12 protein-coding genes are annotated in these 42,234 nt (G+C 71.8%); all 12 read right to left on the bottom strand.

What is annotated here, in order from left to right; translation table 11 throughout:
- Nucleotides 1-534 precede the first annotated feature (534 nt).
- Complete coding sequence (locus AC1DXX_RS24515) at nt 535-870, bottom strand: STAS domain-containing protein (RefSeq protein ID WP_478136818.1); 336 nt, start codon at nt 868-870, stop codon at nt 535-537.
- Between the two features lie 83 nt (nt 871-953).
- The gene (locus AC1DXX_RS24510) at nt 954-1,697 is read right to left on the bottom strand and encodes a 4'-phosphopantetheinyl transferase family protein (protein WP_478136817.1); all 744 of its coding nucleotides are present in this window, start codon (nt 1,695-1,697) and stop codon (nt 954-956) included.
- A 17-nt stretch (nt 1,698-1,714) separates the two neighbouring features.
- Nucleotides 1,715-3,496, bottom strand: coding sequence for an acyl-CoA dehydrogenase family protein (locus AC1DXX_RS24505; protein WP_478136816.1), 1,782 nt, complete (start codon nt 3,494-3,496; stop codon nt 1,715-1,717).
- Nucleotides 3,493-7,341, bottom strand: a complete 3,849-nt coding sequence (locus tag AC1DXX_RS24500; RefSeq protein ID WP_478136815.1) for a type I polyketide synthase — start codon at nt 7,339-7,341, stop codon at nt 3,493-3,495. The genes AC1DXX_RS24505 and AC1DXX_RS24500 overlap by 4 nt, the downstream gene beginning before the upstream one ends.
- Entirely contained in the window at nt 7,338-11,630 is a 4,293-nt protein-coding gene (locus AC1DXX_RS24495) for a non-ribosomal peptide synthetase (RefSeq protein WP_478136814.1), read from the bottom strand. The genes AC1DXX_RS24500 and AC1DXX_RS24495 overlap by 4 nt, the downstream gene beginning before the upstream one ends.
- Before the next feature lie 320 nt (nt 11,631-11,950).
- Entirely contained in the window at nt 11,951-16,432 is a 4,482-nt protein-coding gene (locus AC1DXX_RS24490) for a type I polyketide synthase (RefSeq protein ID WP_478136813.1), read from the bottom strand.
- Nucleotides 16,433-16,452: 20 nt separating this feature from the next.
- Nucleotides 16,453-21,825 (bottom strand): type I polyketide synthase, encoded by a 5,373-nt coding sequence (locus tag AC1DXX_RS24485; RefSeq protein WP_478136812.1) that lies wholly within the window; start codon nt 21,823-21,825, stop codon nt 16,453-16,455.
- A 1-nt stretch (nt 21,826) separates the two neighbouring features.
- The gene (locus AC1DXX_RS24480) at nt 21,827-27,028 is read right to left on the bottom strand and encodes a type I polyketide synthase (RefSeq protein ID WP_478136811.1); all 5,202 of its coding nucleotides are present in this window, start codon (nt 27,026-27,028) and stop codon (nt 21,827-21,829) included.
- A gap of 3 nt (nt 27,029-27,031) precedes the next feature.
- Nucleotides 27,032-32,749, bottom strand: coding sequence for a type I polyketide synthase (locus tag AC1DXX_RS24475; RefSeq protein WP_478136810.1), 5,718 nt, complete (start codon nt 32,747-32,749; stop codon nt 27,032-27,034).
- 112 nt (nt 32,750-32,861) lie between these two features.
- On the bottom strand, nt 32,862-37,412 hold the full coding sequence (locus AC1DXX_RS24470) for a type I polyketide synthase (protein ID WP_478136809.1): 4,551 nt from the start codon (nt 37,410-37,412) through the stop codon (nt 32,862-32,864).
- The gene (locus AC1DXX_RS24465; protein WP_478136808.1) at nt 37,409-38,260 is read right to left on the bottom strand and encodes an SAM-dependent methyltransferase; all 852 of its coding nucleotides are present in this window, start codon (nt 38,258-38,260) and stop codon (nt 37,409-37,411) included. Before AC1DXX_RS24465 ends, AC1DXX_RS24470 begins: the two co-directional genes overlap by 4 nt.
- The gene (locus AC1DXX_RS24460) at nt 38,257-42,108 is read right to left on the bottom strand and encodes an SDR family NAD(P)-dependent oxidoreductase (protein ID WP_478136807.1); all 3,852 of its coding nucleotides are present in this window, start codon (nt 42,106-42,108) and stop codon (nt 38,257-38,259) included. The genes AC1DXX_RS24465 and AC1DXX_RS24460 overlap by 4 nt, the downstream gene beginning before the upstream one ends.
- Between the last annotated feature and the right edge of the window lie 126 nt (nt 42,109-42,234).

Raw genomic sequence — 42,234 nt, 5'->3', positions numbered from 1 at the left:
GCTCACCTACATCGCGCGGCTCGCTGAGTATCCGCATCCCGCATCCCGCCGCCGCTGCCGATGTGATGCCGATGCCGTCAAGGTGGCAGAGCGTAGAAGGTCGATCTTCCGACTCCATTCATTCCGGCCTCTAGCAGGCGCTTTGTCATGGGCAGCAGTGAGGGAGCGGGGCATTTGTCTCCTCGGAAAAAGGTGCGTACCGCTCATGCGCGCATGCGGCGCAATTTCTACAGTGACTTCACGGCGAAACGCTTTGCCCAAGACAGGCAAACAAGCGGCGCCGGTTGTCCACCTCACTGGAGAACGCACATGGCCAAACAGTTCGCTCAGCTCTTGGTGTCTTCGTATTTGCTTGTGTTCTTCGCTTTGTGGTTCATCATCTGAATGCGAAGCGGCCGCCCCAATCCATTGGCAACGTGCAGCCTATGGTCGGGGCGCAGACAGCTTGCGGTCGTTGCTGATCGTGGAGAGCAGTAGCTCTACTTCTGCGTCTCGCTGCTCAACGATGCGTGCGGCGGTGCCTTCCGCTCGCGATCAGGTCAGCAACTTGACCCCGTCCGCGCGCGTTTGGGCGAACTGAAAGAGCTTGGTGAAACCGCTCAACTCGAAGATCTGGAACACGTTCTCGTTCATCGACGAGAGAACAAGACGCCCTTGCGAGATCTTGATGGCCTTGGCGCATTTCAGGAACGTCCGCAGGCCTGCGCTGCTCATGTAGGCCACCTGCTGGAGGTCGATCAGCAAACGACAGTCTGCCCGCTTCGCATGCTCGATCAGCACAGCCTCTACTTCTTCACATGTGGTGCTGTCGACTCGACCCAAGATATCGACGATCACGATGTTGTCGTGCAAAGTCTCTGAAACGAGCATGGTGTCGCCTATGTAGAAAATGAAGTCGAACGTCGGCTGCGTCAGCCACCAAGCCGCAACCGTGATTTGCGAACGGCCCGATTCTACGGGTCCGCACCGGAACTGCGCCGCAGCAATGCGCTGCCGTCGAAGGGGCCTCGCAGGTCGACCGGTCGACCGCACGACCGGACCGCAAGACCGAGGGCATAGCCAGCCCGTACGGGAAGACAAAGCAGTGTCCATGCCCTCGCCTCTTCGTCGGCTGCAAGCACCAGCCGCGCCCGGTCATGCGGCTCCAGCGCCACGGCGAATGACTGGAAGTCCATGGCAAAGCCCATGCCCAGGGCCTTGCTGTACGCCTCCTTCAACGTCCACAACCTGAAGAAACACGGCTGCTGTTCCGGCCCGGGAACTGCTGCCAGCAGGGCCTGCTCCGACGACGTGAACACGCTCTGCGCAATGCCATGGATGTCCGTGGCGCGATGCATCGCCTCGACATCCACGCCGACGCCCGGCTCGCACGCGAGCGCCAACGCCACGATCGCACCCGAATGGGACAGGTTGAAGTGCAACGGGTTCATGTTCCCCGTCGCGCCCTCGGTCGTCGCAGGCGCGACGAGACAGGGGCGGCCCTGTGGTCCTGCGGAAAACGCGAGCGCTGCCGGCGGCACACCGAGGCACTCGGCGAGCACCCGGCGCGTGAGTGCCCTGCCGGCCAGGAAGCGGTCGCGATCCTCCTGACGGACATAGCGCTGCCAGCGCACGATCTCGCCCTCATCGAGAAGCACGGCGTGGCGTTGCAGTTCGACCCGGTCGAGATCGTCCAGGTCGCAGAGCCACAGGTCCACCTGACTCTCTACCGGCATCACGCGGGCGGAATCTCGGTGATCACGTCCGCGGTCAGCCATTGCAGCGAACCGGCCATCACCTGCGTGCTGACCGAAGCGGCGGGCTCGGGCTGGTACTGTGACGCGGTTTCCAGTGCGGACGATGCGCGGCTCGCCGCATCGCGGCAGTACAGGTCGGCCAGCGCCTGCATCTGAGCACCCTCGTCTCCGGCAACGGACGCCTCGCTCTCCACCCGGGACAAGGTCACCGCCTGGGCCCAGAGCAAGCACAGCGCACGCCCGATCTCCACCAGGGCAGGTTGCTGCGCAGCAGCGGCCATGAGACCGCCGCTGCGTTCGATCAAGGCCTGCGCGGCCTGCGAGATGCGGGTGGTCAGGACGGCCGCGGCCTCGAGGTGCGCGCGGTTGACCGGCGACAGGGACTGCGTGGGAGGAACCGGCGCCTGCACAGGCGTGCCGCCCTTCGCGATCGCCATCACGGCTGAAAGACCCAGGTTCATGGTCAGCAGTTCGTTGGTGGTTCCGAAGATCCGCAGGACACGCATGTCCCGATAGAAACGTTCCACCGGGTACGGCACGACACCACGCCGGGCCAGCGACACAGCCGTCTCGTAGCCACGCCCCGCGATCAGGCTCATGGTGCTGTCGATCACGCCCCACACCGCGTCGCTGCCCCATGGCTTCATGGCCGACCACTCGCTCCACAGGTCACGCTGGCCTTCGGCCTGGGTCAGCGTCGTCCAGCGCATCACGCTCTCCTGCGCAAAGATGCTGGCGGCGACCTCGGCCAGCGTCGACTGCGTCGCCGCATAGGTGCTGAGCGGTTGCTCCATGTAGAGCCGGTTGCTGAAATCGCGCAACCACGTCAGGCAGAGCTTGGACGCAGCCAGGGCGAGGGCATTGATGAACATGCGATTGGGCTGCTGGATGGCCATGACCACGTCCAGGCCCTTGCCGAACTCGCCGACCATGCGGGAAGCCGGAACCACGAAGTCCGTGAACTCCAGGGTTGCACTGGCCAGCCCCCGCAGCCCCATGTAGGACTGCTGGCTCGCGACGCGAAAACCAGGATGGCGCGTGTCCACGATGAACACCGAGATGCCGATGGCACCGTGCGTGCCTTCGGAGAAGGTCGTGCATGGCAGCACGAGCAGGTCTGCAATCGGCCCATTGCCTATGTAGCACTTGGCCCCGTTGATCACGAACTGGGTCCCGTCGGCGCTGGGAAGTGCAGTGGTCTGGAAGATCGGATTGGACGCGCCCTGCAGTTCGACGGCGGCCAGCGCCGAAATGGCGCCCGCTTTCACCAGGTCGGCAACTTCCTGCATGGCGCTCGGATCGCTCATCCAGGACGCATAGGCGGGTGCCCCAAGGTAGTTGTTGACGGAGAGAGACATCGCCACGGCGGGGCACCAGCTCGCCGTCAACTCCGTGAACCTGGCCATGTTGAGCGGCGAGACGCCATCGCCGCCCAATGCGACCGGCAACATGAGCTTCTGCAGACCTGCATCGCGCACCAGCGCGACGAAGTCTGGCGGCAGATGCCCGGTGGCATCGACCCGGGTGGGATCGATGTAGGCAAGCAGGAATTCGGTCTGGCGCTGAAGCAGCAGATCGCCTGCGAGCCGGTCTTCCGCATCCTGGATCGGGAAAGGCTGCACCAGGTCCCATCGGAAGACACCCGTCAAGGCCGACTTCATGAAACCGGGTGCAGGGTTCTGAGGTGTCGCCTCGGCGAGGAGACGCATGATGGTGGCAGGATCGTTGGGGATCTGGCCTCCCGATTCGGTATGGATCACGACAATTCCTTCGGATACAGCGCAGCAACAGGGCCCGTACCGACGCGCTGTTGCTCGGCAAGGGTGGAGGCGATCACCGCCGCCACGGCAGCCACGTGGGGCGGCTGGAGCAGCGTCATGTGATTGCCGGGAATGTGCAGCACCTGGATGCCGCCTTGGGCCAACTGGGACCAGCCCCAGTCTTCCGTGCGGTCGGCCGAGGTGCCGGCGCTCGCCGTGCGCATCAAGATGGCCGCGCCACGCCATGGCTGCGGCCGATAGCCCATCGCCGCCCTTGCGTTGGCGCCGTAGACCCGCAGCATGGCCAGCAGACCTTCCGCACCCGCCCTGCCGCGCAGCTTCAGGTAGCCGCGCACGTACGGGGCGATGTTGCCCAGCACGGTGCCCAGCAGAAAGCGCAGGGCTTCGATCGGACCGGGGAGCTGGCCCGCGATCTGCGCGGGCGTGTCGATGAGCAGCGTTGCAAGAACGGTGCGGCCGCGCCGATCGAGCTCGCGCGCAACCTCGAATGCAACCGGCGCTCCGAAGGACCAGCCACCCACGCACACCGGCCCCACCGGCCGCGCCACCTCGATGGCATCGGCGAAGGCGACGGCCTGCGCGCCAAGGCTCGGCAGGGTGGGCCCGCCGTCCTGCATGCCCGGCGGAACGAGCGCATAGAAGGGCTGTCCCGCCCCCAGCATGGCGGCCAGCGGGAAGTAGGGGAAGGCCGTCCCCATGATCGGCGTCGCCATGAACAACGGCGGCAGGTCGCCTTCAGGCTGGATCGCCAGCAGCGTGGAAGGCGGGGCTTGGGGCGCGTCGTTTGCAGCCGTGCGATCCATCCCGCTTGCCACCAGGCCGGCCAATGCCGCCAGGGTCGGCGCCTGGAGGAACTGCGGCACGGTCAGGGTGACGCCGAATTCCGCGCGCACCCGTTTCAGCAGCCCCAGCGCCATCAGCGAATGCCCGCCGGAGAGAAAGAAGCTGGCATGCCGGCCAGCGGGCATCGCGCCGATCACCGCGCGCCATTGGTGTGCCAGCCGCCGTTCGATGTCGCCTTGCGGCGCATCCGGCAAAGGATCGCTCGCGGAGGTCTCGCTGTCGCCGGCGTTGGCATACAGGGGCGCCGCACCAGGTTGCACGCCCCGCGCCGGTGGCACGACCCAGTGACGGCTGTGCTCCCAGGCATAGGATGGCAAGCGCACATAGGACCAGCGTGCCGGCAGCCCGGTGGTGAGGGACACCGGCTGGCCAGCGGCGAACAGGCGGCCRGTCGCCTCTGCGATCGACAGCACGGGGTCGGCATCGCGCTGCAGCGTGCCAAGGGCGAGACCGACCCGGCCGCCGTGCAAAAGGACGGCACGCACGGGCTCCACCAGCAGCGGGTGCGGGCTGAGTTCCAGGAACACGACGGAGCCGGCCTCGGCCAGCGAGGCGACCGCTTCGTGAAAGCGCACCTGATGTCGCAGGTTGCGCCACCAGTAGTCCGGGTCAACCCCGGCACCACCGACCCAGCCGCCAGTGACGGTGGAGAAGAACGGTATCGTGGGCACTTGAGGCCGAATGCCCGCCAACGCAGCGCGCAGGCGCGTTTCCAGCGGATCCATCTGCGGTCCGTGCGAGGCCACGTCGACCTTCACCCAGGCGGTCACCGCGCCCGCGGCTTCCAGCGTCGTCGCGAGATGCTCCAGCGCTTCACGATCGCCGGAGAGCACGCAGGTGCGTGGGCCGTTGCTCACCGCAACCGACACGATGGCGTCGATGGCCAGCGCGCGCAATGCTTCCTGTGCCTCGTCCGGCGACCGATCGAGCGCCAGCATGGCGCCGCGGCTGTGGCCCGCATGGCCGCTGACCGTGCGCAGCAGCGCGCTGCGCAGCGCGATCACACGGGCGGCATCGTCCAGGCTGAGGGCTCCGGCCACTGCCGCTGCAGCGACCTCCCCCATCGAATGCCCCAGGACGGTATCGGGCACGACGCCGCGGCTGCGCCAGAGCGCGGCGAGTCCAACCTGCATGGAAAACAATGCCGGCTGCACCACGTCGATCGCTTCGAGCGCCGCATCAGGCCCCTCCCCCCGCAGCGTCGCTTCCAGATCCCAGGTGATCCACGGGGCCAGCGCGCGCGCGCAGGCCGCCACGGCCTCGCGGAACACCGGCTCACGGGCGAGCAGCTCTCGACCCATGCCCACCCACTGCGAGCCCTGGCCAGGAAAGACGAACACCGTGCGCCGCGTCCCGCCCAGGCGCTCGGCATCGAGCGTCGAATCCGTTGCCAGCGTCGGCATCGCGGCCTCCAGCGAGCTCCCCAGCTCGGACAGCGTGCGGCCTGCGACGGCAAGGCGCCATCTGTGCAAGGTACGCCGATGCATGGACGAAGCGCAGACATCGGCCAGCGCAGCCTCCGAGCGCTTCAGGAATGCGGCATACCGGCCGGCCAGTCCCGCCAGTGCGCCCGGGGAGCGCGCCGACAGCAGCAGGATCGCCGGCCCCTCGCAAACCTCCGTTGTCGCTGGCACCCGGCGGGCGGGCGCCTCGCCCAGCACCACATGGGCGTTGGTGCCGCCGATGCCGAAGGCGCTCACGCCGGCGAGCCGCGGTCCACCCACCTCGGGCCAGGGCTGCCGCCGATCGGCCAGGACAAAGGGCGAGCTTTCCAGGGCCAGCGCCGGGTGCGGACTCACCACGTGTTGCGTCGGCGGGATCTCGCCTTCGCGCACCGCGAGGGCCGCCTTGATCAGTCCGGCGACGCCCGCCGCGGTATCGAGATGGCCAACAGCGCTCTTGAGCGTTCCCAGGCGGCAATAGCCGACGGCGTCGGTGGCGCGGCGGAAGGCTTCCGTCAGCGCCGCCACCTCGATGGGGTCGCCCAGGGGCGTCCCGGTGCCATGGGCCTCGATGTAGCCGATGCGCGCCGGATCGACGCCCGCCATCTCCTGCGCCAGCGCAATGACTCTGGCCTGCCCGGACACGCCGGGTGCGGTGTAGCCGGCCTTGGCGGCACCGTCGTTGTTGATGGCGGTGCCGAGGATCACGGCGTCGATCTGATCGCCATCCGCCAGCGCATCGGCGAGACGCTTGAGCACCACCGCGGCGCATCCGCTGCCGAACACTGTTCCTCCGGCATCGGCGTCGAAAGCCCGGCAACGCCCGTCGGGCGACAGGATCATGCCTTCCTGATGGAGGTAGCCGACACCGTGCGGCACGGTGATGCTGCTGCCACCGGCCAGCGCGGCATCGCACTCGTACGAGAGCAGTGCCTGGCAGGCCATGTGCACCGCCACCAGCGAGGTCGAGCAGGCGGTCTGCACGGTCACGGCGGGGCCTGTCAGGTCGAACTTGTAGGCCACGCGCGTCGCCAGGAAGTCCTTGTCGTTGCCGATGAGCGTCGCAAAAGCGGCCGCGGCGTCCTCGCTGTTCGCCATGGCGGCGCCCAGCAGGTTGTGCATCAGATAGGTGGGCACGCCGCACCCGCCGTACACGCCGATCGGCCCCGCCGGCCGGGCCGGATCGATCCCCGCGTGCTCGAGCGCCTCCCAGGCCACCTCCAGAAAGGCGCGGTGCTGCGGATCGAGGCTGGCAGCCTCCTGGCTTCCATAGCCGAAGAAGCCTGCGTCGAAAAGCTCGATGCCATCCAGCACGCCCTGGCGCGGTACGAAAGCGGGGTCACGCCGAACCCGCTCGGGCACGCCAGCGGCCTCCAGCTCGGCATCGCTCAGTGTCGTGATGCCGTCGACGCCGTCCAGCAGGTTGCGCCAGAGCGTCTCGACGCTGCCAGCCTTCGGAAAGCGGCCGGCCATGCCGACGATGGCGATGCGCCCGGCGTGATCGCCGTCGCTGTCCTTGTGCGTACCGAGGTCGCTCATGGGATGTCTCCGGCCGGGCTCACCGGCTGGCGCCGCCCCGCCTGCCTGGCTTGGGCCGCACGCCGCAGCCCGGCACGGTCCTGCAGGCCATCGAGCGCGCTGCCGCCGTCACCGGCCAACAGTGCGGCCATGCCTGCGACCGTGGGGTCGCGGAACAGATCGGTCATCGCGATGCCCCCCGGGGGCAGGCGTTCGGCCCATTCAGCGTTGAGGCGCGCCTGCAACCGGGCCAGCAGCAGCGAATGCCCGCCCAGATCGAAGAAGTTGTCGTGCACGCCGACTGCGTCGTGTCCGAGCACCTCGCGCCAGAGCGCAGCGATGCGATCCTCGAGCCCGGTGCGTGGCACCGTCGCTGCGCCGGGATGGGCGAGGACCGTGTCGGGCAGCGCCTTGCGGTCGATCTTGCCATTGGGCGTGCGCGGCATGGCGGGCAGCACGGAAAGAACCGAAGGCACCATGTAGGGCGGCAAGCGGGCCGCCAAATGACCGCGCAACGCCTCCACCGACGGTGCGGGCTCCCCCGGTACCGCCACGACCCAGGCAGCGAGGTGCCCGTCATGGCTGCCACTGCGGCCTGTGCCGGGGCGCAGTGCGGCCACGGCCTCGCGTACCGCGGGATGCTCGACCAGCACCGCCTCGATCTCCTCGAGTTCGATGCGGAAGCCACGCAACTTGACCTGATGGTCCATGCGGCCGTGAAACATCAGCACCCCGTCGGCGCGCCAGCGCGCCAGGTCGCCCGTGCGGTAGACCCGCGCTCCCAAGGCGAAGGGGTCGGCCTGGAAGCGCTCGGCGCTGAGCTCCGGCCGGCCGTGGTAGCCCTGCGCCACGCCGGCCCCGCCGATCAGCAGCTCTCCCACCACACCGATCGGCACCGGCTGTCCCTCCGGGTCGACCACGTAGACACGGGTGTTGCCGATCGGTCGCCCGATCGGCACGGAGCCTGCGGGCAGTGCGCTCCGCTCCACGCGATGCGCGGTGGACCAGATCGTCGTCTCGGTCGGGCCGAACAGGTTCCACAACACGCACCCCGGCGCCGGCTGCAGCATGTCGGCCAGGTCACGGGGCAGCGCCTCGCCGCCGACCAGCATGGTCAGCCTCGCATCGGGCTGCCATCCTGCCGCCAGCAGCAGGCGCCAGCCGGCCGGCGTCGCCTGAAGCAGCGTGGCGCCGCAGGCCGCCAGGCGGCGTGCCAGCAGCACGCCGTCGCGGCTCTCCGCCGCCGACGCGATCTCCACACGGGCGCCCACGGACAACGGCAGAAACAGTTCGAGCCCCGCGATGTCGAAGGCCAGAGTGGTCACCGCAAGCAGGCAGTCCTGCGGCCGGGGCTCCAGCAGGTCGCGCATCGCCGCGAGGAAATTGCCGAGACTGTGATGGTTGACCACGACCCCCTTGGGACGTCCCGTGGTGCCGGACGTGTAGAGCACATAGGCCGGTCGGTCGGTGTCCTGCGTGACGTTCGGCGCCTCCGCGCCTGCATCGACCCAGGGTGACGGCACCTCCACCAGGCGGCAGTCGACACCGGCGAGCACGCCACGGCTGCCGGCGTCGATCAGCACCAGGGTGCAGTCGGCATCGGCCACGATGCCGGTAAGCCGGTCTGCCGGATGCTCCCGGTCCAGCGGCACGTAGGCCGCACCGCAGCGCCACACCGCCAACAGCACGGCCACGAGCGCAGGATCGCGGCCCAGACAGACACCCACCCGGGTACCGGCCACAACGCCCTGGCCCGCCAGCCAGCCAGCCAGGCCCCCGGCGTGCGCCCAGAGCGCGGCGTAGCTGAGCTGCTCGTCGCCATGGGACACGGCAATGGCATCCGGTCTCACCTGCACCTGGGCGCGCACCAGCGCCAACGGATGCGGTATCGGCCAAGGCCGCCGGGTGTCGTTCCATGTCTCCAGCAGCATGTGGCGCTGCTCGCCGTCCATCAGAGGCAGCGCGGCCACCGGTGTGTCCGGTTCGGCGAGCGCGGCCGCAAGCAAGGTGAGCAGGTGGTCGCGCAGGCGTGCCACCGTGGCCGCATCGAACAGGTCGCTGTCGTACTTGATCTCGGCGCCCAGCCCCTCTCCTTCTTCTCCCCCCTGCGGCTGGAATTCGAAGCTCAGGTCCATCTGCGAGCCCTGCACGGCGATGTCGAGGCCATGGAAGGTGGGCGCACCGGCAGCCGGTGCGGCACGACGACCGGCGTGGTCCAACTGGTTCTGGAGCACCACCATGACCTGGAAAACCGGGGGGCGGCTGGGGTCGCGCGGCACTGCCATCTCCTGCAGCAGCAGGGGGAAGGGATAGGCACGGTGAACCAGCGCCGAGGCGGCATCGACCGCCGTGCGGGCGAGATGCGCCGCGAAAGTCGGCTTGTCCGAGAAGTCGGCGCGCAACACCACGGGGTTGATGAAATCACCCACCGTGGCGCTGAAGACCTCCCCCTCGCGCCCCGCCGTTGGCGTGCCGATCAGCACGTCGTCGGCACCGCTCCAGCGATGCAGCAGCACCTGGCAAATCGCCGCCAGCAAGGTGAACAGGGTGACGCCGCGCTGGCGCGCCACGGCAGATGCATTCGCACTCAGCGCCGCCCCCAGCGGGAAACGCAATGAACTGCCGCGAAAGCCCTGTACCGGGGGACGCGGTCGGTCGGTCGGCAGGTCCAATGCCGGCAGCGGGCCCGCCAGTCGATGGTGCCAGTGCGCGCGCGCCTGTACGCCAGCGGGGCTGGAGAGCCAGGCACGTTGCGCCGCCGTGAAGTCCGCATAGCTCCTCGGGGGCGCCGAGGGTGGTGCCTCCCCCCGCTGAAGCGAAGCAACGCAGGCGCGCAGGTCCTCGACCAGCAGCACCAGCGACCAGAAGTCGATGACGATGTGGTGCAACGCCAGGAACAGCACCTGCCGACCTGCATCGCGGCGGAAGACGACGACACGCCAGCCCAGACCGGCCTCCAGGTCGAAGGGCTTTGCGTAGGCCTCGGCCACGGCGCGCTGCAAGGCCTCGTCGTCCCAACCGGCGGCGTCGACGTGGCGGACCTCGAGCGCCTGTTCGGGTGCCGACTGCTGCATCGGCTCGCCCTCGATCAGCGGAAAGCGCGCATCGAGCACATCGTGGCGGCGACGCAGCAGTGCGAGAGCGGCATCCAGCGTCACCGGGTCGAGCGGCGGGTCGAGCGCAGCCACGTAGGGCAGCGTGTAGGCCGCGCTGTCGGGTGCCATCCGCGCCAGAAGCCACATCGAACGCTGGTTGTAGGAAAGCGGCGAGCGACCATGACCCGTCGCGCCGGCCGACCGACTTGCGGTGGCCACCGAATGAGGCTGGCCCTGCTGCTGGAGCCGCAGCAGCAGCAATTGCCTCTTGGCCGGGGACAGGGTCGACAGGTCGACGCCGGCGGGCACGCGGACCGGGGCCTCGCCCGCTGAACCGGGGTCCGCGGCCTCGGACAGGTGCGTACTCAGGCGATTCATCAAGGATTCGGCGTCGTGGTCGTTCATGCAGGGATCCGGGCGTATGAGGGTCAGGCCAAGTCGGCCATCGCCGCTCGTGACGGCAGCGAGGACCATTTGCGTGGCGGGCGGAACGACCGCCAAGTCGAGTGCCGTGATGCCTGGCAGGACGACCCTGCCAAGGTTGGTCAAGCCGAGCCTGTCGGGTGCAAAGCGGTCGATGTCGGCGGTGACCGCATCGAAACGGCCAACCCCGGCGAGCCAACCCAGCGCAGCGAGTTGGGCCGGCAGCAGCTGCTGCGGCGCGGCACGCTCGCGCACCGCAGCGCTGACGGCCACGGCCAAGGGCCAGAACGACGCGCTCGCCTCGACCAGGTGGGTCGTGGTCACATCGGCAACCGACAACGTGAAGGCATCGCGGTCGCCCAGCATCTCGCGTGCGGAGACGGGCGAGTTCAGACCGAACGTACCGCATCGCGCCTGGGCCAACAGCAGTGCTGCCGCCAGCGCGCCGTGCACCGTGGCACCTTCGGCGCGCGCGCGCGCTGCCAGCGCTGCGGTGGTTCGCGCATCCAGGCGGCGATGGCTCAAGCGCGGCTGCCACTGCGCCGCGGTCAAAGTACCGGCGTGCAGATTCCCGGATGGCGGCATGACTTGCAGGATCGCCGCAGCGCGACGCTCGTAGGCCATGGGCAGGACGTCGTTGAAATGCCCCGCCTGCGGGGCACCTGCCGGCAGCGCATCGTCGGCGAGCAGCGCCGCCAACAGCAGCATGCCCGCGTGGGCATCACCGATCGCGTGGTGGAAGGTCACCAGCAGATCGGCAGCGCCATCGCCATCGCCGTGCAGAACGGTCATCCGGCACAGCGGACCGCTCGCCAGATCGAAGGGCTGTATCAGCTCCTCCTCGGACACGCGCAACCAATCGTCGTCGGACTGGCGCCATCGCGTCCGCAGCGGCAACGCGGCGGCGTCGGTCCGCCAGCACGGGTCGCCGGCCAGCCGCGCGTCCAGACGCGCGCGCAGCAGCGGGTGGGCCGCCTGTGCGGCCCTGGCCGCCGCGGCCAGGCGGCCAAGATCAGGTGGAGTGGAAAGATGGGCGCACACCACCACATTCATCGGCCGGAAACGCTCGAACGCGAGGAACAGTTGCTCCACCAGGCCAACGGCACGTGCGGTCATGCCGTGCCTCCACGCGAGGCTGCGGCGAGCATGGCCTCTGCCTCGTCGTCGGACAGCGCGTCGAGCTCGGCCATCCAGCGCGCCAACGCGCCCGCATCGACAGCATCCCCTGCGTCCACCGCCACTGCCGACCGATCGGTGGGCTCGAGGCTTCGGGCCCACAGCGCCTCCAGTTCCGATGCCATGGTCGCGATGCTGCCACCGGCCAGCGACGCGGTCAGTGGCAGCACCACGCCGAAGCCAAGGTCGATCTGTCGATGCAGCTCGATGGCCGAGAAGGAGTCCAGCCCTTGGCGCAGCAGCGGCGTCACCATGTCGAATGGCGTGGCCGGTCCGCCTTGCGCGCCATCCGCTGCCAGCACGCGAGCAGCCATCCCGGCGAGTGCCCGCTCGATGGCTGGGCGCCGCGCCGCGACGGGCAAGGCGGACAGTTCGGCACGCAGTGGGTGGGAGGTCTCCACGACGGCCGATGCGGCGCGGTGCACGTCGTCCGGGTGCGCGTCGTCACGGACCAGACCGCGGATCACAGGCGCTGGCGCCATGCCGCGGCGCAGGCCGCGGAAGCGGCGCCAATCCACCGCGAGCGGTACCGCCACCGCGGTATCCGCCAGCACCAGGGCGCGCTCCAGCGCCGCCATGCATTGCGCAGGACTCAGGGCCTCAAGACCGAGTTGCGTCCCACCGTGTTCCGCAACGCCATGCCCTTCGGCCATGCCGGGACCGGCGACCACCGGYCAGGCCATGGACAGCCCCGGTCGCCCCGCCGTGCGCCGCGCCTGCGCCAGGGCATCGAGCCCGGCGTTGGCCGCGGCATACACCGCCTGCCCGGGCGCTCCCAGCAGGCCGGCGAGAGACGAACACAACACGAACAGGTCCAGCGGGTCGTCAGCGGTCAGCGCGTCGAGCAACAACGCACCCTCCAGCTTGGGCGCCAGCACGGCGTGGATGCGCGCAGGCGTCTGCGCGGCAAGGATGCCATCGTCCAGCACGCCGGCCGCATGGATCACCCCGCGCAAGGGCGGCAGCCGGCGACGAAGATCACCCAGCGCGGCGGACAGGGCAGCGGCATCGCTGCAATCGGCGGCGAGCGTGGTGATCCGCGCGTCGCCATCGGCCTGAGCGGGGCGCCGCGACAGCAGCACCACCTGCCCGGCACCGCGCCCGACCAGCCAGCGCGCGAGCGCCTGGCCCAGCGCGCCACTGCCGCCCGTGACGAGGTAGGTGCCGTCGGTGCGCAGGCCGGGCGCGGTCGCGCCCGGCTCGCACACGATCAGTCGGCGGCGACTCAGCCCCCCTTCGTCCCAGCGGAACTCGTCGCTGCCGGGTTCCGCCAGGATGGCGGCAACAGCGCCCGCTGCGGCGCCCACGCCCAGCGTCAGGCGATGCCCGGCGCGCTCGGGATGCTCGGCCGCAAAACCGCGGTGCAGGCCCCACAGGGCTGCGCCCACCGGCGTTTCGCCGACCGTGACCAGATGCACCCGCCCCGACGTGCCGGTCAGCAGTTCGACCGCCCATGCAACACATTCGGTGGCCGATCCGGCGCCATCGGCGATCAGCACCAGCGGGCTCCCTGTCGCCGCTTTGGAGTTCGCGTCGACCGTCGCCAGCGCAGCGGCCAGCGCACGGGCTTGCGCGCTGTCGCCCAGCACGCGCACGCGCATGCCCACGGGCTGATGTCTGCCCACCGGGCTTTCGGCGGCGAGCCAGGTGGGGCGATAGAGCGGCACCGGCACAGGCGCCGCAGCAACAGGGCCGGCAGTGCCGCTGCCTGCATGCCAGAACCGCTGACGCTGCCAGGGATAGAGAGGCAGATCGGCGACACGGCCTTGCGGATACAGGCGGTCCCACCGAATGCCGTCATGCCCGCCCTGGTAGAGGCGGCCCAGCGCCGCCAGCGCGGCGGCACGATCGCTGGCACCCCGGCGCAGCGTCGGGACCGTCACGGCCGCCCGACCGAGCCCGGCTGCCGCCTGCGCGATGGCGGAGGACAACGCCGGATGGGGACCGATCTCGACGAACAGCGGCGCAGGGCCGTCCGCCGCCAGCACACGACCGACTGCACCGGCGAAATCCACCGGCTCCCRCAGGTTGCGCCCCCAGTAGGCAGCGTCAGGCGCAGCGGCCAACGGCGCACCGGTGACGGTAGAGATCATCTGCAACCGCGGCGCGGCGCTCTCCAGGTCCGCCAGTGCTTCGGCCAGTGCCGCAGCCGGCCCCGCCATGCGCGGACCGTGGAAGGCGATGGGCACCGCCAGACGCGCTGCGGGCACGCCGCGCGCCGTGAGGTCTGCGACCAGCCGCTCGACCTCGTCGCTGCCGCCGGACACCGCGACGGCGCTCGGCCCGTTGAAGGCCGCCATTGCCAGGTGCAGCCCGAGCCGGGCGATCTCGGCGTGGGCCGCTGTGGCGTCCAGCCCCAGCGCCGCCGTCGCCCCGGCCGGTGCGGCTGCGGCGAGCCGGGTGCGCACGGCCACCACGCGGGCGGCCGCATCCAGCCCGAGGGCACCGGCGGCGTGCGCCGCAGCCACCTCACCCAGGCTGTGGCCGATCACGATGTCCGGCATCACGCCCCAATGGCGGTACAGCGCGCCCAGCGCCACCTGCAGGACGAACAGCCCGGCGGCGGCCTGGACAGGATCGTCCACGGCCACCGGCGCGCCATCCGGCCGTTCCAGCAGCAGCGCCGCCACGCCGTGCCCGAAGGCACGGGCCACGGCGGCGTCCGCCTCCTCCAGGGCCGCACGAAAGATCGGCTCGCTCGCGGCCAGCCCGGCCGCGGCACCGTGCCACAAATTGCCTTGGCCGGAGAAGACATGCACCACCGGCCCGGGCGGGCCGGCCACCGGTTCGGCCTGCGGCTGGGCCTCCGCCAGCGCAGCCGCCAGACCGTCGGCACCGGTGCCCACCACCGCCAGGCGGAAGCGGTGATGGTCGCGCCGACAGGAAGCGGTGTAGGCAACCGCCGCCGCGGCGACGGCCGGCGACTCCATCGCCGACAGCTGGTTGCGCATGCGGTCGACCAGCGCGCGCAGCGCCGGCAGGCTGCGCGCCGACAGCGGCAGCAGCACCGGTCCGGATTCGGCCTGCACCTCCACCGCACGCACAGGCGCAGCGGCCAGCACCACATGGGCGTTGGTGCCCGACCAGCCGAAAGAGCTCACGCCGGCCAGTCGTTGAGACCCGGCCCACGGCGTGACCGCCGTCGGCACGCGAAAGCGGGAGCTGCCCAAGGGGATGTTCGGGTTCGGCGCCTGGAAGTGCAGGTTCGGCGGTATGGCGCCGTGTTGCATCGCCAGCACGGCCTTGATCAGTCCGGCGATGCCGGCGGCACCCTCCAGGTGGCCGAAATTGGTCTTGACTGCACCCAACCAGCAAGGACCTGCGTCCGGGCCGCCGAGCGCCTCGGCCAGCGCCTCGACCTCGATCGGGTCGCCCAGCGGGGTGCCGGTGCCGTGCGTCTCGACATAGCCGACCTCCGTCCCCTGCCGGCCAGCCATCGCCAGTGCCTTCGCGATCACCTCCTTCTGTGCAGAGGCACTGGGTGCGGTAAGGCCGAGGCTGGCGCCGTCCTGGTTGGCGGCCGACCCCAGGATGACCGCATGCACCGGGTCGCCGTCCTTCAGCGCATCCTCCAGCCGCTTCAGGACCACGACGCCGCAGCCCTCGCCGGAGATGACACCGTCCGCGCGTGCATCGAAGGCTTTGCATCGATGGTCGGCGGGCCAGTCGCCCATGCGCGCGGTCGCCGTTGGAAACAGCGGCAGCAGCCGCAGGTTCACGCCTCCGGCCAGCGCCATGCGCATCTCTCCGCTGCGAAGTCCCTGGCAGGCCAGGTGCACCGCCACCAGGGACGAAGAGCAGGCGGTGTCCAGGGCCATGGCGGGTCCGCGAAGATCCCACAGATAGGCCAGGCGCCCGGCGGCCACGTTGTGGGCGGTGCCGGTGGCGCTGTGCGGCGTGACGCTGGCCGGATCGCTGGCCTGGAGGAAGAAATAGTCGCTCGACTGGCTCTGGATGCCGACATAGACGCCGGTGTCGCTGCCGGCCAGCGAGGCCACAGGGATGCCGGCATGCTGCAGCGCCTCGTGCGCAACTTCCAGCAGCAGGCGCTGCTGCGGATCCATTGCCGTCGCCTCGCGCGGCGAGATACCGAAGAACTCGGGATCGAATCCGCCCACGTCCGGCAGGAAACCGCCGTAGACGCGGCGGCGCTCGGGCGCATCGACACCCAGGGCCCGGAAGAAGGCGGTCTGATCCCAGCGGTCGGCCGGCAACACGCCGATGCCGTCCACGCCGCCCTCCAGCATGGCCCAGTAGGTGTCCGGCGAGACGGCACCGCCAGGGAAGCGGCAACCCAGGCCGATCACCGCCACGGGCGGCGCAGACCGCGCTGCCGCTTGCTCTGCCTTGAGGCTGCGGATCTGCCGCAGCGCATCTGCCAGGAGCCTTTGGTAGTCGGGGCTTGGATCGGTTGCCATGGACAAGCGTGTTCCTTTTTCTATTTCTGTTCGAACTCTGCAGAGAGCAGGCGTGCCAGTTCTTCCGTCGACAGCGTGTCCAGACCGTCGAGGTCCGGATCCGCAGGCCCGTCGTCCTTGGGGTCGGCAGCGCTTTCACCTTCATCCAGCATGCCGGCCAGCAGGTCTGCGACCGCGCCCGGTGTGGGGTAGCGCCACAGCAAGGTCGCAGACAGCACCAGCGCGTAGTCGCGCTGCAGGCGGTTGCGCACCTCCAGCGCCATCAGCGAATCGAGGCCCAGCCCGCTGAGCGGCGTGCGTGCGCCGATGCCGGCCGTGTCGCGCCCGGTTGCCGCGCCGAGGTGGGCGATCACCGTGCGAACCAATGCGGCGTGGCGCTGCGGCCCGGCGGGCGGCAGGGCGTGCAGGGCCGCGTCTCGATCGATCTGCGCCGCGCCGGCAGCGGTCAGGAGTTCGGAGAACAAGGGGTCCTCGGCCACCTCGGGATGAACAGCATGCCAACGCGTCACGTCCAGCGGCAGCACCGTCACCGCAGCGCCCACATCGGCCGCTGCACTGGCCATCAGCCGCCGCAGCACGGCCGTCCCGCGCGCCGGACGGATACCGCCGATGCCCTGGGCCGCCAGCCGGGCGCCGCGCTCCGGGGATGCGGCGGCCAGGCCGACCTCGGTCCATGCGGACCAGCCGATGCTCAGCGCCGGCTGGCCGCGCGCCTGGCACCAGAGCGCGAGGGCATCGAGAAAGGCATTGGCCGCTGCGTAGTTGCCCTGCGCGGGGCCGCCGAACACGGCGGCAGTCGAGGACATGAACAGCAGGAAATCGAGCGAGCGGTCGGCCAATGCCTGGTGCAGCGCCCACGCGCCCGCCAGCTTGGGCTGCAGCACGGCCTCCAGCCGCTCCGGGCTCAGGTCCGCCAGCGACGCATCGTCGAGCACGCCGGCCGCGTGGATCACGCCACGCACATCCAGCGCATCGACCAATGCGGCCACGGCCACCGGATCGGACACATCGAGCGACACGCAACGGACGCGCACGCCGCGCGCCTGCAGCACGGCCACGCGCTGCAGGGCCGCGCCATCGGGTGGCCGGCGGCCGGCGAGGACCAGCGATCCGGCGCCCGCCGCCGCCAGCGCTTCCGCCAGCACCAGGCCAATGCCGCCGAGTCCGCCGGTGATCAGCACCACGCCAGGCGCAGGCCCGCCTGCCCATGGTGCCTGGTGCGCCACGGCCGCCGCCGCCGCACGCGCCAGGGGCACGAAGCGCGCCGCGAGCGCCTCGGCACCTGCGAGGCGCCATTGCCGCTCACGCCCCGCGCCCTGCAGCAGGGTGGCCAGCACGGCGGGATCGGGCGCACCCAGCAGTTCGACGAAAGCCGGTGCGTGCTCGGGAATTTCCTGCATGGCGCTGCGCAGCAGGCCGGCCATCGCGGCGTGCAACGGCCCCGCCGGAAACACCGACCACAGGCGCGGCACAGGGCCGGTGTGCGGGCCGGCCAGGGCCAGCGCACGGCACAGCCTGGCCAGGCTGCCCACACCGGCGCGCTGCGCCTGCAGCAACCCGGCCACCGACAAGCCTTGCAGGTCGGGACGGTGGTCCAGCGCCGACAGGTGGACGATGCCGGCAAGGCCGACCGGGTCCACGGCGTCCGTGTCTGCGGCCTGGACGACGGTGCAGCCCGTGCGTGCCAGGGCGGCAGCCAACGACGCGGCGGCTTCACCGCCGCCAATCAGCAGCCAGCGGCCGGATGGCAAGGCCGCCGGCGGCAGCGGCACCGGTCGCCAGTCCAGATGGAACAGCCAGCCCGCCAGCTCGGCATCGGCACCGCCGCCGGCATCGAGGGGCTGGAAGCGCACGCCGCGCAACTCGGCCAGCACAACGCCGGCGTCGTCGAGGACGGCGACATCACCGACCCGCCCCTCGTCCGTCGCACGGGCCTGGGCGTGCACCCAGGCCGCAGTACGCACGGGCCCTGTCAGCGCCGCGGCGTCCACTCCCACCGGCACATAGGGTGCCCCGCTGTCGGCAGCGTGCAGCACCGCCACCGCCAGGGCCTGCAAGGCGCCGTCGAGCAGCGCCGGATGGATGCGGTAGCCGCGCTCGGCAGCGGCCGCCGGCGGGACGGCCAGCCGCGCAAGCACCTCGGCCTCGCCGCGTCGGATGTCGGCAAGCACGCGGAACGACGGCCCCAGTTCAACCCCCGTGGCTGCCGCTGCGGCGTAGTAGGCCGGAGCGTCCACGCGCAGCGGGCAGCGCGCAGCGATGGCGGCCAGCGAGCGCACCGCGTGCGCCGGCGACGGCGCGGCGACCAGCGTGGCCTCGGCATGCAAGGTCCAGTCGCCCGCGCCCCTGGCATGGACGGTGAAACGGCGCCGGTCCGTTGCGGCATCGCGGACGGCCGTATGCAATGACACCGCCGTGCCGGCCGGCACCACCAGCAGGCGTTTCAGCGCCAGGCCCTCCACCCGCCCGGTGCCCTCGCCCAGCGCAGCCAGGGCCATCTCCAGATAGGCCGTGGCGGGCAGCACGGACACACCCCCCACGCGGTGGTCCGCCATCCAGCGCGGCGCATCGGCGCGCAGTTCTGCGCGGTACGCCGCGGCGATCTCCGGTTCGGGAAGGTCGATCGCGCCGCCGAGCAACGGATGCACGGGCGGTGCGACCGCCACGCCGCCCATCCCGCGGGATGCTGCCTCGGGCAGCCAGTAGCGGCCGCGTCGCCACGGATGCATGGGCAGCTCGGAGACGACCGGGTGGCGGCCCTGCAGGGCACGCCAGTCCGGCTCGATGCCCCAACAGGCCAGACGGCCCATGGCGGCGAGCAGGCGTTCCAGCTCCGGCTCATCCCGGCGCAGCGTCCCCGTGATGCGCACGGCGCCTTCCATCGAAGACAGCCCCTCCTCGAGCGCCGGAAGCAGCACCGGATGGGGGCTGATTTCCAGGAACACCGTGGGTGCGGACGCGGCCAGCCCGGCCACCACCGGCCACAGGCGCACCGGCTCGCGCAGGTTGGCGGCCCAGTAGCGTCCATCCAGCGCCGCACCGTCGATCGCCGCGCCGGTCACCGTGGAATGCATCGGCAGCACGCCGGTGCGGGGCGCGAGCTCGCTCAAGGCCTTCGCCAGCGGCGCCAGCAACGGGTCCATCTGCGCGGAATGAGAGGCGTAGTCCACCTTCACCTGGCGTGCAAAGACGCCTGCGGTATCGAGCCCGGCGAGGAGATCCGCCACGGCATCGGGGCGTCCCGCGACCAGCACCGTCCTGGGCCCGTTGAGCGCGGCGATCGACAACGCCTCGCCGTAGGGCGCGATCGTTGCGCGCGCGGCATGCGCCTCCATTTCGAGGACTGCCATCGCACCATCGCCGGCCATCGCCTGGACCAGGCGCGAGCGCGTGCAGACGACCCGCGCCGCGTCTTCCAGGGTCAGCGCGCCCGCCACGCAGGCCGCCGCGATCTCGCCCATCGAATGCCCCACCACGGCATCGACACGCACGCCCCAGTCCATGAACTGGCGGGCCAGCGCCACCTGGATCGCGAACAATGCGGGTTGCACGGCATCCACCGGCAGTGCGGCAAAACGGTCGGCTTCCAACGCCAGCAATGCCATCAGGCGCCAGGAGACGTGGGGCGCGAAAGCGGCCTCGCAAGCTTCCAGCGTCGCACGCACGCCCGGCAAGGCAGCGGCCAGCGCGCGCCCCATCCCCGCCCACTGGGAACCCTGGCCGGGGAAGAGCATGACCAGTCGCAGCCCTTCTTCCGCCTGCACGGCAAGCTCCGCGTGGCCCAACGCGGCCGTCAGCTCRCCGGCCGTGGCGCCGGTCACCGCGAGCCGCCAGGCATGGCGGCTGCGTCGTTGGGCCGCCGTGGCCGCCAGCGGGCGTGCATCGCGACCGGAAGGCTGCGAACGCAGCCAGTGCACCCAGGCCGCGGCCGTGTCGGCCAGCGCGCCGGCATCGTTGGCCGACAGCAGCAGCAGCGACGGCTCCGCCTGGGACGACGCGGGCGTGGGCCCCACGTTGCCCGCCTCCTCCAGCACGACGTGGGCGTTGGAGCCGCTGAAGCCGAACGCGCTCACCGCTGCAAAGCGCCGGCCTTCGAGGGGCCACGGCGTGGTCGCAGTCGGTACCACCAGCCGGCCACCCGCCCAGTCGATGTGCGGGTTGGGCGTATGGAAGTGCAGGTTGCCGGGCACTTGCGCATGCTGCAGACACAGCACCGCCTTGATCAGGCCGGCAATGCCTGCGGCGGATTCGAGGTGGCCGAGATGGGTCTTGACGGCGCCCAGGAGCAGGGGCCCCGCCTGCGCGTCCTGCCGGCCGTACGCACGGGCGAGTGCACCGGTCTCGATCGGGTCGCCCAGGGGCGTGCCCGTGCCATGGCATTCGACATAGCCGACGTCGGCCGGGGCCACGCCCGAGGTGTCGAGTGCGCGGCGGATCACCGCCTCCTGCGCCCGTCCGCTGGGCGCCGTCAGGCCGTTGCTGCGGCCGTCCTGATTGATCGCGCTGCCACGCACCAGGGCGAGCACCGGATCGCCGTCGGCCAGCGCACGCGACAGGGTCTTGAGCACCACCACACCGCAACCTTCGCCGCGCACATAGCCGTCGGCCGTCGCGTCGAAGGTCTTGCAGCGCCCGTCTGCCGCCATGGCGCCGAGCTTGGAAAAATAGATGGCGCCGTCGGGCGACAGGATCACGTTGACGCCGCCCGCAAGGGCCAGCTCGGACTCGCCACTGCGAAGGCTCTGGCATGCCAGGTGCACGGCCGTGAGCGACGCCGAGCACGCGGTGTCCACGGCCACCGCCGGCCCGTTCAGCCCGAGCAGGTAGGACAGCCGGCCCGCCGCGACGCTCGCGTTGTTGCCGGTGCCGAAGTAAGGGTCGATGCGCTCGCGGTCCTTGCGGGTCTCGCCGTACTCCAGCGTGGCGATGCCGAGAAACATGCCAGTGGCGCTGCCCGAGAGGCTGCGCGGCGGGATGCCGGCGCGCTCCAGCGCCTCCCAGGCCACCTCGAGCACCAGGCGCTGCTGGGGGTCGAGGCTGTCGGCCTCGCGCGGCGCGATGCCGAAGAAGGCGGGGTCAAAGCCGGCGATGTCGGGCAGGAAGGCTCCCCAGCGGCTGGTCGTCTTGCCCGGCGCTGCCGGGTCGGGGTCGTAGACGGCTTCCAGATCCCAGCGCTCGGCGGGCACCTCGGTGATCGCGTCGGTGCCGGCCTCCAGCATGCGCCAGAAGGCCTCCGGCGAGTCGGCACCACCCGGAAAGCGGCACGCCATCCCGACGATGGCGATCGGCTCCGCGTTCAGCAGCTCGATGCCGCCTGCGCGCTCGCGCAGGGTTCGCACGGTGAGTGCCAGCTTGCCTGAAGGCAGACCGGCGATCTTGTCCAGTACACCCATTTCAGCCTCTTCCCAGCACGCGCAGCGCATCGTCTTCGGACAGTTCGGCCAATGCGCCCAGCACATCGTCGATGTCGCCGGACGGCTGCGCCAGTGGCGGCGTCGGCACGGACGTCGGCATGGCGGGCGAGCCCGGGTCTGCGGCCGGCGCAAAGAGTTCGGCAGCGAGGAAGGCCGCGAGGTCCGCGATGGTCGGATGGTCGAACACCACCACCGCCGGCAAGGTGGCCGCCAGCGCCAGCCCGAGCGCCCCCCGCAGGTCGAGGGCCGCCAGACTGTCCATGCCCATTTCTCGCAACGGCCGGCGCGGATCGGGTGACTCGCCGGGCGGCAGGCCGAGCACGGCGGCCGCATGTCGGGTCACCAGCTCGAGGAGTTGCTGCTGTCGCTGCACCGGCCCCAGCGACGCGAGCACCGCGCGATGGTCGATCCTGGGCGCGGCCGCGGTCGGCAGCAGGTCCGAGAACAGCGCAGGCCGCCGGCCCGTGGCGGCCATGGACGGCCAGTCGATGTCGGCGATCACGGCGGTCGCCCTGGGCGTCGAACTTGCCAGCAATCGCTCCAGGGCAGCGAAGGCCGCCGACGCGTCCATGGCGCGCAGACCGCGGGCCCGATGGCGCTCCTGCAGGGCGTCGCCGCCACGCGCTGCCATCCCGACGTCGGCCCAGGGCCCCCATGACACGCTGAGCGCCGGCAGCCCCTGGCCGTGGCGCCACTGCGCCAAGCGGTCGAGGTAGCGGTTGGCCGCCGCATAGGCCGCCTGCCCCGCATTGCCCGTCAACCCGGCCAGCGAGCCGTACATCACGAACAAACCGAGCGGGCGATCGACGCTCAGGCGGTGCAGCGCCCAGGCGCCGCCCGCCTTGGTGCCGATCACGGCGGCGGCGCGGCCATTGTCCAGCCGGTCGATGGTCGCATCGTCGAGCACGCCGGCCGCATGCAGGATACCGTCCAGGGGCGGCAGGCCGGACAGGCCCAGGGCCATCGCATGTGCCAGCGCTGCTTCGTCGGCGACATCCGCCGCCTGATAGGCCACGCGGCAACCGAAGGCGGACAACGCCGCGAGCAGGGCCGCATCGGCCGCGCCGCGACGACCGATCAACAACAGGCCACCCGCACCCTTCTCGGCCAGCCAGTGTGCAGTCGCACGTCCCAGCCCGCCCTGCCCGCCCGTGATGAGGTAGCTGCGGTCCGGTCGCGGGAGAAATCCGGCGCGGCCGGGTTCGGCGGGCACGCGGCGCAGCCGCGCCACCTGCGCCACGCCGTCGCACCAGCGCAGCTGTTCGCCCACCAGGAACCTGTCGCCGTCACCCACGCCAACGCCGCCCGGCTGATCGGGCCGCTCCTGTCCGGCGGTCAGCGCCAGCCCTTCCAGCAAGGCATCGGTCGGGGCGTTCGGCCGCGACCGGCACCACACGGGGCCTCGGCCATCGCGCACCGCGTCGGCCGCAGCCAGGAAGGCGGCAGGATCGGGCGCCTCCGCTTCTCCCCTGCCCGTCAGCACGGTGCCGAAGGCTGCAGGGACGGCCGGTGTCGCCGGTGCCGCCTGCCAGGCGAGCTCGTAGAGGCCTGCCGCGGCCGTGCGGCCGCGCAAGGCCGCCTCGGAGAAGCGCTGGATGGTGAAGCCCTGCAACGCAAGCAGCGGTCGCCCCCCGGGGTGTTCGGCGATGACAACGTCCACGCTCAATGAATCGGCCTCGAGCCGGGCCGCGCCGGCCGGGCCGCCGGTCACCGAAACACTCACCCGGGCCGGCAGGTGCCCGGCCAGCATGAGACTCGTCAGGTGGACAGGCATCGAGGCACGCATCGGTGCCGTCGCTGCGCCGGCCCCGCCTGCGGCCCGCCAATCCGGGCCGCCGATCACCTGCAGGCACGCATCCAGCAGCAGCGGGTCCACCACCGAGCGTTCACGCGCGCCGACATCCACCGTGGCCAGCGCGCCGCGCTCGCCGACGCAGAAGGCGGACAGCACGCGATAGGAGGGACCGAGGCACAGGCCGACGCCCTCGAGAAAGCCGTGGAATGCCGCCGGATCCGACACCGTCCCGTCCGTTGGCGACAAGCCCGCCAACGGAATCCCGGCGGCCGCGGCCAGTGCACAGCGGCCATCGGCGTGCAGGGTCCATCCGCCGGCCTCGGCCGCACTGGCGACACGAAACGCGCCGTCCGGGAAGACCACCAGCTGGACACGGCGAAGCTCGTCATCCCCGAGCATGAGCGGGGCGCGGAACGTCACCTCGTCCAGCCGCATGGGCTGGCCCGCCGCCGTGCTCAGTGCCAGCGCGAGAAAGAAGGCAGCGGGCACGACGATGCGGCCGAAATAGCGGTGATCGGCGAGGAAAGGAAAGGTCTGCGCGCCCACCATGATCTCGTGGATCGCCTCCTGCCCGGCGGTGTCCACCCGGCGGCCGGGCAGGGTCTTCGTCAACGGCGCAGCGGCGACGCCGGTGCGCGGCGGGAAGTCGACCCAGCAGCGCTGGTGTTGCCAGGGGTAGGCCGGTAGATCCACCACCGGGCGGGGCGTCGGGAAGGCCGCCGCGAAACGCAGCGGCGTGCCCAGCGCATGCAGTTCGGCCAGCGCAGCGAGCAGCGTCGGATGCTCCGGCCGATCCCGGCGCAGCGTCGGCACGACGCGGGCACTGCCGGCCCCGATGCACGCCTGCACCGAGCGCGTGAGCACCGCATGCGGACCGATTTCGACGAAGAGTTCGATCCCGTCGGCCACCATGGCTGCCACCGCATCGGCGAACCGCACCGGTGCGACCATGCCGTCGGCCCAGTAGTTGGCGTCGAAGGCGGCCGCGCGGTCATGCCGCCGTCCGGTCAGCGTGGAATAGAGCCGCACGGGGCCGCCGTCGCCCGGCGCCAGCCCCTCCAGCGCGGCACGCAGCGCCGGCTGCAGCGGCGCCAATGCGCGGCTGTGAAAGGCATAGCGCACCGGCAGCCGATGGCCGTTCACGCCCTCGCTCGCGAGCACGGCGAGCGCCGTCTCCAGCGCCACCGACGGACCGGCCAGCACGCAGGCGTCCGGCGCGTTGACCGCCGCCAGGTCGACCTCGGGCCACGCCACGCCCGTGCGGCCGGCGAGCTGTGCGGGCGATGCCGCAACCATGGCCATGGCGCCACCGTCGTGGGCCGCCTGCATCACGCGACCACGCGCCACCGCCACGCTCATCGCCTGAGGCAGATCGAGCAGGCCTGCGCTGTGCGCCGCCGCGATCTCGCCGACGCTGTGGCCCGCAACCGCCTCCGGCGCCACGCCCCAATGGGCGAGCAGGCGGGCCAGCGCAATCTGGAGGGCGGCCAGGACCGGCTGCGCCACGGCCGTCTCGTCGAGGCGACGGCCGTCCTCCAGCATGGCGGTCACGGTCCAGCCGGTGAGCGCAGCGACCAGCACGTCGGCCTCCGCCAGTGCGGCGCGGAACACCGGCTCCGTCGCCATCAGGCCCCGTCCCATGCCAGCCCACTGGCTGCCCTGCCCGGAAAAGACAAAGGCGGTACGTCGGCGCCGGGCCGGCTCGGGCGCGGCCTCGCGGTCCTCGTCCGCCAGCGCGGCGCGCAATGCGGCCGCCGCGGCGCCCGCCGTGTCGGCCACCACGGCCAGCCGGTGCTCGTGATGGGTGCGCCGCACGCCAGCGGTGGCGGCGATGTCGGCAAAAGACAGCGGCTGCGGCGTTTCCAACCAGTCGGCCATCCCCGCCAGGGCAGCGCGCAGCGCCCCGCTGCTGCGCGCGGACACCGGCAGCAGGAACGCCCCCGCGGGCGCGCTGGAGGCGGACGGCGCGGCCGGCGCCTCGCGAATCAGCGCATGGGCGTTGGTGCCCGACCAGCCGAAAGAACTCACGGCCGCAATCCGCGGCGCCGCACCCGCCGGCCATGGCACCGGCTCGCGCACCACGGCCAGCCGTGTCCCCTGCAACTCGATGTTGGGGCTGAGCGCACCCAGGCGCCGATAGGGGGCGATCAGCCCATGGCGCAGGCATGCCACCACCTTGATCACTCCCGCCAGTCCGGATGCGGCGCCCGCATGGCCGATATTGGCCTTCACCGCCCCCAGGTGGCATGGCATGGCCGGATCGCCCGCCCCATGCGCCCCATAGGTTTCGGCCAGCGCCTCGATCTCGATGGGGTCCCCCAGCGGCGTACCGGTGCCATGTGTCTCCACATAGCCCACGGCGCCCGCATCGAGGCCGGCACGCGCCAGCGCAGCGCGAATGACCGCCACCTGCGCCGCCTGATTGGGCGCGGTCAGGCCGTTGCTGCGGCCATCCTGGTTGACCGCGATGCCGGCCAGCACCGCCAGCACCGGGTCGCCGTCGCGACGGGCGGCATCGAGCGGCTTGAGCACCAGCGCGCCGCAGCCCTCGCTGATCACCACGCCATCGGCACGCGCATCGAAGGTCTTGCAGCGGCCGTCCGCCGCCATCATGCCCATCTTGGACGAGGGCACCATCGACGCGGGCGTCAGCAGCACATTGACACCACCGACCAGGGCCATGGTGCACTCCCCGCGCTCCAGGCTCTGCGCGGCCAGGTGCAGCGCGACCAGCGAGGACGAGCAGGCCGTGTCCACCACCATCGCCGGACCGTGCAGGTCCCAGAGATAGGACAGGCGACCGGCCACGGCGTTCAGTGCGACACCGGTTCCCGAGAAGGCGTGCAGCGCTTCCAGGCGGTCGAAGCTGCGCGCCGAATATTCGTGGTTGTAGGCGCCGATGAAAACGCCGGTGCGGCTGCCGGCGAGCGATTCACGGGTCTGCCCGGCCGACTCCATCGCCTCCCAGCCGACTTCCAGCATCAGCCGCTGCTGCGGGTCCATCCACGCCGCCTCGCGCGCGCCCAGTCCGAAGAATGGCGCATCGAAGCCGGCGACGTCGGAGAGGAAGCCGCCCCAGCGGGTCGTCATCTTGCCCGGCGCATCGGGGTCGGGGTCGTAGTGATCGCGCCAGTTCCAGCGATCGGCCGGAATCTCCGTGATCGCGTCGCCATCGCTGGCCAGCATTTCCCAGAAACGCGCGGGCGAATCCGCACCGCCTGCATACCGGCAGCCCATTCCCACGATGGCCAGCGGCATCGCCGTTGCCGAGGTGGCCGGCTCTGCAGCGGGGCGGGCTTCCGCCTGCGCCAGCCGCCGCTGCAGGTCGCGCACCAGCAGCGCCAACTTTTGCGGCGACAGCCGGGCCAGGCGCTCTTCCAGTTCCATACCTCAGTCCTTCGCCTCGTAGCGGCGCTGCGTCTCGTCGTTCGACAGGCCTTCCAGCATGTCCAACAGCGTGTCCAGACCGTCGTCTCCCGCATCGGCCACCGACGCGCTCGCCGCTTCGGGCAGATCGGCCAACGGCACCTCCATGCGCTCGGCCAGATGCGACGCCAGGTCGACCACGGTCGGGTGCTTCCAGATCACGGTGACCGGCAGCTTGAGACCGGTGTCGGCCTCCAGGCGGTTGCGGGCCTCCAGCGCCATCAAGGAGTCGAAGCCCAGGTCCTTCAGTGCGGTACCCCGCTCCACCGCTTCGGGCGCCAGCCGCAGCACGCGCGCGAGCACGCCGGCCACGTGCGCCTCGAGCCGCGCGCGGCGCGGCCACCCTGCAGGCTCGGCCAGCAAGGCCTCGCGCAGTCCCTGCCCCGCCTGCGCTTCGCCAGCAGTCGCGGCCCTGCCCGTCGATGCGGCCAGGTTGGTCAGCAACGGCGACGCGGCCAGCGCAGGATAGGTCTGCGACCAGCGGCGGCGATCGAAGGACATCACCGCCAGTTCGGCCGCCTCCGTGCCCAGGCAGCGCATGAGCAGATCGAGGCCGGTGGACGCGGGCAGGCTGTCCACGCCACGCTCCGACAGCGCGGGTGCGGCATTCGCGACAAGACCGATCCCCGTCCAGGGGGCCCAGCCGATGGACAGGCCTGGCAGGCCCCGCGCACGCCGTCCCCGGGCCACCGCGTCGAGCGCGGCGTTGGCCGCGGCATAGTTGCCCTGCCCCGGCGAACCGAGGACCGACGCCAGCCCCGAGAACAACACGAAGAAGTCGAGCGACCGATGTGCCGTTCCTTCGTCGAGGATGGCCGCGCCGTCCTGCTTGGTCGCCAGCAGACGCTCGAATCGCTCCGCGCTCTGCTGCAGGAGGATGCCGTCGTCGAGCGCGCCAGCGGCGTGGATCACACCACGCAACGGCCGCGCCGGCTGGTCGATGGCATCGAGCAAGGCCAGCATCGCAGGGCGATCGGCCGCATCGATCCGGCAGTACTCCACCTCGGCACCGGCAGCGGCGATCGCGTCCAGCGCGGCGGCGGCCGCGTCGTCGCTGGCGCGGCGGCCGGTCAGCACCAGTTTCCCTGCCCCCGCCTGCGCCAACCGGGTGGCGACGGCAAGACCGAGGCCGCCCAGGCCACCGGTGACCAGGTAGGTGCCGTCGCGCCGGGGCGTCACCGGCGCATGGCCGGAAAACCCACCCCGCGCTCGCGCGAGCCGCGCCACGAAGAGACTGCCATCGCGCACCGCGACCTGGGTTTCTGGCCCGTTCGCGCGCAGCAGGCTGGCGAACGCATCGATGTCGCCGGCACTCGCAGCGACCGGCAGATCGATCAGGCTGGGGCGCAGATCGGGATGCTCGTGCGCTGCGGTCCGACCCAGTCCCCAGATTGGCCCCTGCGTCGCGTCGCACGCGGCCTCGGCGGCCACGCGGTGCACGCCGGCCGTGACCAGCCACAACCGAGGCGGATTGCGCAGCCCCGCCCGCGCCAGGGCCTGGACCAGATGCAATGCACCCACCACGCCCTCGCACCGGCTGGCGCGCGCACTGGCGGGGAGTCCGAGGCCGCCCAGGTGAACGACGCCCGCCAACGCCTCTCCATGCACCTGCAGCGCGGCATCGACCAGCACCGCCATGTCCTGCGGCACCTCGGGGCGCACCGTCCAGCCTTCCGAACCCGAGACGGCACAGCGCGCGCCATGGGCGACACCGGTCGTGCGCATGCCTGCGCCGGCCAGCGCCGCCGCCGTGGCTGCCCGCAGGGCATCGGTGCCACCCACCAACAGAAAGGCGCTGTCCACCGGCGTTGCCGCGGCCGACGGCGCAGGCCGTGCAGCCGCCTCCCACTGGATCCGCCAGAGCCAGTCGGCCAGGCCGTCTTCCGGCCCTGCAGGGTCCGCGCGCCCATCGACGGCGATCGCCGATGCCATCTGCGCAGGGACGGCCGGCGCGGCCAGCGCCTCGCGATTGCGCGCCAGCAGTTCGCCCACGGGCGCGTGCGGGTCGTGCACCGCCGACATCAGGGCGTAGGTCATGAGGCCCGACTCCAGCGCGCGGCCGACGTTGGGATACATGGCCACGTGGCGAAGCAGCGCCAGGTCGACCGCAGGATCCGCCGCAATGGTCGCGAGATGGTCATCGAAGGCCGGATCGAAGAGGCAGTTGGCGATCGGGCCACTGACGTCGATGCACGACACCAGGCGCAGCCTGGCATGCGCGAGCAGCGCGGCAAACTGGCCGGTGGTCGCGGAGTAGGTGGAGAGCTCGGGCAGGTCGATCGACGAATCGCCGGCGGCCAGCACCTCTGCAAGGATCAGCCGCCCTCCCGGGGCCAGATGGCGGGCGATGTTGTCGAACAGGCCCTGCTTGTCCGCAATCAGTCCCGACACCTCGAAGCCGAACACCAGGTCGTAGCTGCCGGGGAAAGGCGTGGCGGCGCTGTCGCGCTGGTACAGGCGCACCCGGGTGCCCAGCCCCAGGCGATCGGCACGGCCATTGCCGAGTTCGGTCTGGCGTGCCGACAGCGTGTAGCCCTCGGCAACCACGCCGGGATGGGCCGCGGCGATGTCGATGAGGTCGCTGCCGTAGCCGCAGCCGAAATCGAACACGCGGCGCACCGTCGCCATATCGATGCCATGGAACAGCAACTGGCGCAGCGCCTTCTGGCCGTCCATCAGCAGCTTCTGGTGCGCGGGTTCGTGCTCCGGCCTGAACACGGTCAGCAGCCAGGAGAAGCCGGGCACCCGCTCGGGCAGCATGCTCCAGGTGAGATAGCCGCTCAGCACTTCCTCGGACGCACGCGCCTCGCCGCGCGCCAGGCGTGCCTCGTGGTAGGCGGCACCATGGTCGTAGTAGCGCCCGACCTCGGTCTCGGTCTCGGTCTCGGTGCCGCCGGCCGCGTCGGCGGTGGCCACCGCCGGCAGCGGCTGGCGCGGTACCGCTTGCGCGGGCTCGGCCCAGAAACGCTCCCGCTGCCAGGGATAGCGCGGCAGCGTCTGCGGCGAGGGCAGCCACCCGGGCAGGACGGCATCCCAGTCCAGCGAGGCGCCGGCCGCATGGAGGGCCGCGACGGCCTCGGCCAGTGGAAGGGCAGAGGGCACGTCCCGGCGCAGGCAGGCACCGACCCATGCGCCTGTGCCGGTCGCGGCCCTGCTCGCGTGCACGGTCTCCTCGACGGCGGGTGCCAGGACCGGATGGGGTCCGAGCTCCAGGAACACGTCCGTCCCCCGCGCAACCAGCGCCTCCACCACCGTGTCGAACAGGACGGGCTGCCGCAGATTGCGGCACCAGTAGGCCGCATCCAGGGTGTGGCCCGCGACCGGCGCTGCGGTGACGGTCGACAGCATGGCGATCGTTCCATCGCGCGGCGCGAGCCCCGCCAGCGCGTCGTACAACGCGGGCAGCAGCGGATCCACCTGCGCACTGTGCGAGGCGACATCCACTTTCACGAGACGGGCAAACACGCCGTCCGCCTCCAGCTCGGCCCGCAATTCATTCACAGCGGCGGTCTCGCCCGCCAGCACCGTGGAGCGTCGGCTGTTGCTCACCGCCACGGACAGGCGGCCCGCAAAGCGCAGGGCGCGTGCCTGCGCCTCGTCGCGTGTCAGTTCCGTCAGGAGCATGGTGCCGTGGCCGGCGATGCGGCCCAGCAACTGGCTGCGCCGCGCAATGATGCGAGCGGCCTCTTCGAGCGACAGGATGCCGGCCGTGTGCGCCGCAGCCACCTCGCCCATGGAGTGGCCCACCACCACATCGGGCACCACGCCCCAGGACCGCCACAGCGCCACCAGCGCCACCTGCACGGCGAAGAGGGCGGGCTGCGCATGATCGATGCGGTCCCAGGCCGCGCCGTCGCGGATCAGCGCCGGCATGGACAGGCCCAGGTAGGGCTCCAGCGCCGCACCGGCGGCCGCCAGCGCATCGTGAAAGACCGGGCGCTCCAGCAGGTCGCGCGCCATCCCGGTCCACTGCCCGCCCTGGCCGGGGAAGATGAAGGCGACGCGTGCGCGGGTCGCCGCGCCTTGGCTGGCCTGCAGCTGCGAGCGGCCGTCACGCGCCCCGGAACCGCCTTCCAACCAACCGGACAGGCCCATTCGCAGCGACGCCGCATCGGCCGCGCTCACCGCCAGCCGCTGCGGGAAGTGGCTGCGCCGGCGGGCCACGGCCCGGCACAGCGCCGCGGCATCCGCGCCAGCGGCCAGCTGGTCGGCATAGGTCCGCACCAGCGCGCGCAACGCCCCGGCGCTGCGCGCAGACACCGGCAGCAGCAGCGCCGCCGGCGCCTTGTCCAGGTCGGGGTTCGAGGAGCCGGGCTGCACGGGCGCAGCCTCGACGATGAGGTGGGCATTGGTGCCGGCAAAGCCAAAGGCACTCACCCCCGCGATGGGCCGCTCGGCGGTCCACGGCTGCAGGCGCGTGGGCACGCGCAGGTCGGCCGCGGCCCAGTCGATCTCGGGATTCGGCGTGATGAAATGGAGGGCCGGCGGCAGCAGGCGGTGGCGCAGCGCCAGCACGGTCTTGATGAGCCCGGCCATGCCGGCGGCAGCCTCCAGGTGACCCAGGTTGGTCTTGACCGCGCCCAGCGTCAACGGCATATCGCGCAACGCAGCCGGCCTCAATGCGCGGGCCAGCGCATTGACCTCGATCGGGTCGCCCAGCGCCGTCCCGGTGCCGTGCGTCTCGACGTGCGAGACCTCCGCCGCGCCAATGCCGGCATCCTCCAGCGCCTTGCCGATGACCGCTTCCTGGGCGCGGCCGTTGGGCACGGTCAGGCCATTGCTTCGGCCATCCTGATTGACGGCCGAACCCCGCAGCACGGCCAGCACGGTGTCGCCCGCCGCCACCGCATCGGACAGCCGCTTGAGCACCACCACGCCGCAGCCCTCGCCGCGCGCATAGCCGTTGGCGCGCGCGTCGAAGGTCTTGCAGCGGCCGTCGGGCGCCATGGCACCCATGCGCGAGAAATACAGGCTCGTCTCGGGCGACAGAATCAGGTTGACGCCACCGGCCAGGGCCGCGTCGCACTCTCCCGCGCGCAACGCCTTCATCGCCAGATGCACCGCCACCAGCGACGACGAGCAGGCCGTGTCCACCGCCATGCAGGGGCCGTGCAGTCCCAGCAGGTAGGACACCCGGCCAGCCGCCGCGCTGAACGCATTGCCGGGCCCGTAGTAAGGCTCCCGCTGCGTGAGGTCGCCGAGCACCCGCAGGTAGTCGCCGCTGCCGATGCCCAGGTAGACGCCGGTGCTGCTGCCGGCCAGGCGCTCCAGCGGCATGCCGGCGTGGTCCAGGGCCTCCACCGCCACTTCGAGAAACAGGCGGTGCTGCGGGTCGAGGCTTTCCGCCTCGCGCGGCGAGATGCCGAAGAAGCGCGCGTCGAAGCGATCGACCTGGTCGATGAAGCCCCCTTCCACGCATTGCATGCGGCCGATCGCCTTGGGATCGGGGTCGAACCAGGCGTCAGCGTCCCAACGGTCCGCCGGCACACGACGGATCGCATCGCGGCCCTCCGCCAGCAAGGTCCAGAACGCGTCCGGACCGTCGGCGCCAGGAAAGCGGCAACCCATGCCGACGATGGCGATGGCTGCATGCTGGCGACCCTCCAGCCGGGCGAGGCGCGCTTCGGCCTCCTCCAGCAGCACCACCAGGTCGCGCATCGGATCCAGGGCGTTGCCGTTCATTGGATAACCTCCGCGCTGCGCGCTGCGGTATTCGCCTTGGGAGCGGCCCGGCGGCATTGGATAACCTCCGCGCTGCGCGCTGCGGTATTCGCCTTGGGAGCGGCCCGGCGGCTCATGCGCCGGCTCCCCGGCGAGCCGCCAGCTTGCGCTGCACATAGGCATGCAGGTCCGCGTCGTCCATCGCCGCCGCCTGTTCGCGCAGCGCCGGTGCAGGCCGCGGCGCGGGCTTCGACACCTCGTCGATGGCGGGTAACAGGCCGAGCATGTCGCCGACCAGGAAGCGCGCGAGCTGCGCCAGCGTCGGATGGTCGTAAGTCAGGGTGGCGGGCAAAGGCCGGCCGATGAGCACAGCCAGATCGGCGCGCACGGTGAGAGCCATCAAGGAGTCCATTCCGAAAGCGTTGAGCGGCCGATCGGGGTCGGCGTGTGTTCCATCGGGCAGCGCCAGCACGGCCCGCACCACCGCCCACACCTCGCGTTCTGCCAGCGCAAGCCGCTCGCCGGGCATCACCGCGGCCAGCTGCACGGCCAATGCCCCGCCGCGGGACAAGGCGACCGCGTCGCGCGGCGCGAGTCGGTCGAGGAAGGCCGAGCGATCGACCGCCCGGTAGGCGGTCCAGTCGAAGGGCAGCACGGCCAGCGCCGATTGGCCCCCCGCCAGCGCGGCAAAGGCGGCAAGCCCGACCTCCGGCGCGAGCGCATGCACGCCCTTTCGCGCCCAGCCGGGGTTGGCGCCACCGGCGGTGGTCGCCGTCATGCCCATCCCGTTCCACGGGCCCCATGCCAGGCTGAGCGTCCGACGGCCAGTGGCCGTGAGCATCGCCGCCGCGGCGTCGAGGTAGGCATTGGCCGCGGCATAGTTGCCCTGCCCGGCCGAGCCCAGCACGCCGGCGCCCGATGCGAAGAGCACCATGAAGTCGAGATCGGCGTCGGCAGACGCGGCCAGCACGGCAGCCAAGCCATCGGCCTTGGGTGCCAGCACGGCCGTGAAGGCCGGCCAATCCTGGCCTGCCAGCACGCCGTCCAGGAGCAGGCCGGCGGCGTGCACGACGCCCGCCAGCGGTGGTGCCCCGGCGGCCCGCGCGCCGGCGACGGCCGCTTCGAGGGCACCGCGCACGGCAATGTCTGCCTGCAACGGGTAGGCACGCACACCGGCTCGCTCGAAACCGGCCAGCACCTCCGGGTCCGGCCGCGTGCGGCCAGCCAGCAGCACATGCCGGGCGCCACGCCGTGCCAGGTCCTGCGCCACGGCCAGGCCGACGCCTCGCGTGCCGCCGGTGACCAGATAGGCCCGATCGGGGCGAATGGATACTGCGGCGCCAGCGTAGGTCAGGGGCGCCAGGCGCGCTGCGTGCCAACCCTCGCGCTCGCGCCACGCCCATTGCAGTTCTCCGGCATGCCGGCACGCGTCGAGCCGGGGGAGCAGTTCCAGGATCGCCGCCGCCAGTGCCTCGGGCGATGCCGCGGCCGGCAGGTCGAGCAGCACCGGTGCGATCTCCGGCTGCTCCAGCGCCGCCGTGCGTCCCAGCCCCCACAGCGTCGCACCCGCCGCGGCCTGGGGTGCCGCCGCGACCGCCTGCACCGCACGCGTGGCCCATAGCATCGGTGGTGCATCGGCGCCCCGCGTCGCCACTGTCTTGACCAGCGTCAACGCGCCCTCCAGCGCCGGGCGCAAGGCCTCGCCCAAGGCCCATGGTGCGAGGTCCAGCGCGGCCAGATGCAGGATGCCGGCGCCAGCGTGGTCAGCCGCGCGCTCGGCCCATGCCGCCGGATCGATCCGGTCGAACGCTAGGCCGGCCGCCTGCAGTGCGTCCGCCACCCCGCCCGCGTCCGGAACCACCAGCCAGCGCCCGGCAGGCGCGCGCTCGGCGGCCGGCAGGCGGACCGCCTCCCAGGCCACGCTGTAGAGCGGTGGCAGTGCGTGCGCCGTCGGCGGCGCCTCGGCGATCCAATGCCGACGTCGCTGGAACGGGTACCCCGGCAGGGTGACCCGTCGACGCCCCTGCACCGGATGCAGCGCCGCCAGCCGCACGGCCGCGCCGGCGGTCCAGGCACCTGCGGCCGCATCGAGCAGGCTGCGCCGGTCGTCGGCACCGCGGCGCAGGCTCGCCAGCCAGGTCACGGGCAGGTCCGGTCGATCGCGTCGGGCCAGGGCGACCAGCGTGGGACTGGGGCCGATCTCGATGACGCAGCCGATGCGCCGGCCGGGCAACGCGTCCAGGGCCGCAGAGAAGGCCACCGGTTCACGGACCTGGCGACCCCAGTAGCCGCCGTCCGGCGCCTGGTCGACAAGCCGGCCGGTGACGGTGGACACCCAGGGCAGCTTGGGCGCCTGCGCGGCCACCCGGTCGGCGGTGGCGGCGAAGGGCGCCACGATGGCGTCCATGCGTGGCGAATGGAAGGCATGGCTGACCGGCAGCCGCTTCCACCGGATGCCGCAGCCATCGAGCGCCGTACCGACCCGTGCCATGGCGGCCGCATCGCCGGAAAGCATGGTCTCGGCCGGGCCATTGAGCCCCGCCACCACGACCGCGCCGGCGCCGACGGCGAGCAAGGGCTGCAGCGCCGCCACCCCCGCGAAGGCGGCGATCATCGCGCCACCTTCCGGCAATGCCTGCATCAAACGGCCGCGCTCGGCGACGAGGCAGACCGCGTCCTCCAGCGTCAGCACGCCCGCCGTCCACGCGGCAGCAAACTCGCCTACGCTGTGGCCGAGCACCAGATCGGGGTCGACGCCAAGGCTGCGCCACACAGCCACCAGCCCCGCCTGCACCACGAACAGTGCGGGTTGTGCATAGGCGGTGTCGTTGATGCGCGGATCGGACGTGCGCCAGAGCACCTCGGCCAGCGGAGGATCGAGCCGGCCCTGCAAGGCTGCGAGGCAGCGGTCCACGACCGCCCGGAACACCGGCTCGTCGCGGTACAGTCCCGCGGCCATGCCGGCGTACTGGGCGCCCTGGCCGCTGAACAGGAAGGCCACTCGGGTGCGCGCGCCGAGCGGCGCCTGACCGCGATGCAGGCCGTCGCCGCTGTCGAGGCGGGCCGCAGCATCGGCCGCGCTGCCGGCCACCACCGCGAGGCGCCGCTCATGGCCACTGCGTCCCACCGCCAGCGTCCAGGCGATATCGGCCAACGGTGCGGCCGACGACGCACGCAGCGCAAGCGCCGTGCGGGCGCTCAGTTCGGCCAGTGCCGCATCGTCCCGTGCAGACAGCGCGATCAGCTGCGCGCCATCCGCGGACGTCTCCCCGGCGCCTGGCAGCGGGTCGTCCGCCGCTGGCGAATGCAACACGAGGTGAACGTTGGTGCCGCTCATGCCGAAGGCGCTCACGCCCGCGCGACGCGGCTCCCCGCTGTCCGGCCAGTCGCTCAGTCGCGTGGGCACGAGCGCCGGCACCGCTGCCAGATCGATGGCCGGGTTCGTCCGCCGGACATGCAGATGCGGCGGCACGCGGCCATGGTGCAGCATCAACGCCACCTTGATGACGGCGGCGATGCCGGCCGCCGCCTCCAGGTGACCGATGTTGGTCTTGAGCGTGCCGACCAGCAACGGCCGGTCGGCTGGCCGACCCTGTTGTACCGCCGCCAGCGCTGCGATCTCGATGGGATCGCCCAGCGGTGTGCCGGTGCCGTGCGCTTCGACATAGCCGATGCTGTGCGCCGGCATCTCGGCCTGCGCCAACGCGGCTTGAATCACCGCCTGTTGGGCCGCACCGCTGGGCACGGTCAACCCGGCAGCGGCGCCCCCGTGGTTGACGGCCGAGCCCGCGATGACCGCGATGATGCGGTCGCCCGCTGCGCGCGCGTCGGACAGGCGCTTGAGCGCCACCATGCCAGCGCCTTCGCCCCGGCCGTAACCGTCGGCTGCGGCATCGAAGGTCTTGCAGCGCCCGTCGGGCGCCAGCGCCTTCAGCCGCGCCATGGTGATGAAGGTGTCGGGCACCAGGATCAGGTTGGCGGCACCGGCCAGCGCCAGGTCGCATTCGCCGGCGCGCAGGCTCTGGCAGGCCAGGTGGACGGCGAGCGCGGAGGAGGAGCAGGCCGTGTCGACGGCCAGCGCCGGACCGGTCACGCCGAGTACGTACGCGAGGCGGCCGGCCTGGAAGCTCGTGCCGGTGCCGGTGCCCACGTAGGCGTCGAGCGCCGCCGGGTCCACGCTGCGACGCACCAGCGTGTCGTAGTCGTGGTTCATGGTGCCGACGAACAATCCGGTGCGGCTGCCCACCAGGCGGTCTGCGGCGATGCCCGCATGCTCCAGTGCCTCCCAGCCCGTCTCCAGCAGCAGGCGCTGCTGCGGATCGAGGGTCGCCGCCTCGCGCGGGGCGATGTTGAAGAAGGCCGCGTCGAAGGTCCTGACCTCGGGCAGCAGCGCGGCGTGCCGGCAGTAGCTCTTGCCGGGCACGGCCGGGTCCGGATCGTGGAAGGCCTCCACGTCCCAGCGGTCGCCTGGAATCGGCGCCACCGCGTCCACGCCCTCGCACAGCATCTGCCAGAAGCCGTCGGGCCCATCCCCGCCGCCCGGAAAGCGGCAGCCGATGCCGATCAGCGCGATCGGCTCACGCTCGCGGGCCCGCAGCCGTGCCTTCATCTCGCGAACGGCGACCAGGGCCGCACGCACGGCCGACTCCGGGCCGGCGCTGCCGATCGGGGCGGATGCCGTCATCCTTTTCGGCCCGCCCTGTCGGTCACGGGGATGGGCAGCTCGGGCTTGCGCGCGCTCACCAGCACGTACTGGAACTGCAGGACGGCCAGGGTCGACTGGTGCCACTGCAGCAGCGTGCCGGTGCCCAGCCGCTTGAGCGCCTCGGGATCGCCCAGCAGCGCCATCACATGCTTGCCGAAGCCGACGAACACTTCCTGGGACAGGTCCCTCACCTCCACGTCGACGAAGCCCGCCGCCTCCAGACGGCGCGCGTAGGTCGCCGCGTCATAGAGGTTTTCTGCCGGGATGGCCCAGATGCGGGAAGCCAGGGTGTCGACCCAACGCGCCGCGGCATGGCGACCGGGACGCGGCACGATGTCGGCCAGCGCGATCCGCCCGCCATGGGCCAGCACCCGCCACGCCTCGTCGAAGAACTTGGCGCGGGTGTCGAAATGCAGGGCTGCCTCCACCGCGAGCACGCGCGTGACCGAGCCGGCGGCGACGGGAAGGCGGGTGGCATCCGCCTGGTGCAGCTCGATGACGTCACCGAGGCCGGCCTCCTGCACGCGCTGACGAGCCACCGCCACCTGCCTGGGGATCACGTTCACGCCGATGATCCGCTCGGGCCGCAGGTGTCTGGCCCAGCGCAGGTCCTGGTCGCCGAAGCCGAAGCCGGCATCGAGCACGACATCACCGCGGCCGACCTTCGCGGTCGCCGCGACGAGGTCGACCAGTGCCTCGGCGGCCTGGTCGTAGTCGCGCGCACGCTTGGTCCAGTAGCCCAGATTGAGGTACAGGCTGTCTTGACCCAGCGTCTTCGCAGCGCCGTAGACGGCAGCAAGGGTCGCGGATGGGGCGGTGGTGTTCATGGGGTGTCCTCCAACTCCTGAATCAGCAGGGCCGCCAGCGCGTCGTCGCTCAAGGCGTCGAGTGCGGCGGTCGGTCGCGATGGCGCATCGACGGACTGCACGGCCGCGGGTGTCTCGGCGAAGGCGAACAAGCGTTCCAGGAGAAATCCCGCCAGCGCCTGCAGGTTCGCCCGGTCCAGGATCAGCGTCGCGGGCAGCGGCCGGCCGAGCATGGATTGCAGACGGTTGCGGAATTCGATCGCCATCAGCGAGTCCATGCCCAGCTCGAAGAAGCCCTGGCGCGGCGGTGCCGGCGGCTCGAGGGGCAGCCCGGTGGCGGCGGCCAGCACGGGACGCAGCAGGTCCACCAGCACCTCGCCACGGCGCTCGGGCGCTGCAGCCTCCAGCGCGGCCTGCCAATGCGCGAACACGGCGTCCCCGGCCACCTCGGCCATCCTGGCGCGCGGACGCACGACATCGAACAGGGTGGAGCGCGAGGCACCGGCACCCGAGAGGTAGCGTCCCCAGTCGATGGACAGCGCCGCGACCTGCGGCAGACCGGATGCCAGCGCCCGCCCGATCAGCGCCATGCCCTCGGCGCGGGAGAAGGGCCGCACGCCACGGGCGGCCCACGCCTCACCGTCGCGCACCGCCGCCATGCCACCGCCGGCCCACGGCCCCCAATCGATCGCGGTGGCCGCAAGCCCGAGCGCCGCGCGGTGGCGGCAGAGCGCATCGAGCGCCGCATTGGCGGCCGCGTAGTTGCCCTGGCCGGCCGAGCCGATCAGCGACGCGCCCGACGAATAGCAGATGAAGAAATCCAGCGGGCGGTCGCAGGTCAGTTCGTGCAGGATCCATGCACCGGCCACCTTGGGCGCCCACACCTCGGCGGTCGTGGCCCAGTCGAGTCCGGTCAGCGTGCGGTCGCGCAGCACCCCCGCCGCATGCACCACGCCGGCGAGCGCCGGCCGCTCCCGGCCATCGAGTTGCGCCAGCAATGCCGCGACGGCGCTGCGGTCGGTGGCATCGAGGGCCACGACGCGCACATCGACACCTTGCGCGGCCAGTGCGGCCAACGCGGCAAGTGCTTCCGACCGCCCCTCTCTCCCTTCTTCCGGCCCCCGGCGTCCCGTCACCACGAGGTGGCGCGCGCCCTGCGCGGCCAGCCATTGCGCGGTCGCGAGACCCAGCTCCCCCAGCCCACCGGTGATCAGGTAGCTGCAGTCGGCGCGCACGGGAGTCTGCGCAGCACCGGACGCCGGGAGCGCCGGCACCAGCCGGGCCACCAGCAAGACGCCGCCGCGCACGCGCACGCGGTCGTCCGCAGACTCGGCACCGGTGCCCAGCAGGTGGCGCGCGCAAGTGCGCCAGTCCTCGGGCCCCGGCGTGTCGAGATCGACCAGGCCGCCCCAGCGGTCCGGGTGCTCCAGTGCCGCCACGGCGCCCAGGCCCCAGAGCGCCGCATGCGCGAGATCGCACTGCGCGGCCTCGGCGCCATCGGTCGCGCCGTGGCGGGTGACCAGCCAGAGCCGGGCGCTGTCCTCGGACCGCACCAGCACGCGCAGCGCGGCCAGCACCGGTTCGATCGCCGCACGCAAGCCCTGGTGTCCCAGCCCCGGCGGTACCAGGAAGGCGACACCTGCGGTGTTCGCCGCAAGCGCTGCCGGCAGGTCGGCCGCATCGACCCGCACCGCACTGGCGGCTCCGGCCTCGCGCAAGGCGTTCGTCAGCGGCTCGGCGGTGTCGCCGGCGATCACCAGCCAGCGGCCGCCGGCAAACGGCGCCGATGCCTGGGCGGCACGCCAGTCCAGGCGGTACAACGGAGCACCATCGGCCGCCGCCAGCGCCCGCATCATCACCTCGCGCCGGGCGCGGCGCAGCCGCAAGCCTCGCGCTTCGGCCACCACGCGACCGTCCACGGCGTCGAACAAGGTGAAGTTGCCCGCGAACATGTCGTCGCGCCCGGACTCGCCGGGCCACAGTTCGGCGTGGCAGACCAGCTCGCCCTCCGCCGGACCGAAGAAGCGGAAACGATCGATGCCGACCGGGATCACCGCTTCCGAGAGATCCGTCGCCATGACCGATTGCGAGGCGGCACCGAACACCTGGTAGCAGCTGTCGTGCAGGCCGGGATGGAAGACGAAGGTGCCGTCGCGCAGGTCGGAGTCCGCCCGCGCCCGCATCCGGCCGATGGCCTCGCCGTCGCGTCGCCACAAGCGGTCTACCCACAGGTACGAACGGCCGAAGGCAAAGCCGACCCGGGTCTGCACGCCGTCGTAGAGGGCCTGCCCGGTCACCAGTTCGGGGCAGCGCGCCTGTACGAGGTCGAAGGGCGGCGCCGGCGTCTCGGTGCCTTCGGCCAACCCGACCCGCGCGGTGGCGTGGAGCGTCCACGCCTCGTCACCGGCGCCGTCGATCAGGCTGTGCACCTCGGCCTGCCAACGCTGCGGACCCTCCGGCGTGAAGCTCAGGCTGACGGTCCGGCGCAGGTCACCGGTGAGGATGATCGGTTCGAGGAAGGCGATGGCACTGGCCTCCACCGGCTTGTTGCCCAGCAGGTCCTGCGCCGCTTCCACCATCAGGGACACCAGGGTGGGACCGGACACGACGGCACGGCCGTACACCACGTGATCGGCCAGGATGGGCTGCGCCTCCAGGTCGAAGCAGGCCTGAAACTCCACCACGCGCTGCGGAGAGCGGCGGCGGGGCCCGATCAGGGCGGCGCCGCCCGTGGCGATCCGGGCACGGGCACCGGGGTTCCGGCCGGGACGAAACCAATGACGCTCGCGCTGGAACGGGTAGGAAGGCGCCCGGAAGGCCGGGTCCGCACGGGGTGCGTTCACGGCGGCCCAGTCCACGCTCATTCCGTCTTCGTAGAGACGGCCCAGGCTGCCCAGCATGACCCGCCCGTCGTCCTGCCCCGCGCGCAGCGACGGCAGCCAGCGCAGGGCCGCTGCCGCGGGCTCGTCGCCGGCGATGCGGCGCCCCAGTCCCAGCAACGCGGTGCCCGGTCCGATCTCGACGAAATGGGTGCATCCGGCGGCCACCAGCGCAGCCATCCCATCGGCAAAGCGCACCGGCTCACGAAGATGGCGGCTCCAGTAGCCGGGGCTGCGCAGCAGCTCGGCATCGGCGAAACCGCCGGTGACATTGGACAGCAGCGCACAGGAAGGCGCGGCCACCGCGCACCCCGAGGCGAGCGATGCGAACGCCTCCAGCACGGGCGTCATCAAGGGCGAATGGAAGGCATGGCTGACGGTCAGCGCCCGCACCCGGATTCCGCTGCGCTGCAAGGCCTCGGTGGCGGCCTGCAAGGCTTCAGCGTCGCCCGAGAGCACCACCTCGTCCGGCGCATTGAGCGCGGCCACCGACAGCCGGTCGGGCATCGCCGCGACGAAGGGCTGCACGGCCTCGACGCCCGCTGCGACCGCCGCCATGGCACCGCCTTCGGGCAACGCGCCCATCAACCGCCCACGCGCCACGACCAGGGCCAGCGCGTCCTCCAGACCCAGCGCCCCGGCGGCGTAGGCCGCCGCGAACTCGCCGACGCTGTGCCCCAGCACGGCGGCAGGCCTCACGCCCCAGTGCCGCCACAGGGCCAGCAGTGCCGCGGACAAGGCAAACAACGCCGGCTGCGTGAACGCGGTGTGGTCGATCCGGCGGTCCGACGGGTCCGTCGCATGCAGTATCTCGAGCAGCGGCACGCCCAGGGGCGCGCACACGGCGGCACAGCGGTCGATGACCGCACGGAAGACGGGTTGCGTGTCGTAGAGGGTGCGGCCCATGCCCCGGTACTGAGCGCCCTGGCCGCTGAAAAGAAAGGCCACCTGCGGCGCGGCGCCCGCGCGGACGGGGGCCGGCAGTGGCACCGCGAGGGCAGCGGCGATTTCCGCACTCGTGCCGACCAGAACGCTCCGGTAGCGCAGCCCCGCGCGCGCGGCGGACGCCGCGGCAACCAGGTCGGCCGCCGCCTCCGGCGTGGACCCGGCCAGGCG

It is taken from the genome of Variovorax sp. P4_B10, from assembly GCF_056402375.1.
Note: the sequence above shows the minus strand (reverse complement) of the source record. Positions and strands in the feature narration are given on the sequence as shown.

Excerpts from the sequence above, each read along its gene's own strand:
- AC1DXX_RS24515 (WP_478136818.1), bottom strand. The coding sequence starts at position 870 with ATGCTCGTTTCAGAGACTTTGCACGACAACATCGTGATCGTCGATATC.
- AC1DXX_RS24495 (WP_478136814.1), bottom strand. The coding sequence starts at position 11,630 with ATGACCGTTCTGCACGGCGATGGCGATGGCGCTGCCGATCTGCTGGTG.
- AC1DXX_RS24480 (WP_478136811.1), bottom strand. The coding sequence starts at position 27,028 with ATGGAACTGGAAGAGCGCCTGGCCCGGCTGTCGCCGCAAAAGTTGGCG.
- AC1DXX_RS24475 (WP_478136810.1), bottom strand. The coding sequence starts at position 32,749 with ATGAACGGCAACGCCCTGGATCCGATGCGCGACCTGGTGGTGCTGCTG.
- AC1DXX_RS24470 (WP_478136809.1), bottom strand. The coding sequence starts at position 37,412 with ATGACGGCATCCGCCCCGATCGGCAGCGCCGGCCCGGAGTCGGCCGTG.
- AC1DXX_RS24465 (WP_478136808.1), bottom strand. The coding sequence starts at position 38,260 with ATGAACACCACCGCCCCATCCGCGACCCTTGCTGCCGTCTACGGCGCT.